Source organism: Methylophaga sp. UBA3603, assembly GCF_002375335.1.
Taxonomy (GTDB): domain Bacteria; phylum Pseudomonadota; class Gammaproteobacteria; order Nitrosococcales; family Methylophagaceae; genus Methylophaga.
The window spans coordinates 461372-510412 of sequence record NZ_DFMC01000009.1 but is presented as its reverse complement, the minus strand read 5'-3'; the positions used below and the strand labels follow the sequence as shown (position 1 = coordinate 510412).

Here is a 49041-nt window from a genome sequence, read left to right as displayed (position 1 = left end):
TGAGCTGAAAAAGCGTCAATCAAGGCACAAGGAGCGCCTTTTGTGAGATACATCCATGTATCTCACCCCGAAGGGGCTTGCGCTCAAAAACGTTCCTGACGTTTTTGTAGTTGTTCTAAATAAGCGACGAGCAAAACTTCCGCATCCTGCTCACGCCCCTGACCTACATCCTTGTAGGCCACGCAGAGTGGCGCTTTTAAGTCACAACCCGAAGGGCTGGGACTATTTTTGCGGCCGCCTACGTTGTCAATCACTTATGTAGGATGGCTACACTGCGTGCTTTCCGCCTTGTCGGACACAAAAATAGCCGCCAGCAGTGGTGGATATGAAAGATCAACAAGCCCTAGTTCAGTTTTTGGCAACTTTCATCAGTATTCATGGATAGGTGCGTAACTGACCTACCACAACGCCCTGGATGCTGAGTCGCTTTGCATCGATCGTAACAGGCTCAAATTCGTCATTCGCTGGCATTAAGGTAATCGTTCCATCCTGGTTGACCAGCATGGTTTTCAGGGTCGCATCAAAACCATCGACTAAAGCCACAATCATGTCGCCATGTCTGGCCTGCCGGGTTGATTCAATCACCACATAATCGCCCGGCATAATACCTTTGCCAATCATCGATTCACCGCTGATTTTCAGGACATATCTACCCTTGCCTTTAAACATGATGCCAAGATCAATTTCTGATTCGTCGGCTACGGCCTCTATCAATCGGCCTGCTGCAATTTTTCCCATCATGGGGAGAATAAGCGATTGATCGGCCCCCTCCTGCTCAGTTAACTGTAAGCCCCGTGTTCTTCCCGATAATCGCTCCAGATATCCCCCGTCAATCAACGCCTGAATGTATCTGTGCGTGGTGCCTTGTGATTTGATTCCTAACCCTTCGGCAATTTCGGTAACCAAAGGTGCTTCATCATTTTCTTCAATGTAATGGCGAATAAAGTTGAGCGTATCTTGCTGTCTTTTAGTTAACATAAATTTTCCCCTAGCGAGAGAACATACCGAGAAGAGAAAATATAGAGAATCTTCTTCTTAAATACAAGCAAAATCTGTCATTTATCGTGTGTAGTCGCCATATCATTGAAAACGTAGAAAAACAGTTTATTTGAACTGGTATAATCTCCGCGCAAATGATATCGTTTCCAGTTAAAAATGAATTGCTACGAGGTAATCATGTTCAAAAAAATTGATGAATTTTTGATGCAAAAATTTCCACATATCATCTTACTCTTCACCGCTTTCTGGTTGGGGTTAGTGGCTATCGGGTGGTTTTTGTCTAAATAGTTACAACTGCTTTTTAGTGAAAAAAAACAACACTGGTTTGATTTGATCCAGATCAATGTCTTCTAGCCCAGCCAGCACGATAATCAACAACGAAAACTTGTTATTAAGCAACGTTGTTAAGGAGGATTATCATGCACAAGTTAGAAGAATGGCTGATGGAGCACTTCATTGAGTTTATTGTATTTATTTCAGTGGTCTGTATTGGCCTGGTAGCATTTGGTTTATTCATGTCCTGAATAGACCACTCTGTTTATACATTAAAGAGCTGGAGTCTTTAGAGGTAATAATTCCGGTTACAGTTTAGTATCTGATAATAAAACTTAATTTGCTTTATCGGATTGCTGGCTGAAAGATTGTTTCGGGGTCACATCTTTTGTAGGGCCGGGTATCAAAATACTGAATACGTTTCAGTATACGTTTTGGTGTCTGATGGAATATTGGATGTCCGTTTCAAGCTAAAACAATCAATATCCAGTTTGTTAAAACTTAGTTATTATTCGGCATATTCCATTAAATGCTGAAGCATTTTTTATGCATTAAATAAAACACCTTATTATGCCTCCATTGTCAAATGAACAAATTTGGTGTAACCCTGCCAACGTCCTTTAATAGGCTCTAATACGCCAGTTTTGAAAATACCAGATAACTTTATTTAGCTTTCTGAACGTCGCTAAATCAGCTTTCTAAGTGCAATACTACAGAGTTGAATTTTTAGTGTTCTATCGGTGCAGGATGAACGGCGATACCGGCTGATAAATTACCATACAAAGCGTTACCATCAATTGAGCGAAATTGATATTTGAGCTTATCTCTTCCTGCAACAAACTTTTTGTTGATCAATACAGCCATTTCAGCACATCATTATCTAATGAACGATGTAACCGAAAATAATACTCAACAAATCAGAAACGTATTTTTTGTATCAGATCGGACCGGTTTGACCGCAGAATCGTACGGAAAATGTCTATTGGCGCAATTTCCTGATATTGAATTCGAAACAATTACTCTGGCTTTTGTCGACACTAAAGAAAAAGCTGAGGAAGCACGCGAGCAAATTAATGCGCTTTGTGCCGAATCGCATTTGCCCCCACTGGTTTTCAGCACCTTAGTGAATAACGAAGCCCAAGAGATTATCGAAGACTGTGATGGATTTGTAATCAGTTTATTTCATCAGTTCATCGGTTCGATGGAAAAATTTCTGAATATTGAATCATCACAGAAACTCGGTGTATCGCGAATTTCAATTAGCGATACCACTTATCAGAAACGTCTGGATGCCATAGATTATGCGCTGACGCATGATGATGGTATTCGTCCCGATCAGTATGAAGAATCTGATATCATTTTAGTCGGTGTTTCACGATGTGGTAAAACACCCACCAGTTTGTATTTAGCAATGAACTTCTCCCTCAAAGTGGCTAACTATCCGTTAACCGTTGAAGATTTGGAAGCAGAAGAACTACCTGAGTATCTTAAAATTCATCAACATAAACTTGCCGGCTTAACTATTAAACCGGTGCCGCTGAGTCGAATTCGCCGACAACGCCGCCCTGATAGTAATTATTCCTCTTTGGAAATCTGTCAGGCAGAATTAGACAAAGCGATGATTATGTTTGAGAAAGTGAATATTCCGGTATTTGATACTACAAATACTTCTATTGAGGAAATATCCAGCCGTGTTGTTCGCTCTATGGGCCTCGCGCGTGAGCGCATCCGCGAATCAACCATTACATTTAATAAAACTAAAAATTTAAGGTAGTAGTCATGACCGAATATGTAATTCCACTTGATAAGTTGTGCATGAATGATGTCGGCAGAGTTGGTGGGAAAAATGCTTCTTTAGGTGAAATGTTGCAGAATTTAGCACCGTTGGGTGTAGCTGTTCCAAGCGGTTTTGCGACTACGGCAGATGCTTACAGAGAGTTTTTAAAGCATGACGGACTACAAGACCAGATAAACGAATTATTACGTGAACTGAATGTTGACGATGTCGTTGCACTTCAGAAAGCGGGTAAAACCATCCGTGAATGGATCATGACCATTCCTTATCCGGAAAAAATGGAAGCCGCAATTGATGAAGCTTATGAAAAGCTAGTAGAAGAATACGGTACTTCTACCAGCTGGGCGGTACGTTCATCTGCCACCGCAGAAGACTTACCCGATGCATCGTTTGCCGGACAACAGGAAACCTTTCTGAATGTTTCCGGTTTAGACCATATCAAGTTTGCTATCAGAGAAGTCTTTGCGTCACTGTTTAACGATCGAGCGATTGCCTATCGCGATCACCAAGGATTTGAACACAGCGAAGTGGCTTTGTCTGCTGGTATCCAGAAGATGGTGCGCTCTGACATTGCTTCTGCCGGTGTGGCTTTTACCCTGGATACTGAAAGCGGTTTTCGTGATGTGGTCTTTATCACTGGCAGTTACGGTCTTGGCGAGATGGTGGTACAAGGCGCGGTTAATCCAGATGAGTTTTACGTGCATAAAACCACATTAACTGCTGATCGTCCTGCGGTATTACGCAGAACTCTGGGCCAGAAAGCGCTTAAAATGGTTTACTCAGGTGATGCAAAATCACCGGTTAAAACCGTTGATGTCGATCCCGAAGAACGATTGCATTTTTGTCTGAATGATGAAGAAATTGAATCATTGGCCCGCATGGCGATGATTATTGAAAAGCATTACCAAAGACCAATGGATATCGAATGGGCAAAAGATGGTAACGATGGCCAGATTTACATTGTTCAGGCTCGCCCGGAAACGGTTGAAAGCCGCAGTGTAAATGTTACTGAGCAATTCATTTTAAAAGATAAAGGTGAATTGTTGGCCCGTGGTCGCGCCATTGGTAGGAAAATTGGCAGTGGTCGGGTTCGGATTCTGAGCAGCCTCGATCAGATGGATCAATTTGAAGCGGGCGATGTATTACTAACAGATATGACGGATCCTGATTGGGAACCGATCATGAAAAAAGCGGCGGCGATTATTACTAATCGTGGTGGTCGCACCTGTCATGCCGCTATCATTGCACGTGAATTAGGTATCCCGGCTGTAGTAGGCTGTGGCGATGCTACTGAAAAAGTTGCTGAAGGCATTTCAGCCACAGTTTCCTGTGCCGAAGGTGATGAAGGTTATATTTATCAGGGACTGCTTGAGTTTGAACATCGGGTTCAGTCTTTGGACCAAATGCCTGAGTTACCCGTCAAAATTATGATGAATGTGGGGAATCCTGACCGTGCATTCAGCTTTTCACAACTCCCTAATGACGGTGTTGGTCTGGCTCGGCTGGAATTCATTATAAATAATATGATCGGTATTCATCCGAAAGCATTGATGGCCGCCGATAAAATGGATGCGGAAGTACAACAGGTTATCCGCGAAAAAACTACTGCTTATGGCGACCCGGTTGAGTTTTATATCAGCCGTATTACGGAAGGTGTTTCGACTATTGCTGCGGCATTTTATCCATCCAAAGTGATTGTGCGTATGTCCGATTTTAAATCGAATGAATATGGCAACCTCGTTGGTGGCGCTGAATTTGAACCACACGAAGAAAATCCCATGATTGGTTTCCGTGGGGCAGCACGCTACAGCTCTCCGGAATTCGAGGCCTGCTTTGAATTGGAATGTGAAGCGATCAAGCGTGTCCGTGATGTCATGGGTTTAACCAATGTTGAAGTCATGATTCCTTTTGTACGGACGTTGAGTGAAGCTGAAGCCGTCATCAAAATTTTGAAAAAGAATGGTCTGGAACGCGGTAAAAATGGCCTGCGGTTGATCATGATGTGTGAATTACCATCCAATGCAGTACTGGCAGATCAATTTCTGGAATTCTTTGATGGCTTTTCAATCGGGTCTAACGATATGACTCAGCTGACATTGGGGCTCGACCGGGATTCTGCACAAATTGCCGCAGCATTTGATGAACGTGATCCAGCGGTATTGGCGATGCTGGAGATGGCGATTAATGCCTGTCACAAAGCAGATAAATACGTCGGTATCTGTGGACAAGGACCTTCGGATCATCCTGATTTAGCAGCATGGCTGCTTGAACGTGGAATCAGCAGTATTTCACTAAATCCGGATACGGTGGTCAGTACTTGGCAGGCATTAGCTAAACAGTAAAATCGATTAAATTTACACCAAACAAAATGAGCCCTCCGGGGCTCATTTTATTTCTGTTGATAATTTATTTGGTAGTATCTTTAATTCAATCAAGTACTAGATTCACCGTCGCCTGGTTATGAACCACGCCGTTGATAAGTATTTCAATAGTGTGTTGGCCACCATAGTATTGCCGGGTAGTCAGTTTTAAAAATCCGTGTGACTTCTTTAGATAGATACTTTCCTTGGCCGGTAAAGCGATGTTTTTCCATTTATAAACTTTCGCGGTGGTCTTGCCGTTGTTTTTGACATGCCAGACACGATAATCCACCACCAATTGTTGAGCCTGACTGGTTTTAGAATGGATAGACAACAACATTTCCAATTTTTGACCCAATGTCACATCTTGCTCAGTTAAATCAAAGTCTATCTCAACGGCTGGGTGGTCACTATAACCCAGTAATGGGAATACAGCTGGCTCACCTGCCTTAATCAGACTGCGAAGCCCGTGACGGATAATCCAGCGACGTTGAGGTGTGGAATTTTTCAACCAATCACGACAGATATCGATTACTCGCTGTGGATGGTCTTTACTAATGTCATTTAAATTATTGGCAACAGATTTTTGGACATATTTACTTTTGTCATCTCTGAGCTGACTCAGTATTTCAAATACCGGCTGCGGGTCTTGTTTTAATGCCTTTAAATGCCCTCCCCAAGGTAATCTTGGCCGCATCCCTTCTGATGCCAGTCGCCGGACATGCTCATTCTCATCATCACACCATCGCAATAATTCTTTGAAGGTCAGCTCAAAATGTTGTTCTATGTAGGGTCTGATAGCAAATTCTGCAGTAAACAATGGTGTGAGATGCTTTAACACATCCAGTGCGATTGTCGGCTGCTGCAGCCCTTGCTTTCCAGCATAGTCAATTAATGGCCATGCCATAAAACTATGCCAACCTTTACTGGGCTCCTGATTGGGCCAGTGCGCGGCAACCTGCTTCAACCATTTGGCATTCACAGAGAAATCCTCAACCAGTAATACTGCCAAAACGTTACTAAGATGGTTGACGCGGGTTTTAAGTGGCATGGATTCCAACTGTGACATTGCCATAACCCTGAACTTATCGTCAGGAAAATCCGGTTGATAGCCTTTGATTAATCCTGCTAACACATCGATAGAATTGGCATTTATATGATCTTTTAATAAAGCTGGGGGCGATTCAGCTAACGGATCAGACTTTGCCATTTCAACTCACTCTTTTTTTCAGACATAAAAAAACCGTGGCTCGAAAGCCACGGTTTTTATTTTACGGTATTACGAGAGAGTTAAGCTTGTTGGTTTGCTTTTGTTCTTCTGCGAACAGCCATAAAGCCCATTAAACCTGAACCGAACAACCATACCGCTGCTGGTAAAGGAACCTCACTAATAGGCGGACAGTAGACGCCAGAAACTTCCAGTTTTGACCAAAAAACGTCTTCTGAATTATCGGTGAAAAGCGCTTTCAGTGATAAACCATCAATAATTTCATCAAAAAGACTAGAGCTTAATGAAAAAACATCGTAACCGCCATCTAGCCAGCCAATATGCTCAAGTCCAGTGCCATACCAATTATCTGTATAAGCGAAAATTTTATCCCACCCGAAAATAAAAAAGTTATCAGCATTAGATTTTACAGTTAAAGTTGCTGATTCAATTGTCAAATCAGCTACATCGATACTATCGAAACCCCAGTAAGCGTATTTTCCACTGTTATTAATATCGCCAGTCGTCAAGGTAGTTGAGAAAGGCTGGCTATTATCACAGAGATCACCATTATCACAGTAATGTGGTTTAGGATGATAAAAAGTGGCTGATGCAGTTGTAGAAAAACCTAACATCAAAAGTGTCGCGGCAAAGATTGGTGTTAATAATTTCATTTACATTTCCTTCCTGAAAATGCAACCCGGCTATCTTATTAAGGAAGACCCGTGGCTTTCCGTCTCTTGGCTCACACCAAGGTTGGCACTCAAATATTTAGTATTGCTCCGGTTCATTCCTGGAGCAATGTTGCCTATATTAAAGGAAAAATTTCCTAAAACTATTGTACCTTGGTACTAAATAGGGAACTTTTTTAACTTCAATTTCCGAGTACTTTGTGAACCATTTAAAACTACTAGAAATATTTTCCCATCATTTTTGAAATAATGCGATCGATTCAACATGACTGGTATGAGGAAACATATCCATGATGCCGGTTTGTACAAGCGTATATCCATATTGATTCACAAGTTCACCGGCATCACGGGCCAGAGTAGCGGGGTTACAGGAAACGTAAACAATGGTTTTGGCGCCCAGATCAGCAATCTGACCCAGCACTTCAAACGCGCCGCTTCTGGGAGGATCCAGTAATACTTTTGTGAAACCTTCCTGTGCCCAAGGATAATCTTTCAATTGTGTTATCGTTAAATCAGCCATTTCAAATACAGCGTTGTCCAGACCATTCATCCCGGCATTTCTCTGTGCATGTGCCACTAGAGATTTATCCCCTTCTACCCCAATCACACTTCGGACACGTTTTGCCAAAGGCAGGGTAAAGTTACCCAAACCACAAAACAGATCCAGTACCCGATCGGTTTCCTGCAAATCAAGCATCTCAATCGCCTTGGCAATCATTTTATGGTTGATAGCGGCGTTGACCTGAGTAAAGTCGCCCGGGGCAAATTCCAGTCTGAGACCTTCTTCAGGTGCATAATGCAATTGTGGTGCTTCAGGCCATAATGGACTGACGGTATCCGGCCCGCCTGGTTGTTGATAGATCCACAAATCCTTTTGCTGACCATAGTTAATCAATTTTTGCTTATCTGTTTCACACAATGGATCCATGTTCCGGAAAACCAGAGCTGTATTGGCATCATCCATCGCCACTTCTATTTGTGCGATTCGGTTATAGGCTTCAAGGCTGGCAATCATTTCCCCCAGCTCTTCCAGGCGTAATCCAACGCGTGGATCCAATACTTCACATTGCGTTAACTCAGCCAGATAAGGTGACCCTTTTTCTCTAAAGCCGACCAGCACTTTTTCTTTTTTGGTCACATAACGGACACCTAAACGAGCTTTACGTCGATAGCCCCACAGAGGGCCAGTTAACGGTGCTAACCAATTCTCTGGTGTCAGTTGTCCAAAGTGCGAAAGCTGTTCCTTTAAGGTGTCTTGTTTCAGGCTTAACTGAGCTTCTGGTGACATATGCATCAAACTGCACCCACCACACACACCAAAATGTTGGCATTTTGCTTCAACGCGATCCTTGGAGGCAGACTCAATCGAGATTACTTTGGCCTCATCATATTTTTTATGCAGCCGGGTATATTTAAACGACACATTTTCACCCGCCAACGCACCGTCGACAAAGACGGTTTTACCCTCAATTCGGGCAATGCCACGACCATCATGAGAAAGACTCTCTATAGTTGCCTGAACAGCTTCTGTAGGGAGCCGTTTTCTGTGATTACGTCGTGCCATTTGTTAAACCTTTAAACGAAAATTACATAAAAAAAGTCCGGTCATGCTTTTGCATAACCGGACTTAAACTTGATTGAAAAATTATTTTTGCTTCCAGCTGCCGCCTTGCTGATACCACCAACCTTTGGCTGCATTGCTTATCCAGCGTCTGGCAAAGGTTTCCTGGATATCAGATTCCCATTCAGGATGCCCGTTAGCACGGGCTATTTCAGCGTATAAGGCGTTACGATCCTGATTCTCTTCAGCGATCAGAGTATTTACTGTATTACGATCTTTTAATGGCACTGCAGAGGCATCACGCAAGGTAATCAGACCATTACTGGTTAATCCCACCGCACCGGTTTGATAAAACGGATGAAGTTTCTCATGGCGCTGTTTCATTTTTGCCTGCAAAGCATTAATTGCCGGCGAATTAATATTCAAATTAGCTTCTGCCTGCGCCGGTGAGACCAACCAGTTCAATACCTGCATTGCAAGCGGCATATTCTGTTTTAAAGCACTAGTACTGTCTTCCGATTCAGTCGGTTGTGGCTGCGTCGGGTTTTCGCGTCCCCATACATCTTCAATAATTCGATCTGCAGCTTTTTCAGCAGCCGCTGCCGGAAAATAGATATTGATTGTCACACAGGAAATCAGCATTAACCCTGCGGTAGTGCCCGTTAACCATTTTAATAAACCCATTCGATTTTCCTTTATTGAATAACTGGCCCGTCGCTTTGACTGACCGCTTTTAATCTGGCGATTAATTCTGGCCAATCCACCTCACGGTTATAGCCAATCACATTAATCCATGGTGGCAGGCCGCCACCTTTAACAATATAGTACCCTTGCTCAGCAGGTTCTATACCACCCATCTGACAGACAGAATTCATCAAACGACAACTTAGACCAATTTTGCTATAGGAAAAATCTTCAAACAGGCCCATAAACCCACGCGATAAAATGGCAGCCGGACCACCACCAATCTGCGAAAGATTATTGACGGCACGCTGACTTATTCGCCGCCGACCTGGATCCTCTTCTGGTGTCTCAAATAATGCATCAAATTGCACCGGTTGCCAGTTTGATAAGCGTAAATTATGGATACGACCATCTAATTTGCCGCTTATATTACCAAAATCGAAAGTATTGGTGAGCGTCTGTAGATCCAGACGGTTAATATCGATATTGGCATACAACTGAGGCAGGCTTCCGAATGGCTGTTGTAAACGGAGATCTCTAATCACCGTCGTGCCATCAAATAATTTCAGTAACAATGCTCCATCGACAGTGATCTCTTCATCAGCATAACTGACTTTGGGGATCATGCCGGACAATTTACCTTGAAGCGTTGGCCAGCCCAGTAAAGGACTTAATTGATCCATTGAAATCGGGCTTAATAATCCCTCAAACTGCCAGCTTCTTCCCTGCTCTTCATCAAGACTTAATTGAAAGTCATTCAGTGATAATGCTCCATCCAGAATAGGTAATGACAAATTGGAAAATTGAATCTGATTCTGACTCGCTTCTGCCTGTAAGGTTGAGCCACCCAATGGCAAGGATAAAATAGAAGCCGAGTTCCAGCGTAAATCAATCGGTATCACTGACTCCTGGTTAGTCCATCCCAGTTCCCCTTCAAGGTTATCAATAGCAAACCGTCCAGCATCATCGACTATCGTGACCGACTGTAAATTCATTTGAAACAGATATTGCTCTGGCTGCCATTGCAAACTGGCTGTTAACTCCCCGGTGGTTTGCAAATGACTCAGGGACGAACCTGGAATAAATGGTTGTAACCAGTCTTTATATAATTGTGCTAAATCAGTGCTACGGAGGTCCATTTGCAGATGTGTTAATTGCGTTGCCTTACCATTTAACTCTGCATTGGCTGAAATGGAAGTGCTTTGTGAAAATTCAACATCATTTATCTGCCATGTTTTGTTGGCATTATTGAATTGTCCTTCACTGCTTAACGTGACAGAGTGTTCAGCCAAATCCAAAAAGATCGGTTCAAAGTAGGTCTGGCCCTTATCGATAGTTAGCGTTTGCTGCCATGACGAGCGATCATTTTCGATTTGCAGTGCCAGTTGTATTTGGGCTGCCAGAGCTTCGCCAGCATAACTTCCGCTGGGATCAGCAAACATTACATCTCTTAGTTTTCCGGAAACTTTTGCCGAGGCTAAGTGTGTTTGATTACCGGTAAGTTCTGCATCAATATCCATTAGGGCATTGATATTCCATTGCGAAAGTAATTCCAGTTGCTTTTCATTAACGTATGGACCGATAAATTTAACCAAGCTGTTTAACGCAACATTTTCCCCGGCCACCTGAGCTTGCCATTGACCCTGTTGGTAATCCGCCTGAACGTCCATGCTGCCTTGATCCAGCTGGATACCTGTTAAAGTCAGTTGATAATTTTCTTCTTCTGCACGAGATTTAATATTGAATGCTATTTTTTGGTTGCCCCAAAGAGCATGGCTGAAGTCCAGTTGACCAGACTGACAATCTATTTGCCCGGATAACCAGCGTAAGGTTTCACAGCGCAGTCTGACATTTTTTAACAGACCTACTGGTGCTGTTAACTGTAATTGTTTGGCTGTGGCAGTAAGCGCTAATCCGGTGGATTGTAAATTGACTTCAACTTGCAAATCAGTGATGTCGACTTGCTCGCTTGACCAGGAGCCGATCTGAATAGCCGCCTGTTCTATTGCATGTAACTGGGAGGTCGCTACCAGTAATAAAACCAATAAGACTAGAGTCCTGGTTAGCATTAGTCTGCCGGAAACACACCTGTAGAAAGATAGCGATCACCACGATCACAAATAATGCAGACGATAACAGCATTGGAAACCGTTTCCGATAATCGTAACGCAGCAGCAACACTGCCACCTGATGAAACGCCACAGAAGATGCCTTCATCACGGGCCAGTTTGCGCATGGTGTCTTCAGCAACTTCCTGTTCTACATCCAACGTCATATCTACTCGTTCCGGCTCAAAGATTTCTGGCAGATAAGCAGCTGACCAGCGTCGGATACCCGGTATTTTTGAGCCTTCGACGGGTTGAACCCCGACTATCTGAACTGCTGGATTCTGTTGTTTCAAATATCTGGAAACCCCCATAATGGTGCCAGTTGTTCCCATGGCGCTGACAAAATGGGTTACTTCTCCATTGGTATCCCGCCAGATTTCAGGTCCGGTCGTTTCATAATGCGCTAATGGATTATCAAAATTACCAAACTGATTCAGAACTTTGCCTTCCCCCATCGCCTGCATCTGCAGCGCCAAATCACGTGCGGATTCCATTCCATCGGTTAAAATAATTTCGGCACCATAAGCCCGCATTGAAGCCCGCCGTTCCGAACTCATATTTTCCGGCATAATCAGAATCATCCGATATCCCAGAATAGCGGTGACCATTGCCAGCGCAATACCGGTATTGCCACTGGTCGCCTCTATCAGCGTATCGCCAGGCTTAATATCACCTCTCAGTTGAGCATGGCGAATCATGCTGGCAACCGGCCGATCTTTAACCGATCCGGCAGGGTTATTACCTTCCAGCTTAGCCAAAATCGTATTACTGGTATTGCCGGGCAATCGCTGTAAACGGACCAGAGGTGTATTGCCTATGCAGGATTCAATGGTGGGATATTGTGACATTCTAACCTTCCACCAGGACAACATAGGCGGTGGCATAATCACCATCGTCACTCAGACTGAGCATAGCTGTCTGGATATTTTTTTCTGACAATAACTGTTCGGCATAAGCATTAAAGACCAGTTCCGGTTTGCCCAGACTATTATTGCGAACGGCGATATGTTGCAGGCTTAACCCATCCCGAAAGCCTGTGCCCAAGGCTTTGGCCGTGGCTTCTTTTGCAGCAAACCGTTTAGCCAGAAATGCGGCAGGTTGCTGGTTTTTTTGAAACTGCTCGAATTCGCTCACATCCAGAATACGCTGTGCGGCTTTATCGCCGTACTTTTTTAACATTTCTGCGATACGGGGAATATGCACTAAATCCGTGCCAATACCACTGATCATGAATGTCGTGCACCTAACATCAGTTTTTTCATTTCCCGGACGGCTTCCTGAAAGCCGGTAAAGAATGATCGTGCCACAATGGCGTGGCCGATATTCAGCTCCACCAGCTCTTTAATCTCTGCGATGGGTCTTACATTGTGATAATGCAAACCATGACCAGCATTCACCTGCAAGCCCATAGCATGGGCTTTTTCAGCAGCTTGACGAATGATTTTCAGCTCATGCTGGGCTTCAGCCGCTGAACTAGCCTCGGCATAACGACCGGTATGTAACTCAATGACCGGCGCACCACAGGCCGCAGCAGCTTCAATTTGTTTCATTTCTGGATCAATAAATAATGAAACAGTAATGCCGGCTTCTGCTAATCGCGAACAGGCGTCATGCATTCTGGATTGTTGTCCGGCAACGTCCAGCCCACCTTCCGTGGTTAACTCTTCTCTGCGTTCCGGTACCAGACAGCAATCAGCTGGACGGTATAGTTCAGCGATGCCAAGCATTTCTTCGGTTACCGCCATCTCCAGATTCATTTTGGTTTGCAGAATATCGGCCAGCATTCTGACATCGCGATCCTGAATATGCCGGCGATCTTCGCGTAAATGCAGCGTAATACTGTCAGCACCGGCTTGTTCGGCTTCAATAGCTGCCTGAATCGGATCGGGGTAACGGGTACCGCGGGCTTGTCTTAACGTGGCCACATGATCAATATTAACGCCAAGATAAATCGACATGATGTTCCTTAATTAATTCGCTGTTTTAGGGCCGGCATAACGTTGCATTTCAGCAAACAACTGCCGGCTTTTCAGCGGTTTGCCATCCAAATGATAGTTTATTATCAAACGCATTAAATGTTTTGTTTCATTGAGGCTAACCGGATCACTCAGTTTTTCCTGCTGTAGCTGTGACAAACTGGCTCCTGAAATAATCCTTTTTCTGTCATTTGCCAGACAAGGTTGCAACCCAAGCTCCGGCTGATAACTGTAATGCTGTTCATCGGACACTGGCTCACCCTGACTATCGTTGTTCAGGTCCAGCCCATAACCTAACGCTTCCAGCAATCGCTTTTCAAAAAGTCTTAACACTTGCTCAGCCTTCTCAGCCTGCTGTAAGCCATCCAAAGCTTTTTGATATGCATCAAACACCATTGGTTCTGCTTGCTGCTGGGTTAACAATCTGACTAATAATTCATTGATATAAAGACCGCATAAAGCAGCATGACCCTGCAACCAATAAGGTGCGCTGGTCGTTTCAATTTTGCTTATTGTCAGTAAGTCACCTCTTCCAAACCAGTTTACCCAAAGCGGTTGGAATAATTGGAGTGGGTTATTGTGACGGCGTTTGTTTTGGCGCATGCCGCGGGCTACCAAGCTTAATCGACCATAATCTTCAGTAAATACATCCAGCAAAAAACTGGTTTCCCGATAAGGACGTTGGTGTAAAACAAATGCCTGGGTGAATTCCACCGTAATGCCTAATCAGAGATCGTCGTTATAGCCCAGATTTCTGAGCATGCGCTCGTTATCAGACCAGCCCTCACGCACTTTGACCCATAATTGTAAGAACACCTTACAGTCAAATAACTTTTCCATATCTTCGCGGGCATCTTTACCGACTTGCTTGAGCAACTCACCTTTTTTGCCAATAACAATGGATTTCTGACCACTGCGTTCTACATAGATAACAGCGCTGATACGGTACATGCCGTTATCATCTTCAAACTGTTCGATATCTACAGTTAGTGAATACGGCAATTCCTGGCCTAAATGACGGAACAGTTTTTCACGAACCATTTCAGCGGCCAGAAAACGTGAGCTACGGTCGGTGAGCTGATCTTCATCAAAGATCATCTCGCCTTCTGGCATTAATTTATATATCGATTCTTCAAGAGATTCCAGATTGATGCCTTTGCGGGCTGATAATGGCACGATATCAGTAAATTTAAACAATGCAGCAAGCTTTTCTACCTGTGGAAACAAAGTAGCTTTATCTTCCAGTTTATCTATTTTGTTCATCACCAAAATGACTGGCTTGCTGGTCCCCTGCAGTTTTTGCAAAACCCGCTCATCTTCCTCAGTCCATTTCATACCTTCGATTACAAACACCACCACATCCACATCTTCAACGGAAGCGGCTGCAGCACGGTTCATATAGCGATTCATGGCCCGTTTGCCATCACTGTGGATACCAGGTGTATCAACGTAAATGAACTGTCCCAATTCCGAGGTTTTAATCCCCAGAATGCGGTGACGGGTGGTTTGCGGGCGACGCGAGGTAATACATAACTTTTGACCCAACACCCGATTAATCAGGGTGGATTTGCCGACATTGGGACGGCCTATAATGGCTACATAGCCACTGCGAAAAGCAGGTTGATCATTCATAATTTTGACTCGATTAGCGTCAGGGCGCGTTCAGCGGCTTTTTTCTCAGCCTTACGATGACTGCTTCCCTGAGCCACCACTAATTTATTCAGCAAACTTACCTGACAAGAGGCTTCAAAAACAGGCTGTTTATCAGCGGATTCAATTTCTCTCACACTGTATAGCGGCAAAGGTAATTTGCGGCTTTGTAGTAATTCCTGCAAGCGGGTTTTGGGATCTTTTATGGTTTCAGTAACATCAATAGAATCCAGCCGTTCATCATAAAGACGCAGAATCAACGGCTTGACGATATCAATGCCACTATCCAGAAACAGTGCACCTAGAATGGCTTCTAAGGCATCGGCCAGAATTGACTCACGGCGGAAACCACCACTCTTCAATTCCCCCTGTCCGAGGATTAACACATCACCCAATTTGAGTTCACGGGCTATTTCCGCCAGGGTTTCCCCTTTCACCAGGCTGGCACGCAGGCGACTCATCTTGCCTTCCTTGGCTTGGGGAAAACGATTAAACAGTTCTTCGGCAATCACGAAACTCAAAATCGCATCGCCCAGAAATTCCAGCCGTTCATTATTTTTTGGATCAGCACTGCGATGTGTCAGTGCCTGCAATAACAATGTTTCATTTTTAAATTGAATGCCAAGTTGCTGGCAGAGTTTTTTCTGTTTGATGCTTGTCATCGATTTGTCGGTTCCGGTTCCACATCCACTTCTGTCACAAAATGCCCAACTAAATCAATGTGGGCAAAAAACGGCTTCCGCACTTCATAATCAAGCACTATTTTGGTGACATAGGCATTGCTTCTGCCACGGAATAATTCGATATTTTCTTTTTTCACACTGGAGATATAACCGGTATTAAACCTTTTACTCAGTAGTAACATTACTTGTTGATTGCTCAGCTTATTGTTTTTTAATTCGGTTTCCATAGACTTCATGATTTGCAAAACACCATAGTATTCCTGGTACATCGGTACCAATCGCATGGTTAAAGTGGCAAAAAATGCGATGATTGCCAGTACTATCACCCAACTGATTAGTGTCATTCCCTGTTGTTTTTTCATGATGCACTCCTAGGTCTTGTTTATCTTTCACATCCACCACTGCTGGCGACTATTTTTGTATCCACCAAGGCCGAAAGCACGCAATGTTGCCTTCCGTCATAAGTTATTCACAACGCAGTCGGACGCAAAAATAGTCCCAGCCCTTTGGGTTGTGACTGAAAAAGCGTCACTCTGCGTTACTCGTCGCTTATTTAGAATAACTAAAAGGCGCTCCTCGTGCCTTGATTTACACTTTTTCAGCTCACAACAGAGGCGGATATGAAAGATAAAACAAGCCCTAGAGTCTAATTATCTTCCCTCCCCATCACTGCTGGAGGCTCCTTTCATCAAACAAGGTGGAAATGATGTATTAGATTCTAAAATCATTTCCAATGGAAAAACTCGCTCTTAGTTAATAGAGCTTCCCACCCTTGACCAGACCAAACCACCCTGGTCCCAATCCCAGCTCATCCAGACAAAGAAGGCTTTGCCGACAAGATTTTCTTCCGGCACAGTTCCCCACACACGGCTGTCATTACTATTGTCGCGGTTATCACCCATAACAAAATAATGGCCTTCCGGAACTGTAACCTCACCTTCCATTGATTGACGTTGCGGATCCAAAAATATTTCATGAGGTTCAGCGTCCAGAAATTCATGCTTCAGCTGTACTCGCGGCGCAATGATACCCAGCATTTCTACTGGTTTATCAACTACCTCGGTTTTAACTTCCTGACCATTTATGTACAACGTTTTATTGAAATAACCAACTTTGTCGCCCGGTAAGCCAATTACCCGTTTGATATAGTCAATTTCAGGTTGTTTGGGATAACGGAATACCATCACATCACCGCGTTCCGGCGAACCGGTATCGAGAATTTTAGTGTTAATGACCGGCAGCCGAACGCCATAGGAAAATTTGTTCACCAAAATAAAATCGCCGACATGCAAAGTCGGCAACATAGATTCTGACGGGATGCGGAACGGTTCAGCGATAAACGAGCGAATCACCAACACCAGCAACAGAATGGGGAAAAATGATTTGGCGTATTCAACAATCGCCGGTTCATTGTCATTTACTTTACGTTTAGGTGCTAACCAAAAGCGGTCCACCAACCATATCAGACCGGTTATCGCGACCAGTAACACCATTATTGCTGGGAAACTCACTTGACGCTCCTTATTAAGATTTCTTGGATAACTGCAATACCGCCAAGAATGCTTCCTGCGGCACATCCACTTTGCCGATGGATTTCATTCGTTTTTTACCGGCTTTTTGTTTTTCAAGCAATTTACGTTTACGAGAAACGTCGCCTCCGTAACATTTTGCCAAAACATTCTTCCGCATTGCCTTGACTGTTGAGCGCGCAATAATGTGTCCGCCAATAGCGGCCTGAATGGCGACATCAAACATTTGTCGCGGGATCAGCTCTTGCATTTTTTCAACTAACTGACGACCACGAGAAACGCTTTGATCTTTATGCACTATCATTGACAAAGCATCAACTTTTTCGCCGTTAATCAACACATCAAGTTTCACCAGAGGTGCCGCCTGAAAGCGGATAAAATGATAGTCCAATGAGGCATAGCCGCGGCTGACCGATTTGATGCGATCAAAGAAATCGATCACCACTTCATTCATTGGCAATTCGTAACTCAGTGCAACCTGTTTGCCCATGTAATGCATGGATTTCTGTACGCCACGTTTTTCTACACACAGGGTAATGACCGCTCCAAGATAATCCTGCGGCACCAGTATGTCAGCCGCTACGATAGGTTCACGGATTTCTTCAACGGAACCGGCATCAGGTAATGAGGCCGGATTTTCGATCTTAATTACATCACCTTTTTTGGTGACCACTTCAAATACCACGGTCGGAGCCGTGGTAATCAGATCCAGATCATATTCACGTTCCAGGCGTTCCTGGATGATTTCCATATGCAACAGACCGAGGAAACCACAGCGAAAACCGAAGCCTAAAGCCTGAGAGTTTTCCGGTTCAAAAAACAGTGATGAATCGTTTAATCGTAATTTGCCCAGTGCTTCACGAAATGCATCGTAATCATCACTGCTAACAGGAAATACACCTGCATAAACCTGCGGCGTTACCGATTTAAAGCCCGGCAACATTTCCGTCGCACCATGTTGAGCTGTCGTTAAGGTATCCCCTACCGGCGCACCATCAATTTCCTTGACCCCGGAAATAACATAACCCACTTCACCACAATTTAAAGCAGTGCGTTTACTGCGCTTGGGCGTAAATACGCCGACTTCGTCAACCTGATATTCCTGTCCGGTGGACATAACTTTGATTTTATCGCGGGTTTTCAGTCTGCCCTGTTTGATTCGCACCAAAGAGATAACACCGACATAGCTATCAAACCAGGAATCAATAATCAGTGCTTTTAATTGACCTTCTGGATCGCCTTGTGGTGGCGGAATACGCGCAACCAACTCTTCAAGGACTTCATCAATACCGACACCCGTTTTGGCACTGCAGCGTACGGCATTCAGTGCATCCACACCTATAATATCCTCGATTTCCTGAGCGACTCGATCGGGTTCTGCAGCAGGTAAATCAATTTTGTTTAACACGGGCAGAACTTCAAGGCCAAGATCGATAGCGGTATAACAGTTGGCCACACTTTGCGCTTCAACCCCTTGAGCAGCATCAACGACCAGCAAAGCACCTTCACAGGCAGCCAGTGAGCGGGAAACTTCATAGGAAAAGTCTACGTGGCCCGGCGTATCGATAAAGTTGAGGTGATAGGTTTCACCATCTTTTGCCGTGTAATCCAATGAAACACTTTGCGCCTTGATGGTAATGCCGCGCTCTTTTTCGATATCCATCGAATCAAGCACCTGTTGCGACATCTCACGTGCAGTCAGACCGCCGCAGATTTGAATAAAGCGGTCTGCTATGGTGGACTTACCGTGATCAATATGAGCAATGATTGAAAAGTTTCTGATATTTTTCATTGAATAGCGATTATGAACGTGTTGGAGGTTGAAATGACGTGTTGCAAAATGTGTTCAGCTCCATGTTTTAAAATGTGTTGCCAACGCGAAACACGCATCGAACAAATGACCCGGTATTATACGCACTTAACTGAGTTATAACGATAATAAATACCGCATTACTCAATCGTTTTGATGTGCTCCGGTGAAAAGAGCGCTGCTAAAATAAAAAGAATTATTAGCATTCAGCGATCCCCGACCCTACTTCTTTGAAAATGGAAACCAAATGCAGGCTAGCCACACCGACAATGACGTCCTCAACGGTCCGATTATTTCCACTTTTCTCCGCTTTGCCATTCCATCCATTCTGGGCTTGTTGGCGATTACCACCGCCAGCATAGTCGACGGAATTTTTATCGGGCAGTTTGTCAGTTCGGCGGGTCTGGCCGCCATAACGTTGTTGATTCCATTTTTTACGCTGATTTTTGCTATTGCTCTGATGTTTTCCATTGGTGGGGCTGTTCGTGCCGGTAGTTATTTGGGGCAAAACAATATCGAAGCCGCTGCTGCCGTGTTCAGTAAATGCCTGATAAGTATTTTAATTGTCAGTCTGCTGTTTATGGGGTTTTCACTCATTTTGGATCGACAAATACTAACGTTATTGGGTGCGCCGAATGAATTGATAACGTTGGTTCTGCCTTATTTTCATATTATTTGTGTGGTACTGGTTCTACAAGTGACCAGTATGGTGCTGTATTACTTTATCCGGCTGGATAACCGCCAAAAACTGGGGACATTCGCTTTGGTTGCCGGGGCGTTAATAAACATTGCACTTGATGCGCTATTCATTATCAGCCTGGAAATGGGGTTAAAGGGGGCGGCTCTGGCAACTCTTGCAGCACAGATCGTACAGATGCTGATTCTTTCAACGTATTTTCTCAGCAAAAATAGACGCTTAAGGTTACTTTTAATGCCGGGAAACTGGTCGGAGGTGACTAAAGTCGCTTACAACGGGCTATCAGAATTTGTGAATGAGCTTTCCGGTGGAATGGTGATTTTATTGCTTAACTGGCTACTGATTATCTATCAAGGAGTCAATGGTTTAGCGGCGTTTGCAGTGATTAACTATCTTATTTTCATCAGTCTGATGATTTATTACGGTATAGCAGATGCTCTGCATTTGTTAATCAGTCAAAATCATGGGGCTGCTCAGGCAAAGCGGATTCGAGACTTTTTAATCACGGCTATGTCATTGGTGCTGGTTTTATCACTTTTACTAATTAGTGTTTTACTGCTTTATCCACAGTGGTTGATACAATTGTTTTTGCAGGATAATGCCGTGGAAAGCCAGCAGTTATCTGCCGAGTTTATTATGCTGGTTTGGCCGTTATTTGTTGTCAATGGACTGAATGTCACGTTATCCGTGTATTTAACCGCTATGCAAAAGCCGCTACCATCTATGTTAGTTGCTTTAACCCGAGGCTTACTACTGCCTGCAGCTTTATTATTATTGTTTGTCACATGGTTGCCAGATAAACAGTTTCTTATCGCCCTTCCGCTGGCCGAATGGCTGACTTTTATTCTGGCTCTGGTGCTTTGCTGGAAATATTCTCCCAGCAATATTATTGAGAAAAAAAGTTAACCTAAATATAGAAAAAAGCCGGATGTCATTGCAACATCCGGCCAAAGCTCATCAAGCATTTTCAGGGAAAACCTGCTTAATGAATTAGAATTGCCAGGCCACGCTCAGACGAACATCACGTCCGGGTTCATTGTAGCCTCTCACTAAACCATAACCTGGTAAGCCAGTGAAATCGGCTACGCTCGCATGATCAATATAATTTTTATCAAAAATATTCTGTACCGTAAGCATTATCCGTACATCTTCTGATAATGACGGCCTCCATTGCGTATAAAAGTCATGGATGCCATAGCCAGGCTGGTCAATTTCTGCATCTGGAAATGTGGTTTGAGCCACAAAATCAATATCATCACGGCCTTTCACAAAACGCGCATTCCAACCAAAATTCCATTGTGAATTAAGTTGGTAATCAAGTTGAGCAATGAATGTGTCACGAACCGTATTAGCTATACCGTTATGATCATAAGCATTCGCTTCCACACCATCCACTTCGGCATCGTTGTAGTGATAGCTGACTCTCGCCATTAAGCTATCCCAGCGATGACCTATTTCCAGAATATAACCATCTGACTCTAAATCACCCAAATTATCAAAGATATTTCTGGCTGGGCCTACCGTTCCTGAAACGCCAATAACGTCTTTGATTTCACTTCTATAGGCTTTGGCAGAACCAAACCATGTTGCTGAGTCATAGGCAACACCGAATTCGATATTCTCTGCCTTTTCGGGTTTCAAATCCTCGGCTTGCGTTGTAAAGCCGAGTTTAAACGCATCCTGTGCCAAAGGACCTTTAAAGGCTTCAGCATAAGAAGCAAACACACTCCAATTATCGGTAAAGTGAAAATTTAGACCCACATTAGAACTGAGATCACTTTCATTATGAGATGTATTTCCAAAATCTGTATCTAATTCATAGTCATCGTAACGAAGACCCGCGGTTAACAATAATGCATCGGTTAACTGGATATCATCTTGAAGATAAACACCCTTGACCTTTGACTCATCTTTGTAATTCTCGCCATCCCCATCGGCGCTAGACTCATCTTTACGATAATCAACTCCATAGGTGATTTCATGCATACCTAAGATAGATGTATTACGTAAATCAAAACCAGTACTCTCGCCTGTGCCGGTGAAGGGACCGAAAAATCCGTCCTGAAAAAACTCTGTTTCGGTATTGTAAAGAGTCAGTGCCAGATCCACATAAGCATTATCAAGGGGGGTCAGCTCATAATTGAAAGTGGCTGTTTTCCTGTCACTATCAATTGGGTATATCAGATTCCCTCGGTTAGCTGGTGCTCCTGCTGGTGGAGGACTAAATATCCATTGAGGACGCTGGGTTCTATCGCCCTCATCTTTATGGTTTTCGTAACTCAGACGTACTGTTTGACTGTCAGTCAAGTGTCCGACAACTTTTGCAAACAGATACTCTTGATCAGCTTCTGTACCTGATACTTCATCACCATTTCCATCTTCGTAATTGTCGACATCTGATTGCGTATAAGAAACCATGCCGCTCCAGTCTTCGGTCAATTTCCCAAACAGAGTAGTACTCGTTTTAAAACTATCAGTATTGCTGGAGAACATGCCTTTTACCAGACCACCGAAGTTTTCACCCGGCTTCAGCATATCTTCTGGATCTTTGGTCACAAATTTAACTGAACCGCCTAATGCTCCTGGACCTGACAACGCATTTCCTGCCCCCGCATTGACTTCAACGCGTTTTAATAATTCAGGTTCAATACTGATTCGACCTGCGTGGTGAAATTGACGAGTCGCCTGCTGTGCACCATCAATAGTGATATTTAACAGCTGATCTTCAATACCACGAACATAGAGTTTTTGGGCAAACCCAGGACCACCGCCAATTGTCACTTCAGGCGACTGACTGAAGAGATCTTGCAAATCAGTTGCCTGTAGTTTTTCAATTTGTTCTGCTGTGACGCTATTGAGCTCTGGGGTAATAGTATTCCCCGTCACTTTAACGACATCTAGTTCAATACTTTCACTCTCTTCTGCCCAAACAACCTGACCTGCCAAAGCAGAAGCTATTGCCAATGTTAAAATCGTCGGACGACTTACAATACTCCGTTTTATACTCACACCAACCTCGCGAATAATAATCATTATCAAATAGAACAGATTCGCATTCTAGTCAGTGTGAACGGAGATTAAAACCAAATTTACAATTGTTACAATTAATTGAACTTGAGTAGGTTTAACTTTTGGAGGTCAGCGGCAATTCCATGATCATTGTTAATCCACCGTGCTCATGAATCTGTGCCCATAACTTTCCGCCTGTCGCTTCGACTTGACGTCTTGCAAGTGCGAGACCTACCCCGAACCCTTTATAGGTTTCAGATTGAGATCCCTTTATACGGTAAAACGGTTTGAAGATATTTTGCAGTTGTTCTCTGGCGACACCAGCTCCCTGATCATCAATCTGTAAATTGTAACGGTCTTGGTATCGTTTCAGCGTTAAGCTCACCGTTCCTTTTAGCGGTGTGTGCGAAAGAGCATTACGTAATATATTTTCAATCGCATGTCCTAAAGCACGATCACTGCTTTGCTGAAGATAAGCTGTTTCCGGTGTATGAACAGTAATGACGTGCCGGGGGAATTCAAATCGGGCATTCTCTACAATGCTGTCAATCAAGTCGGTCAAGTCCAGTGATGCATTTTGTAACGATGGTTGCTCATTCTCTAACCAGGCCAGGGTTAAAGTATCTTCCACTAACTCACGCATTTGCTGGCATTCATGACGGATACGTTGCAATGATTCATCGTCTGGAGTGGATTGTTCAGCGATACTTAATGCCAGTTCAACGCGCGTTAACGGGGTTCTTAATTCGTGTGATAAATCGGTGGTTAGATGACGTTGGGTCTGGATTTGTGTACCAATTCTTTCTGCCATGCTGTCAAAAGTACTGGCTAAAGCCGCTATTTCATCATTGCGTTTGCCAAGGTCATCACGCACTCTCACTTGATAATCACCCTCACTGAATTGCTTAGTGGCGGTTTCGAGTTGTCTTAATGGTGACATGACGTGCCGATAAATCACCACACTCAAGATAGCCAGCAAGAGCATCGGTAAAGCAATTTGTAGTAACAGACTGGTATAGGTCCAATAGCCTCCGGGTCGCATACGTTGTGGCAGACGAATCAGAAAATGGGTATGCCCATCTGCAAAGGTAATATCCATAATCGGATTTTGAGCAAAATATAAATGGATCTTCCAACTGATATCTCTACCCAATGCAAAATTTTCGACAAAATAGTCATCCATCTCACTACCTGCCAGTGGTGTGAGCTTTGAACGGATCAGTGCAACCCAGGTATCTTCCTGATGCTTTATATAGTTGATCCAATTTGCCAGTTTTTCATCCTCACCTTGCAGATACAGCATTTCAGCATGTCTTGCATAATCAATTAACTGCTGCTGATCCTGTTTATCAATAAAACTCATATGCTGCTCGGTCTGCAGAATTAAATGATGGATTATCCAGAACAAGGCAAGTGTTCCAAGCGTAATAGTCAGGGACAGTTTCCATAACAGGCGCCTTTTCATAACAGGATATAGCCCGCCCCATGGACTGTTTGCAGCCGGTCAACCGGCATGCCAACATCGATTAATTTTCGTCGGACCCGACTCATATGCATATCAAGGCTTCGATCATATCGACTGAAGTCGCGCTCCATCACCAGACGATAAAGCTGTGGTTTACTGAGCAGATGATTAGCGTGCTGCATTAGCGTCCACAGCAACTTGAACTGGATGGGCGTCAGCTGCACTGCATGCTCATGAAAAAAAACCTGCTGTTTCTGCCTGTCCAGCGTCAAACCTTCGTGTTGTAAAACAGACCCATTCAACTGTTGATAGCTGGTTGTGCAGGCTCTTCTGAGAATTGCCTCAATGCGGAGCACCAATTCAGTAAAATTAAATGGTTTTGGCAAATAATCATCTGCCCCATTTTTAAAACCCAGAATGCGCTCTTCTTCAGCACCATGAGCGGTAAGAATAATGACAGGCGTTTTACGAGTTTGTCGTAGCGTATTTAAAACAGAATAACCATCTCGTTCAGGCAGACTGATATCAAGCAAAATCAGATCGTAATGCTCACTAACCGCAGCAAGCAATCCATGTTCACCATCAAAGCATTGAGAAACGATAAAACGCTGTTTTTCCAGCAGCTGTTTTAGCTGATGATTTAGCACTAAATCATCTTCAATAATCAGAATGCTGTTGGAAATTTTATTTTTGTTGAACATGTAATGCAGGACTTTCTATCTAGATGATAATAATTATCATTAATGATAAAGCAAAATGATTCAATAAGAAATTTTGTTTTTTAAGTCCACCTATCGAACAAAAAAAAGCAGCTGTTGGAAATCCATCAGCTGCTTTTGAGGTATCAACCAGAATTACTTAATTAAAATCTATTCTGGAATTTTTAGCGCCAGGAACTGTGAAGCACCAGAACGCTGAACGAGTACAGGTATCGCTTTATTAGTAGGCAACTGTTCAGCCAACTCCATAAATTGTTTTGCATCGACAATCTTTTGATTGTTTATGCTTAGCAATATGTCTCCAGGAACAATACCGGCTAGTGCCGCTGGACCTGATTCAATTTTTCTGACTTCAACACCAGACTGATTGGGCCCTAACTCAGCACGTTGCTCTGCTGTCAGGTCGGTGACTTCAATTGCTAGACGACTATTGTAAAATTCACCTGTACGAGGCGCTGCACCACTAGCAACTTGCTCATCTTCAGGAAGTTCTTCCACGACCACCGAGAGCGTCATTTTCTTGTTATTACGCATGATCTCGGCTGTGGAGTTTTTACCGATTTCAGTACGACCAACAATTGGCGGTAAATCCGATGAACTATCCACAATGCGATCATCAAATTTCAGAATCACGTCACCCGCTTCAAATCCAGCTTTCTCAGCAGGACTTCCCGCAACAACACGGGAAACTAACGCACCACGTGGTTTGCTTAACCCAAAGGATTCTGCCAATTCACGTGTAACATCCTGAATAACAACACCTAACCAGCCGCGACTCACATAACCTTGCTCTTTAATCTGCTCGACCACATTCATCACAGTATCAACCGGAATAGCGAATGAAACCCCCATAAAACCACCGGTGCGGCTGTAAATTTGTGAATTTATACCAACAACCTCACCATCCAGGTTGAATAATGGCCCTCCAGAGTTACCCGGATTGATTGCCACGTCCGTTTGAATAAATGGCACATAGCTATCACTTGGCAGGCTACGCCCCAGCGCACTGACAATACCTGCTGTAGCCGAATAATCAAATCCAAAAGGTGAACCAATTGCCAACACCCACTCGCCAACTTGTAAATCGTTGGAATCGCCGAGCTTAACGGCTTTCAGATCCATGCCTTCGGCATCAACTTTCAATAAAGCAACATCACTGCGTTCGTCGCTTCCTAACAATTCTGCCACCAGCTCAGTACGGTCACTGAAACGAACAATTATCTCATCAGCGTCTTTAATGACATGATGATTTGTCAGAATAAATCCATCCTCAGAAAGAACAAAACCAGACCCCAGTGAGTTTGGTTGGGGGGCACGTGGTTGTGAAGGGTCACCAAAGAAACGTTTAAAAAAATCATCAAATGGTGTTCCTTCAGGCATTTCCATGCCTGGTGGAAGTTGTTGTGATGAGGCCATTTCTTTTGGCTTACTTGTGGTACTTATATTAACGACCGCATCGCCATTTTCAGCCACCAATTCAGTAAATTCGGGTAACCCCCCCCGTGCCTGAACGGCTGAACTCAACATTAACCACATCAGCAATGCCATTACCATTGCGCCTGTTGTTTTGTATTGCGTCATTATTTTTCCTCTATGATTTGAGTTTCAATGGCCACTTTTTGATTTTTGAGTCGAGTTTTGACCCAATAAAAGCCAAATATCAGACCAGCCAATCCACCAATAATTTCCAGCAATTCATTTGCAAAGATAAATCGACTGATGACTGCGCCCGCGAACATAAATAAAATCGGTAGCAGATACATCATGAAAGCACCGTGCAAAAGCGCTTCTTCCGGAATAGAAACATTCATTTGCTGACCAGGCTCTACGGCTTGCGTCTTGGGTACGGCAATGGTTGAAAAACGCCTACCTACATGTTCACTTAGCAAACCGGTACCACATCCTTTTTTTACCTGGCATTTATCACAGGTAGATTGTCGTTCGGCCTGCAACCAGATAGTTGATTCATCTGTACGTAGAACTGTAGCTTTTTGTTCAATCATCTTGGTTATGGACCAGCATATTCAATTGCTGCACCAATTTTTTCGACTGTTACAGCAGGTACTTCACCTACAACTGTCACAAAATGCGAATGTATCACGCTACCAAATGCATTTACGGCTCCCATGTGAGACCCTCCATGAAAATGGTTATGTTGGGCAAGCATTTTTTCAATAAATACCGATACTGAACTCAATCCATCACTGTAGACCCGCTGCTCAACATGTGCACCATTGTTGGCTCGCAGACGATTTTGATGGGCAACAAGGGTAAAACCATCCGGTAACCATTTTGACTGCCAATGGGAGAATGCGACTAAATCCTGGGTAGTCATTTCACCGGGCTCGGTACGATGCCAGATCATTTCGTTGCCCGACATCTGCGGCGCCAGCTCAGCATCTGCTATCTCAATTCCAGTTTCAATATCCGTAAATTCAAAGGTTTCCAGCACCTCATTATTTTCACCGATTAATTCTGATTTGAGTAATAAATCAGTTTCTTTATCCATCCACAGTCGATAGCCATATCGATAATTATCAACCGGTTTGATATCAAGTCGCTGCGTTAATTTACCCGCAATGCGGTCTTCTCCACCGAGTTTTAATTCATAAAAGGGAGTCGCTGAACGCAATCGCCGAGGGAGATCACTGGGAAATCCACGGCCTAAAGGTCTTTGACTGACGTTAACTTGCTTCCCATCCGGGTTGATACAGGTAACAGTATCATTGGAACGGAGGACTTCACGAGCTGAACCATTCAGTGAAACCAGTCTTTCAGATTCATTGCCATCATCATTACGATGATAAATACGCACTGACTGGAAAGTTTTACCGCTTTGATAGGCAAAAACGCCTTCATAATTGAGTTGCTTTGCTGCCTGGCTCATTCGCTCGAGTAATTCAATCGAAGCGGATCCTGCCTGAACTGCCGGAACAAACAACACCAGCAACGCAACGCAAAAACGAAATCGCTGGTACATTCCTATTGCTCCGTGCCATAAGAAACGACGCGACCGTAAGAAAACATCCCTGATGTGCCAACATATTCATTATGATCCACCAGATAATTATTAAGTCTGTCTTCAATTTCCGGTTCGGCGACAGTCCAGCGATTAGATTGACTAACCATAGTCGCTGGTGATTCATTCGCCACGACACTGGCTACGGGCACGCCGTTGAATCCTGTTTGCTGCTGTACAACGCCGACCACAGCAAGTGCTCCAACGGATGCAGCCATTGCCAGACCTGTTGCCTGTTTCCAGAAGTTTTTTGGAAAACGCAATAATTTTGCGGTAGGTTTATTTTGAGTAGGAATTGAATAAACCGGTTCAGCTTCCAGCGCAGCAGAAATGCGCGTTGTTAGCTCTAACGGTGATTGTGTAATGCTTCGCGTATATCCATGCAGGATATCGCTTGCCTGCTGAAATCGCATAAATGCTTCACGGACGCTGCTGTCATTGTTAACTAATTCCAACGCCTGTTCGAGTTCACTACCGGTCAGCTGGCCATCAACCAAAGCAGACACTAATTCGAGATGATTAATTGCCATTGTTATTCCTCTTCACCCATCACTGACTTAACTTGTTTATCGATAGCTTCCCTAGCCCTGAATATTCTTGACCGGACGGTGCCGATCGGACAGTCCATCGCTTCCGCGATTTCTTCGTAACTCATACCTTCAAATTCTCGCAACTTGATAGCTGTAGCGGTATCTTCCGGCAAATCTTCAATTGCTTGCTGGATAGCCTCTTCCAACTCTACACACATGAGACTGTTTTCAGGGGTCTCAAATTCCTTAAGTTCGGGCGCATCGTAATAATTTGTTGCATCCATAGCATCGACATCACTCATTGGTGGTCGCCGCGAACTGGCAGTAAGATGATTTTTAGAGGTATTGATAGCGATACGATAAAGCCACGTATAGAACGCACTGTCCCCGCGAAAGTTCGGCAACGCACGATAAGCTTTAATAAAAGCTTCTTGCGCTACATCCATTGCTTCAACTGGGTCATGCACAAATCCGGTTATCACATGTATGATTCGCTGTTGGTACTTCATTATCAACAGATCAAACGCCTTTTTGTCGCCCGCCTGTACCCGCTGAACTAATTCCTGATCCACGTTCATTTATATATCCGGCCTACTCCGACAAGCCGGAGACAATTTCTGTTTAATGCTAGATTGACCAATGTCATTTATTTTTGTTCCACAATCAGTGCACAATAATTGTTGGCATTCTACCTTTAACAGGACCCATGACGACAACTCATCATTTTGATCTGCTGATTATCGGCAGCGGAACAGCAGGTCTGACCCTGGCTTTAAAGATGGCAGACAAGGCCCGTGTTGCCGTTCTATCCAAAAGCCAGCTTGAGGAAGGTGCTTCACTTTATGCTCAAGGCGGCATATCAGTTGTACTCGATAAAGCCGATTCTTTGCAATCCCATATTGATGATACTTTGCGCGCCGGCGGCGGATTATGCGACGAGGACGTCGTTCGTTTTACGGTTGAACATGCGCGAGAAAGTGTCGAGTGGCTGATTGAACAGGGTGTTTCTTTTACCCGTGATGATATGACCACCGAGACATATCATCTGACACAGGAGGGTGGTCACAGTCATCGGAGGGTTATTCATTCGGCTGATGCAACCGGTCGGGCGGTGGAAACAACACTGCTGGATAAAGCCAAAGCGCATCCGAATATTTCGTTGTTTCCTTATCATATCGGTATCGATCTGATTACGACCCACAAACACCTGGCCACTGAAGAGAATAGTTGTCTGGGTTGTTACGTGCTGGATATCAAAAAGGATCAACCCAAAACCTTTTTGGCTCCAGTCACTGTGCTCGCCACTGGCGGTGCCGGAAAAGTGTATTTATACACCAGTAATCCAGACGTATCGACCGGGGACGGAATTGCCATGGGCTGGCGCGCCGGCTGTCGAATTGCCAATATGGAATTTATTCAGTTTCACCCAACCTGCTTATTTCATCCCAAAGCCAAATCTTTTCTAATTTCTGAAGCGTTGCGCGGTGAAGGTGCCACATTGAAGTTAGCAGATGGCACACGGTTTATGCCGGCATTTCACCCTCAGGCTGAACTGGCCCCAAGGGATATTGTGGCGCGCGCAATTGATCATGAAATGAAACGTCTCGGCCAGGATTGCGTTTATCTCGATATCAGTCATCAGTCCAAAGAATTTATTACCACGCATTTTCCTACTATCTATAAACGCTGCCTGCAATTCGGTGTGGATATGGCGAAGGAACCCATTCCGGTAGTCCCTGCAGCTCATTATACCTGTGGCGGTGTTATGACAGATATGCGAGGAAGAACGGACATTGACGGCCTGTATGCGATTGGCGAAACCGCTCATACGGGTTTGCATGGTGCCAATCGAATGGCCAGTAATTCATTACTGGAATGCCTGGTATTTGCCGATGCGGCAGCACGCGATATATTGAATCGACCCAAAATTACTTTGCCTGATAATATTCCGCATTGGGACGAAAGCCGTGTGCACCCAGCCAAGGAAGCTGTTGCGATAAGTCATAACTGGGATGAATTACGTCGCTTTATGTGGGATTACGTAGGCATTGTTCGCAGTACTCAGCGACTTAATCGCGCCCGCCAGCGTTTGTACCTGTTGCAACAGGAAATTGATGAGTTTTACAGTCAGCACCATATCAGTAATGATTTGCTGGAATTGCGTAACCTGGCTGATGTAGCGGAATTGATCATCGAATCAGCGATACAGCGTAAAGAAAGTCGTGGTCTGCATTACACGCTTGATTATCCGGAGACATCGGATAAAACCGCCAGTAACAGTATTATTGCTGGAAAAAAGCCAATCTGAGCCGCACGCGTAATTGTCGAAAATGTTCCTGATCAACCGAATCGCTCGGGATAAGAAGTGAAAGACGTTTTTTGTTCAATGATTTGAAATGGATAATGACGGCGAACCGGTTGACCCACGCAGATTCGAGTAATAAATCCGCTGTTTTTGAACTGTCGGCATACCCTATCTGCCAATATTCATTCATAGTGTTTATCAGTGTGACAGGCCGTTTCCTGTATTCCCGGAGAAAACCCAACCGACGGATATGCAAAAACTGACATATAAAAACCCCTGTAATAAATACTATTTTAACGACTGGTATAACAGTTAATAAAACTATACTTATCACTGCCAGCATATGTGCAAGCAGGCTGTAAATCAGTAAAAGTCGTGATCTCCCTAATGGGAGATAAAATCCTTTTTTCTGCTCCTTCATCCTTGTTCTCCCAAACTGAGGGCCTGTTACAATTGCACGGTACTAATCCTTTAAGCTAAAGAGTAAATTCATGACCGCTGACTATCAATCCATTTTGCAACAACAGGCATCAGCTCCATTGGCAACCAGAAATGATGAAAACCATTACCTGATTCCATTACCGAGTTATGGCGTAATAACAGTAACGGGTGAAGAAGCTGCCAACTTTTTGCAAAATCTCCTGACCAATGATGTCAAGCAACTGGAACAACAAGCTTCGCAGATTACGGCTATGTGTAACCCAAAAGGTCGTTTGCTGGCGCTTTTTCTGCTGGTTAAAACAGAGAGTGGGTATCAGCTGGTATTACCTCAGAGCCAGTGTGCTTTCCTGGCACAGCGGCTGCAAATGTTCAAATTGAGAAGCAAAGTTGAGATTGCAGACTGCAGCGAAACTCTACAGGTATGTGGGCTGCAAGGTAACGATCCATCGACTTCGGCAATCCCTCTACCTTCACAATCCCGTGCTTTGCTGATCGCCTCCACTGACCAGATGACTTCTGATTTGGAAGATCTGATGAGCAAAGGCTGGCAGCTTGCTGCAGAAGCCAGTTGGTTTATCACAGAGATTGAAAGTGGGATTCCGGTCATTTTTCCGTCAAGTCGTGAGCTGTTTACCGCACAACAACTCAATCTGGATTTAATAGGTGGTGTGAGTTTCCGTAAAGGCTGTTACCCCGGACAGGAAGTTGTCGCGCGTTTGCATTATCTTGGTGAACCCAAACGTCGTTTGTTTCAGGCCATAGCCAAAACAGATATCCTGCCTGAAATTGGTGAGACCATTGTGGATAAGGAAAAGGCCGTGATTGGCCATGTTGTTAATGCTATTCACGGTGATGAAAACCAGCTGTTTCTGCAGCTCAGTTTAAAGCTTGATGGAGCCAATCAGGATTTGTATTTGAGTGATGGCACTGCGATTGAATCGGTGCATGCTTACGTTTAGGGCTTGTTGATCTTTTAGTCCAAGTCCAGCTTTTTAAGTTTGTAACGTAAAGCCCGGAATGTAATTCCAAGCCGTTTGGCAGCAGCTGTTTTATTCCAGCGGGTCTCATTCAGTGCTTTTTCAATGATGGCCCGTTCCTGCTCTTCCAGATGGGTTTCCAAATCCTGATTCAACACAGGCATTGATAGCTCTGACACCAGGGGAACAGCATGATTTATCTGATTGGTCACTGGCAACATCAGGTCTTCTGCTGTTATTTGCGTTCCCTCAGCCCATGTCAACGCACGCTCAAGCGTGTTTTCCAGTTCACGTACATTGCCCGGAAAAGGATATTGTTCTAATGAAGCAAGGGCTTCAGCAGTTAATGTTATGACGTCCGAATGGGTTTTACCTGCCAGTTTCAGCAGAATATGCTCTGCCAGAATGGGGATATCGGCTTTGCGCTCACGTAATGGCGGCACCTGCAATTCAATTACATTCAACCGGTAAAATAAATCCTGCCGGAAGGTGCCATTATCGACACACTCTGCCAGGTTTTTATGTGTTGCCGATAAGATTCGGACATCCACATTTATCTCTTCATTCCCCCCCACCTGGCGAATAGCTTTTTCCTGTATTGCCCGTAACAGTTTTACCTGCATCATCAAGGGTAAATCGGCAACTTCATCCAGAAATAACGTGCCACCATGAGCATGCTGGAATAATCCCTGTTTATCGGCAACTGCGCCGGTAAAGGCGCCTTTTTTGTGACCGAAAAACTCGCTCTCTACCAATTCATTGGGTATCGCCCCACAGTTTACCGGCACAAACGCTTTATCCGACCGTGCGCCGAGATCATGAATCAATCGGGCAACCAACTCCTTGCCTGTCCCTGATTCACCACTGATATAAACCGGGGCCTGACTACGGGCCAGTTTAGCGACCTTGCCCCGTAATTCACGCATCAATTCGGTTTCACCCAATAAACGATCACGTGAACGCCGGTCATTTTTATGTGGCCGATTGGGTGACAATTTCAAAGCTGCATCCACAAGCTCACGTAAAACCTGCAGTTTCAATGGCTTAGAGACAAAATCAAAGGCGCCGGATTTTAATGCAGAGACCGCTAAATCCATATTGCCATAGGCAGTAATCACCGCGATAGGTAATTCCGGATAACTGACCTGTATTTTTTTTACTAGCTCTAAGCCATCACCATCAGGTAATCGCATATCGGTAAAACATAAATCAAACGATTGCTGAGCCAGAAGTCTTTCCGCTTCAGCAATGCTCTCTGCAGTAACACAGTCTATCGACATGCCTGACAGTGTCATGGACAGTAAATCGAGAATGTCCGGCTCATCATCGACAATCAATGCTTGTGGGTTCATTGGATAAACTCTTGTCTTTGCAGTGGAAAACTAATTCTGAAACAGCTGCCAAACTCCGGCAGGTAGCTTAACCTTGCACCATTGGCCTGACATAGCTCACGAGCCAGATACAACCCTAACCCGGTGCCACCTGTGCGTTCCGAATGAAATGGTTCAAACAGATGTTCCATGGCTTGAGGACTTACGCCTGCACCGTTATCAATCACATCGATATGAATATTTTCGGATTGCAGAGTAATACGGATTTCAATGGGCATTTCCTGTTCTTTATCCGCATAGTGCCATGCATTATCAATCAAATTCCATATTACCTGGTGCAATTGTTCTTCATCGGTACAGATGCGGGCCAACGGTGCTGATGAGGTCAGTACTATTTGCTGAGGCGGGATGTGTTTAATTTCACAATATTCATCCACCAGCTTTTCCAGCCAGGGGCTTAATACCACCACCGTTGGCTCGACATTTTTGCGTCGGCTCATTTCCAGAATGGTTTCAATGATATTGTTCATCCGAACACTATGTCGTTGAATAATCCCGGTCAGCTTGCTGACAGAATCATCATCGCGCAAGGATTCAGCCAACAACTCACTGGCATGACTGATAGCACTTAAGGGATTGCGTATTTCGTGGGCAATACTGGCTGTTAAACGACCTAAGGAGGCTAATTTTAATTGTTGCGCCTGTTGTGCCATTGCCGTGGTATTTTCAATAAATACTAGAACTTCACCTGAATCCAACTGGGTTGCACGGGCCAGTAGTTCAGGTAAATCAGCTCGGGCATGAAAAGGTTCAAATGGATCGGGTAGATGTTGTTTCCAGCGCCAGATTTGTTCAGCCAACTCAGGAATATACTGTTTGAGTAAAAATTGTGAAGGGACGTTTTCGATTCCCATAAACTGCGAGGCCGACTGATTACAAAGTGAAACCCTGCCTTGCTCATCCAACACTAATACAGCGACCTGCATGCGACTGATAATGTGCTGATTCAGGCTCGCCAGTTTATTCAGATCCTGAGCCTGCTGTTCTGCCAGCAATTGTGAGCGTTGCATGGTTCGGGAAAGTAACTGCGCTAAAACGGCGGTAATAAAAAATATCGCCCCCAACATTCCGGCTTGGGCAAAATGGCTTTGCCCCATTCCAATGAACTCCGCATAAACGGCTTCAAGCAAAACCGATAATGTGGCTATGGCAGCAATAAATACAGCCAATCGGCCTGGGATTAAAGCACCACCGGCAACCACTACTACAACCAGCAATGCACCCAATCCACTTTGTAAGCCGCCAGCAGCATGAATAATTAATGCCAGCGCGATGATATCTATAATCAGCTGAATGCTGCATTGCGTGACAAATACCCCCCAGTGTCGACTGGAAAATATCATCAGCAATACAGCGACCATCAGATAACTGAGGCTGACAAAGTGATGTAATAAGGGATATTTATTACCGATGAACTCTGGGGCTAACTCCAGATAAAAAACAACAAACAGAATCGCTGCGAGAAATAGGCGGTAGCCGGAAAATAATGTCAGAGCACGCCAGGAAGCCTGATCCTGCTCTGATTTACTGGTGGTAAAGTATTCTCCAGCCATTATTTTTGTTGCTGATAAGCCTCAAGATGCTCTGTAGTACAAAAAAAATGCTGATTTTTCTGAATGGCTTCCTGTTCCAGTAAATGCAAACCACATTGTTCACAGCGCACCATTTTCTCAGCTTGTTCGATTTGTTTTTCACTTTTTATCCGCCGGTATAAATTCCGAAAGATTAGATATAACAACAGGCCTATCGCCAGCAGGATTAAAATTCGCATGTTTTACCTCAAAAAAAAAGGGCATCCGATATAGGATACCCTTTCTTGATCAGTTAACGATAGAACTAGCCGCGTGAAGCGCGTTTACGCTCATGCTCCAGCAGAAGTTTTTTCCGTACTCTGATAGATTTAGGCGTGACTTCCAGCAATTCATCTTCACCGATAAATTCCAGCGCCTGTTCCAAACTCATACGAATTGGCGGAACCAGAGCAATTGCTTCATCCGTACCAGAAGCACGAACATTAGTTAGCTGTTTACCTTTCAGGGCATTAACCACCAAATCGTTATCACGTGAATGAATACCGATAACCATACCTTCATAAACTTCATCACCATGGCCAACAAACATACGGCCACGCTCCTGGAGGTTAAAGATAGCAAAAGCAACGGCTTTACCAACACCATTGGCAATTAACACGCCATTCTGGCGTTTGCCAAAGGTGCCCGGTTTCACTGGAGCATAATGATCAAATACGCTGTAAATTAACCCTGTACCCTGGGTAGCAGTCAAAAATTCAGTACGAAAACCAATCAAACCACGTGATGGAATAATAAAGTCGAGACGGACACGACCTTTGCCATCAGGTGCCATATCTTTCAACTCGCCGCCACGAGTACCCATTTTTTCCATCACTGTACCCTGATGTGTATCTTCAACATCAATGGTTACCGCTTCGTATGGTTCTTCTTTGGTGCCATTCACTTCACGAATAATCACTTCAGGACGTGAAACACCCATCTCAAAACCTTCGCGACGCATGTTTTCAATCAATACGGAAAGATGTAATTCACCACGACCGGAAACACGGAATTTATCCGGATCTTCCACCAACTGTTCGACTTTTAATGCCACATTATGGATTAACTCGCGATCCAGACGTTCACGGATTTGTCGGGTAGTAACAAACTTGCCTTCTTTACCGGCAAACGGGGAATTGTTGACCTGAAAGGTCATGGTGACGGTAGGTTCGTCAACACTTAACGGTGGTAATGCTTCAACAGCACTAGGGTCACATAACGTATCAGAAATATTCAGTGGGTCCAGACCGGTAAACGCAATAATGTCGCCGGCATGTGCTTCTTCTACTTCCTCACGGCGTAGTCCCATAAATCCCATAACCTGCATAACGCGACCATTGCGTTTTTTGCCTTGCGGATCAACTACGGTAACCGGCATATTGGTTTTCACTTTACCGCGCTCAATACGGCCGATACCGATAACACCAACATAACTATTGTAATCAAGTGAAGTTACCTGCATACGGAAAGGACCTTCAGGGTCAACCGCAGGAGGACTCACTCTATCCACAACCAGTTGGAATAAAGGCGTCATATCACCCTCACGAACCGTATCTTCCATACCGGCAAAACCGTTCAATCCAGAGGCGTAAATGACATCAAAATCCAATTGTTCATCGGTGGCGTCTAGATTGGCGAACAGATCAAATGTTTGATCCAAAACCCAACCTGGACGAGCACTTGGTTTATCAATCTTATTGATGACGACGATCGGTTTAAGACCTAAAGCCAACGCTTTTTGTGTGACAAAACGCGTTTGCGGCATCGGACCTTCTGAAGAGTCAACCAACAACAACACTGAATCAACCATCGACAAAACACGTTCAACTTCGCCACCAAAATCGGCATGGCCTGGTGTATCCACAATATTGATGCGGTAGTCATTCCAGCGGATCGCTGTATTTTTGGAAAGGATGGTAATACCACGCTCACGTTCCAAATCATTGGAGTCCATTACCCTTTCCTGTAACTCTTCATGTTCACTGAAGGTACCGGACTGACGCAGCAACTGATCGACCAGGGTTGTTTTACCATGGTCAACGTGCGCGATGATGGCTATGTTACGTAGTTTGTTTATATCTCTAGAATTATTACTCATAAAATCAGTTCATTAAGGCATGGCTGGCATGCGCTGTTAAAAAATGTCCCGTTGGGGACCACAATCACTTCAGATTATCCACCACAAACGGGGCAATACTTTTTTGCAGATGAGCATGGAGTGATAAATTGCCCGCAACAACGTGCCCTTTATCTAAAACCTTGTCACCGCCGGTGAAGTTCGTTACCGAACCCCCCGCTTCTTCAACCAACAGTTTACCGGCGGCCAAATCCCAGTTTTCCAAGCCGATTTCCCAATAACCATCGACTCGTCCGGCTGCAACATATGCCAGATCCAGTGCTGCTGAACCGGCACGGCGAATATCCGCTACTTTAGGAAAAACCGCGGCAAACATTTGCATATAAGCATCAATATGTTGCGGATATTTGAAAGGAAAGCCGGTAGCAATCAATGCCCCGTTGAGATCTTTACGTTTACTGACGCGCAGACGACGGTCATTCAGTTTGGCGCCTTCACCGCGGCTGGCAGTAAACAGTTCATCGCGCATCGGATCAAATACCACTGCATGATCAATACGGCCTTTAACCATGACACCAATTGATACGCAGTAATGCGGAAAACCATGCAGATAATTTGTTGTGCCATCCAGCGGATCGATGATCCAGACAACATCATTTTGTCCTGTTTCACCTGACTCTTCGGCCATAATTGCGTGTTCGGGATAGGACTTTTTAATTGTATTAATGATTTCCTGTTCCGCAAGGCGGTCAACATCAGTGACAAAATCATTCAAACCTTTAGCGGTAATTTCCAAATGATCGACGTGTTGTAAAGAGCGCATAATCAGGCTACCTGCCTGACGAGCCGCACGTACGGCTATATTAAGCATCGGATGCATAGAACAAATTTTTCCAGAGCAAAAAAAAGAATGCGACAGAAATAGCAAGATACTATTCCAGTCTAAAAAAAGAGAGCATAATTATACCAACTATCGCCATCGGTTCGCAGTTTAAATTTGTGGCAATAGACAGCATAAATATTTCCTGCTAGCCTTTTAACAGGCTTGCATTTACAAACGAAATGGAAATGCTACCAACCCTAGAACACTTTAAGGAGATACAAATGAAATCATTAGCTAAACTGAGCGCCGTTATCCTGCCGTTGGCATTACTGACTGCATGTGCAAATACTGCTGAAATGGAAGCATTAAAAGGTTCAGTAGAGTCTGCACAATCAACAGCTGATTCTGCTTTAGTTGCAGCTCGCAACGCGCAAAGTACTGCTGATACTGCACAACGTACAGCTTCTGACGCTGAATTGGCTGCAATGAATGCACAAAAAGCGGCTGAAGATGCACAAGCACAAGTTGATGCTTGCTGTGCAAAAATCGATCGTATGTTTGAAAAAGCAATGAGCAAATAATCTAAACAATTATTTTTCAAAGCTTAAAAACAGAAAAGCCGGGATTTATCCCGGCTTTTTTGGTTGTGCAGTTTGTAATGCTAGGGGTTGTGAGTTGAAAAAACGCCAATCAAGGCACGAAGAGCGCCTTTCGTGAGATACATCCATGTATCTCACCCCGAAGGGGCCTGCGCTCAAAAACGTTTATCTCCATGGATGGAGTGTATGCAATAGCAATGTCTGGAACATTGCTTGTCCTGACGTTTTTGTAGTTATCCTAAATAAGTGACGAGCAAAGCTTCCGCATCCTGTGCTAACGCCCCTGACCTACATCCATGTAGGCCACGCATAGTGGCGCTCTTTCAGTCACAACCCGCAGGGCGGAAAACTAGCCGCCAGCAGTGGTGGATCTGAAAGATAAACAAGCCCTAAAACATTTCTTCCGATAAATGCGCTGGCCAAACAGGAATACCTGCCGCAGCCGAAATTTTATCTGCCGCTTCACGCGCGGCTTCCAACGTGTCAAATGGGCCCACCACTACTTCATCTACAGCCTTATTTTGCAACGGCCAGAATTTGTCCTGCATATTCAAAGCTTCTAATGCCTTTCGCATTTTTGCTCCGGTTTCCAGCTTTAAGCCGCCGTGAACAAACCAGACATTATCAACGATCTTTTCTTCCTGCTGATTGAGTTGTTTAACCACACCATCTGAGGTCATCACAATCTCTTCAGCAAATGGCCAGTCCTGCTCTGACAATACTGAATCCTGAGCATCCAAAACGGCCATCACCATCGGTGTCATATTCCCGCTCACACCATCATACATTTCAGGTATGGGCTTCTGCGCTTCCAAAAACAGCTTTCCATTCGCTACGGCAGCCTTATAAGGTTGATGCAGAATATTCACTTGGGTATTTAAAGAGACCAGGCTATACAGATGTTCAATATCTTCAGGATATAAACGAATACAACCACTGCTCACCCGTAAACCAACACCATATGGCTTGGCTGTACCGTGAATCAGATAACTGGGGTTAGATAGTCTCATAGCTCGTGTGCCAAGGGGATTATCAGGACCTGGCGGTACAACAGCAGGCAGGATATCGCCTTGCGCAGCATGTTCCTTACGAACGGACTCCGGAGGCGTCCATGATGGGTTCTCGCGTTTTTGAATAATCGATAACTTCCCTAATGGTGTATCGCGACCCTCACGACCAATGCCGATGGGATGCGTCACTACTCTTTGTAATTGATCACCTTGTTTTGGCAAAAAATAATATAAGCGCATCTCCGGGATATTAATTACCACACCTTTTCTCGGCGCGTCAGGAATAATAAAACGGTTGGGGATTAATACCGGTTGATTATCACCGGGTAACCACGGGTCCAGATTTGGATTTGCTTCCACCATATCGGTATAGCCCAAATCAAATTTACGACCAATATCCAGTAACGTATCTTCATGCCGGCTGTAGACAATAAGGTTGTGTCCAATGACACGCGCTTCTTCATCAGCTAATTCAAACGTTGTAGCACCGACTGGCAGCATCAATAAACCGCTCGCCAAACCGATAAATAAACGACTAATCATTAAAAACCTATAGAGTTAAGAGTGAATAAACAGCGGCTATTGTACAATGTTCCGCGAAAACTGTTACTACTGGGTCTTGCTTGACGAATAAAAAGTCTCCAGCAGTGGTGGTTATGAAAGATTAACAAGCTCAGGGTCTGTTTATCTTTCATAACCGCCTCTGTTGTGACTGAGAATGCACCAATCAAGACGCGAGGAGTGAAGTTTAGTCACTCTAAATAAATGACGAGCAAAGCTTCCGCATCCTGCTTACGCCCCTGACCTACATCCATGTAGGCCACGAAGAGTGGTGCATTTTCAGCCGCAACCCGTAGGGCTGGGGCTATTTTTCCGCCCTACGGCGTTGGTAATAACTTATGTAGAATGACTACGTCGTATCATTACCGCCTTGTTGGACAAAAAAATTGCCACCAGCAGTGGTGGTTATGAAAGATTAACAGACCCTAGTGATGATTTGCCCGCTTAAACAGTCTACAATCGCAGGCTGTGAATTTTTTGTTTTATACAGATAGAAGCCCATGATGAAATACATTCTGCCGTTGTTCCTGTTATTCACACTTACCGCGTGCTCCTTCTTTTCAGGTAGAGACCCGGTGGTTGCTGAAGAAAGCTGGACTATAGAGCGCGTTTATGCCGAAGCTAAAGCAGCCCTGAATATTAATGATTACCGCACGGCAATCGAATATTACGAACAACTTGAAGCACGCTTCCCGTTTGGTGAGTATGCGCAGCAAGCCTTACTGGATTCTGCTTATGCTTATTACAAAACAGACGAGCCTGAAACGGCTATCGCCACTCTGGACCGCTTTATGCGAGTGTATCCGCTTAACGAAAACATTGATTATGCAATGTATCTGCGAGGTCTGATTAACTTTAACCGTGATATGGGGATCCTGGAAAAATATATTCCACGTGATGAGACTCAACGGGATCCTGGATCAGCATTGCAGGCGCTGCGTGATTTCACCACGCTGGTCAACCGCTTTCCCACTAGTCGCTACAGTGATGATGCAGCTCAACGTGTAGTGTATCTACGAAATCGCCTTGCCCAGCATGAATTGCACGTGGCAAGTTATTACATGCGCCGAGCTTCCTATCTCGCAGCGGCCAATCGCGCTAAGTATGTTATTGAGAATTATCCACGTACTCCGGCCATGCCAGATGCTCTGGTGGTAATGGCAAAAGCCTATAAGATCCTGGAGCTAAATGATTTATCAGAAGATGCTTTACGCGTTTTGGAAGCAAACTACCCGGGACATCCAGGGGTAGCAGAGGTACGTAAGACGACGCTGGTAGAGTAACAGCGTCGTCTCTGAAATTAGTTGTTTAAATAGCGGCTTCGCCATCTTCACCAGTACGGATGCGAATGGCTCGCTCCAATGGTGAAACGAAAATCTTGCCATCGCCAATTCGTCCGGTATGCGCGGCTTTGGTAATTGCTTCAATACAGGCATCCACCTGATCATCTGCCAATACAATTTCCATTTTTACTTTAGGTAAAAAATCCACAACATACTCAGCACCACGATAAAGTTCGGTATGGCCTTTTTGTCTGCCAAAACCTTTAACTTCGGAAACTGTCATGCCAGTGACTCCGATATCGGACAATGCTTCACGTACATCATCCAGTTTGAACGGTTTGATAATGGCTTCAATTTTTTTCATGTGATTGCCTACTCTATTGTTGATGTTACGGTATACCCTGATGTTATCGGATAGCGACGATCTCTGCCAAATGCTCTTCCGGTAATACGAATTCCGGGAGGGGCCTGCCGCCGTTTATATTCACTACGATCTACCATTTTGATGACCTGTGCAACCGTTTCTGCATCAAATCCCGACGCCACCAAATCTTCAAAACAATCATCCTTGGCGATATAGGCTTCGAGAATTTCATCTAGTATTTCATAGGCAGGTAATGAATCCTGATCCACCTGGTCTGCTGAAAGCTCAGCGGAAGGTGGTCGACTTATGATGCGTTCAGGAATGATCGGCGACAAACTGTTGCGATAGCGAGCAAGCTTATAAACCAGCGTTTTATACACATCCTTTAATGGCGAAAAACCACCCGCCATATCCCCATATAAGGTGGAATACCCAACTGCCATTTCACTTTTATTACCGGTAGATAGGACCATCGCGCCAGTTTTGTTGGATATTGCCATCAGCAATACACCGCGACAACGCGCCTGAATATTCTCTTCTGTGGCATCAGGCTGGGTACCCGCAAAAACATCTTCCAACTCACGCAGAAATGTCTGAAACAGATTTTCAATATTAATGTTTCGATATTGAACACCTAATATCGCAGCCATTTGAGCTGCATCATCCAGGCTGATTTGCGATGTATAACGCGATGGCATCATCACGGCCTGTACGCGCTCAGCTCCCAATGCATCAACCGCCAATGCCATGGTTAATGCAGAGTCAATGCCACCGGATAAGCCAATGACGACACCCGGAAAGCGGTTTTTTTCAACATAATCACGCAAGCCACAGACTAATGCCTGGTAGACCGTTTCCAGCTCTTCCATCAACGGTTGCTGTGGCCCGCTGAGTTCAATTCCCCGTTCGGTTTTATGAAGTGTTATCGGTACCAACGCTGTAGCAAACTGAATAGCCTGTACACATTTTTCGCCTGCGGCATTTACTGCAAATGAGGCACCATCAAATACCAGTTCATCCTGTCCGCCAATCTGGTTCACATAGAGAACAGGGACATTATTTTCGCGTGCCCGCTGGCTTACTTCCGCTTCGCGTAATTGGGTTTTATCCTGTTTAAACGGCGAGGCATTGAGATTCACAATGATTTCAGCACCAGCATCGGCCGCCTGTGACGAGGGTTCAATAAACCAGATATCCTCGCAAATGGTCAGGCCAATTTTAAACTGATTAATTTCAATGATGGTCGCTTCCCGTCCTTCAATGAAATAGCGTTTTTCGTCAAATACGCCGTAATTAGGCAATTTTTGTTTAAGGTATTGGGCTGAAATGTGATTTTTGTTGATCACCGAAGCGGCATTAAATAATTCTTTGCCGACTTCACCGAGCGGATGACCGACAATGATCGTAATATCATCAATTTGCTGACAAAGCGTCTGCAATGCTTTATTAACCCGCTTTAACAAACCGGGTCGCAGCAACAAATCTTCCGGTGGATAACCGGTCAGACATAGTTCGGGAAATACAACCAGCTCAGCATCATGCTCTTGTCTGGCTTGCCGGGTGGCAGCCATCACTTTTCTGGTATTGCCAGCAACATCTCCCACAACGGGATCGATCTGTGCCAGCACAACCCGAAGTTGATTATTGGCCATTAATTTTCCATCAGTTGCAGCATGGTTGAACCAATTTCTGCCGGTGAACCTGCAATCGCCACGCCGGCTGCTTCCAGCGCTGCGAGTTTGGCTTTGGCAGTGCCCTGTCCACCGCTGATGATGGCACCGGCATGTCCCATACGTTTCCCTGCTGGAGCGGTTAAACCGGCAATATAGGCCGCAACCGGTTTGGTCACATATTGTTTGATGTATTCGGCAGCTTCCTCTTCAGCCTGACCGCCGATTTCACCGACCATAACGATGCCTTCAGTCAGTGGATCTGCTTCAAATAACGCCAGACAATCAATAAAATTCATGCCATGTATTGGATCACCACCAATCCCGACACAGGTACTTTGCCCCAGACCATTCTGGGTGGTTTGATAAACCGCTTCATAAGTCAGGGTACCGGATCGCGAGACAATACCAATTTTGCCAGGCAAATGAATACTGCCAGGCATAATGCCAATTTTGCATTCGCCCGGCGTGATCAGGCCTGGGCAGTTTGGCCCAATTAATCTGGCATCATAGGATTTCAGCGCGTGCTTTACCCGCAACATGTCCAGTACCGGAATACCTTCCGTAATACAGGCAATCACTTTAATGCCGGCATCAGCAGCTTCAAGTATGGCATCAGCAGCGAATGCCGCTGGAACATAGATCATGCTGGCATCAGCACCGGTTTCGTTGACGGCTTCATGCACCGTATTAAATACCGGCATATTAAGATGCATTTGACCACCTTTACCGGGTGTGACCCCGCCAACAAACTGCGTGCCATAGGCAATAGCCTGCTCGGAATGGAAAGTGCCCTGTTTGCCGGTAAAACCCTGACAGATAACTTTGGTGTCTTTATTAACCAAGATACTCACGTGTTTATTACTCCCCTGCCGCAGTGACAGCCATGGCTGCTGCTTCAGTTAAATCCTGTGCTACGCGCAAATTCATTCCGCTGTTTTCCAATAATGTACGGCCCAAATCGGCATTGGTACCCTCCAGGCGAACCACCACCGGCAACGATAAACCGACTTCCTTGGCCGCCTGCATAATGCCTTGAGCTATCAGGTCACAGCGCACGATTCCACCAAAGATATTCACCAGAATAGATTTCACTTTTTTGTCAGATAAAATCAATTTAAATGCTTCGGCAACGCGATCTGAAGTCGTACCGCCACCAACATCAAGGAAATTGGCCGGTTCACCGCCCTGCTTCTGAATCAAGTCCATTGTAGCCATTGCCAACCCGGCACCATTGACCATACAAGCCACATTGCCATCCAGAGCAATATAATTCAGGCCGAAATCACGAGCGATCACTTCAGCTGGATTTTCCTGGCTTGGATCAAATAATTCGGCTAAATCCGTGTGACGATATAAAGCATTATCATCAACATTGATTTTGGCATCCAATGCCAATAAATCTCCGGAATCGGTAACCACTAACGGGTTAATTTCCAACAGGCTGATGTCTTTTTCACAAAACAGCTGATACAAGTTTTGCATCAATTGCTGTAACTGCTTAAAGGCGGCACCGGTTAACTGCAAAAAGAAACCTGCCTGACGACATTGATAGAATTGCAGACCGGCGACCGGATCGACATAAAGATTTAAAATAGCTTTCGGCGTTTTCTCAGCCACCTCTTCAATATCCATTCCGCCTTCAGCTGAAATCATAAACACAACACGTTGCGTGACGCGGTCGACCAGTAAGGCGAGATATAATTCACGGGCAATTGATGAGGGAGTTTCAATCCAGATTTTATTTACCGGTAAACCTTCTGCTGTTGTCTGATGCGTCACCAGCTGACTTCCCAACATCGCATTTACCGCATCCTTCACCGCATGCTGATTATCTTCTACCCGTACACCACCGGCCTTACCACGTCCGCCACTGTGCACTTGGGCTTTCACTACCCAACGATCACCACCAATTGCTGTAATGGCAGATTCCACTTCATCAGCCGTAGCTATCATCCTTCCTTTAGGTGTTGCGATGCCATATTGGTTAAACAATTGTTTTGCCTGATACTCATGCAGGTTCATGTTGAGTTCGCCTTGTATGTCTTTATTATTGCTGAACAGCAGTGCCAACAGTTAAACGTCATATTTTCGCCCATCAAGGTAATAATTACCATCATCTGACATGATATAGTTGCGTGCTGAAAACCATTACGGAACAGCATATGCGTACTCTATACCCTGATATCGAGCCTTTTCACAGTCAGCTATTATCCTGTGAAGAAATGCCGGATGGTCGACGTCATGAGGTTTATTTCGAGCAGTGCGGCAATCCACAGGGAATCCCGGTAATATTTTTACATGGTGGTCCTGGCTCTGGTTGCCGGCCACAGCACCGTTGTTATTTTGATCCTGAGTTATATCACGTTATTTTATTTGATCAGCGTGGTTGCGGACGTTCGTTACCAGCAGGTGAACTGGAACATAACACCACCGATTATCTGATAGCGGATATGGAAGCTATCCGCAAATTACTCGATATTGATAAGTGGATGTTATTTGGTGGATCATGGGGAGCCACATTAGCGTTAGCGTATGCCCGACAGCATCCTCAAAAAGTCTCAAACATGGTGTTACGCGGCACTTTTCTTGGAAGACAGCAGGATATTAACTGGGTTTATGCTGCAGGCGGCGCATCCAGAGTGTTTGCTGAAGCCTGGCATGAACTGGTGAAGGATTTACCTGAAAGTGAGCAAAATTCACCATTGGCATATTTTTATCAGAAATTAACCCATCCGGATGTCTCTCAACAGGAAATCGCTGCCAATACATTACAAAACTGGGAAGCCACCATTGTGATGCTCCGCGATCAACATTATCAACCCGATGCTGAGCAATCGCCAGGGCCACTGGCACATTCCAGAATCCAATTGCATTACGCGTTGAATAATTGTTTTCTGGCAGACCAGCCCTTGTTGGAAAGCATAGAATCAATTAATCATCTCCCGGCAACCATTATTCATGGCCGCTACGATATGGTGTGTCCAATGCAGCAATCGTGGGAAGTCTATCAACGCTGGCCAAATGCACAGTTTGAAGTGTTGCCTTTGGCTGGACACGCAGCAAGCGAGCCTGCGATTATTGATGCGCTGGTCAGAACGACAGATCAATTGGCATCGAAACTAAAATGATTGCATTGCTACAACGTGTCAGTCAGGCGGATGTCACTATCAATGAAAATCAAACCATTGCTCAAATCGGCCAAGGTTTGCTGGTATTGATTGGTATAGAAAAAACCGACACGATAGCTGTTGCTGACAGATTGTTAAAACGCATTTTAAACTATCGAGTATTCAGCGATGCCGACGACAAAATGAATTTAAGCTTGCTCGATATAAAAGGTGATTTACTGCTGGTACCGCAATTTACCTTGCCCGCTGATACCCGTAAAGGCAATCGCCCCAGTTTCACGCCTGCTGCACCGCCCGAACAGGGCAAACAATTGTTTGATTATCTGCTGGCACAGGCACGGCTGCAAACTGTCACGGTTGAAGCCGGACAATTTGCTGCTGATATGCAGGTTTCACTGACCAATGACGGGCCAGTCACTTTCTGGTTACAAGTTAACTAATTCGGATATTTATGCGTATATTGCTCAAATTTTTACTTGGTACGACTTTAGTCATTATTGCGATTGCTGCATTAATGCTGGTCCCCTCTCCACAACCCACCGCCCCCAAACCTTGGGAAGTGACGGTGATGCCTGATAACCAAATTCAAGTGATGGGTGTGCACTTAGGCACCACTACTTACGGGGAAATTCAACAGTTATGGCGTGAAGCCGGGGAAGCGGCTCTTTTTATTTCTGAAAACGACGATATTTCTGCTGAAGTATTTTTTGAATCCATTAATCTTGGTGGACTCTCAGCACGTACTGTCCTTAATCTTCAGCTTCCTGAAGAGAAATTACAAGCGATGGCGGCAAGAGCGGTTTCGGCAAAACTCCAACCCAGTGGAGCTCGGCGCTATGATCCTGCTTTTGATGATAAGCAGGCTTTATTAGCTGCTCCGGCAATAGTGCTTACTTATATTCCTTCAGTACGTCTCGATGAGGAAATGGTACGCACGCGTTTTGGAGAACCCGAACAAATTCAGAATGAAGCAGAAGAAAGTCCGGCACAAATCTGGCATTACCCGAATATTGGTCTCACTATCCGACTTCACCCTGAAGAACGTCCAATGTTGACTTATACGGCCCGCTCATCCTGATCAGTTAGTTTTATATAATCCATAAGGTCGCTCAGGTCGATGGCCTTGCTGAAATAAAACCCTTGTGCCCGTTTGCACTGACTCTTACGTAAAAATGCCAGCTGCTCTGCAGTCTCAACACCTTCAGCTACAACTTCCAAGGCCAGACTGTTCGACATGGCCAGAATGGCATTTACGATAGCCGCGTCATCACTGTCTTCTGTCACATCGCGAACGAAAGTTCGGTCGATCTTTAGCACATTGAGCGGGAACTGCTTCAAATATGACAACGACGAATAGCCGGTGCCAAAGTCGTCAATGGCCAGGGTAATACCAAGCAAACTCAATTCTCGTAAGGTCTGAACAGCTTGCTCAGTGTTTTCCATTAACAGACTTTCGGTAATCTCCAATTCCAGATTTTTGGCAGGCATTCCGGTTTGTTCCAGCAGATTGCGAATAAAGTTGACCAGTAAATTGCCTTTAAATTGACGGCCCGAAAGATTGACTGCCATTAAAAAGTCATCGGGCAAATATTGCTGGTTTGCCATGTACGCTTCACAGGTTTTTCTTAACACCCATTCTCCTACCGTACTTATCAGACCGGTATCTTCTAACACGGGTACAAAAATCGCTGGTGAAACATCTCCCCATTGCTCTGTATGCCAACGTAATAACACCTCGGCACCTGCCACCCGGCCCGTTTCCAGATCAATCTGCGGTTGAAACTGCAGATAAAACTCCTGCAATTCAACTGCACGACGCAAACCGGTTTCCATTGCCAGTCGCTGTGATGCCTGGGCATTCATTTCTGAGGAATAGAACTGAAAATTATTACGACCACTCCCCTTGGCGTAGTACATCGCTGCATCGGCATTACGCACCAGCATATCGACATCGCGTCCGTCTGCAGGATATAAGCTTATCCCGATACTCGGACTGATATTCACTTCAATGTTATCCAACATATATGGCAAAGCTGTCGTGCTGAGAATTTTTTCAGCCACTCTGCCGACAT

Annotated in this window: 46 protein-coding genes and 1 riboswitch (1 of these 47 running past the window's edge); of the genes, 10 read left to right on the top strand and 36 right to left on the bottom strand. The window is 44.7% G+C overall.

Features of this window, described 5'->3' with window-relative positions:
- Positions 1–375: 375 nt before the first annotated feature.
- Both lexA and B4F66_RS09695 read right to left on the bottom strand, forming a co-directional pair.
- Complete coding sequence (gene lexA, locus B4F66_RS09700; protein WP_292355543.1) at positions 376–978, bottom strand: transcriptional repressor LexA; 603 nt, start codon at positions 976–978, stop codon at positions 376–378.
- Positions 979–1998: 1020 nt separating this feature from the next.
- Entirely contained in the window at positions 1999–2136 is a 138-nt protein-coding gene (locus tag B4F66_RS09695) for a hypothetical protein (protein WP_292355541.1), read from the bottom strand.
- A 19-nt stretch (positions 2137–2155) separates the two neighbouring features.
- On the opposite strand from B4F66_RS09695, the gene B4F66_RS09690 reads away from it, so the two are divergent.
- Both B4F66_RS09690 and ppsA read left to right on the top strand, forming a co-directional pair.
- On the top strand, positions 2156–3046 hold the full coding sequence (locus tag B4F66_RS09690) for a pyruvate, water dikinase regulatory protein (protein WP_292355538.1): 891 nt from the start codon (positions 2156–2158) through the stop codon (positions 3044–3046).
- Between the two features lie 5 nt (positions 3047–3051).
- On the top strand, positions 3052–5409 hold the full coding sequence (gene ppsA / locus B4F66_RS09685) for a phosphoenolpyruvate synthase (RefSeq protein WP_292355536.1): 2358 nt from the start codon (positions 3052–3054) through the stop codon (positions 5407–5409).
- An 85-nt stretch (positions 5410–5494) separates the two neighbouring features.
- Here ppsA and B4F66_RS09680 read toward each other — a convergent pair whose 3' ends face one another.
- The 14 genes from B4F66_RS09680 to lepA form a co-directional block, all read right to left on the bottom strand.
- Positions 5495–6637, bottom strand: coding sequence for a DNA alkylation repair protein (locus B4F66_RS09680; protein WP_292355534.1), 1143 nt, complete (start codon positions 6635–6637; stop codon positions 5495–5497).
- An 80-nt stretch (positions 6638–6717) separates the two neighbouring features.
- Positions 6718–7308 (bottom strand): VPLPA-CTERM sorting domain-containing protein, encoded by a 591-nt coding sequence (locus B4F66_RS09675; RefSeq protein WP_292355532.1) that lies wholly within the window; start codon positions 7306–7308, stop codon positions 6718–6720.
- Between the two features lie 17 nt (positions 7309–7325).
- Positions 7326–7405: riboswitch (cyclic di-GMP riboswitch) on the bottom strand.
- 156 nt (positions 7406–7561) lie between these two features.
- A complete protein-coding gene (gene rlmD / locus B4F66_RS09670; protein ID WP_292355530.1) occupies positions 7562–8890 on the bottom strand; it encodes a 23S rRNA (uracil(1939)-C(5))-methyltransferase RlmD in 1329 nt (442 codons plus the stop codon).
- Positions 8891–8971: 81 nt separating this feature from the next.
- On the bottom strand, positions 8972–9571 hold the full coding sequence (locus tag B4F66_RS09665) for a YdbL family probable chaperone protein (RefSeq protein WP_292355528.1): 600 nt from the start codon (positions 9569–9571) through the stop codon (positions 8972–8974).
- Positions 9572–9582: 11 nt separating this feature from the next.
- Positions 9583–11640: a translocation/assembly module TamB domain-containing protein gene (locus tag B4F66_RS09660; protein WP_292355526.1), complete on the bottom strand. Its 2058-nt coding sequence runs from the start codon at positions 11638–11640 to the stop codon at positions 9583–9585.
- Positions 11640–12527: a cysteine synthase CysM gene (gene cysM / locus B4F66_RS09655; RefSeq protein WP_292355523.1), complete on the bottom strand. Its 888-nt coding sequence runs from the start codon at positions 12525–12527 to the stop codon at positions 11640–11642. Before cysM ends, B4F66_RS09660 begins: the two co-directional genes overlap by 1 nt.
- 1 nt (position 12528) lies before the next feature.
- Positions 12529–12909 carry a holo-ACP synthase gene (acpS, locus tag B4F66_RS09650; RefSeq protein WP_292355521.1) on the bottom strand — a complete coding sequence of 127 codons (381 nt, stop codon included), beginning with the start codon at positions 12907–12909 and terminating at the stop codon, positions 12529–12531.
- Positions 12906–13637, bottom strand: coding sequence for a pyridoxine 5'-phosphate synthase (pdxJ, locus tag B4F66_RS09645; protein WP_292355520.1), 732 nt, complete (start codon positions 13635–13637; stop codon positions 12906–12908). Before pdxJ ends, acpS begins: the two co-directional genes overlap by 4 nt.
- Positions 13638–13649: 12 nt before the next feature.
- On the bottom strand, positions 13650–14369 hold the full coding sequence (gene recO, locus B4F66_RS09640) for a DNA repair protein RecO (RefSeq protein WP_292355518.1): 720 nt from the start codon (positions 14367–14369) through the stop codon (positions 13650–13652).
- Positions 14370–14381: 12 nt separating this feature from the next.
- Positions 14382–15287 (bottom strand): GTPase Era, encoded by a 906-nt coding sequence (gene era, locus B4F66_RS09635; RefSeq protein ID WP_292355516.1) that lies wholly within the window; start codon positions 15285–15287, stop codon positions 14382–14384.
- A complete protein-coding gene (gene rnc, locus B4F66_RS09630) occupies positions 15284–15967 on the bottom strand; it encodes a ribonuclease III (RefSeq protein WP_292355514.1) in 684 nt (227 codons plus the stop codon). Before rnc ends, era begins: the two co-directional genes overlap by 4 nt.
- Complete coding sequence (locus B4F66_RS09625; RefSeq protein ID WP_292355512.1) at positions 15964–16350, bottom strand: DUF4845 domain-containing protein; 387 nt, start codon at positions 16348–16350, stop codon at positions 15964–15966. Before B4F66_RS09625 ends, rnc begins: the two co-directional genes overlap by 4 nt.
- Before the next feature lie 387 nt (positions 16351–16737).
- Entirely contained in the window at positions 16738–17499 is a 762-nt protein-coding gene (lepB, locus tag B4F66_RS09620) for a signal peptidase I (RefSeq protein WP_292355510.1), read from the bottom strand.
- A 13-nt stretch (positions 17500–17512) separates the two neighbouring features.
- Positions 17513–19309: a translation elongation factor 4 gene (gene lepA, locus B4F66_RS09615; RefSeq protein ID WP_292355508.1), complete on the bottom strand. Its 1797-nt coding sequence runs from the start codon at positions 19307–19309 to the stop codon at positions 17513–17515.
- A 265-nt stretch (positions 19310–19574) separates the two neighbouring features.
- On the opposite strand from lepA, the gene B4F66_RS09610 reads away from it, so the two are divergent.
- Entirely contained in the window at positions 19575–20930 is a 1356-nt protein-coding gene (locus B4F66_RS09610) for an MATE family efflux transporter (RefSeq protein ID WP_292355506.1), read from the top strand.
- A gap of 84 nt (positions 20931–21014) precedes the next feature.
- Here B4F66_RS09610 and B4F66_RS09605 read toward each other — a convergent pair whose 3' ends face one another.
- From B4F66_RS09605 to rpoE, 8 genes are all read right to left on the bottom strand, one after another.
- Positions 21015–23033, bottom strand: a complete 2019-nt coding sequence (locus tag B4F66_RS09605) for a TonB-dependent receptor domain-containing protein (RefSeq protein WP_292355504.1) — start codon at positions 23031–23033, stop codon at positions 21015–21017.
- A gap of 115 nt (positions 23034–23148) precedes the next feature.
- On the bottom strand, positions 23149–24498 hold the full coding sequence (locus B4F66_RS09600; RefSeq protein WP_292355502.1) for a sensor histidine kinase: 1350 nt from the start codon (positions 24496–24498) through the stop codon (positions 23149–23151).
- Positions 24495–25199 carry a response regulator transcription factor gene (locus B4F66_RS09595; protein WP_292355500.1) on the bottom strand — a complete coding sequence of 235 codons (705 nt, stop codon included), beginning with the start codon at positions 25197–25199 and terminating at the stop codon, positions 24495–24497. The genes B4F66_RS09600 and B4F66_RS09595 overlap by 4 nt, the downstream gene beginning before the upstream one ends.
- A 168-nt stretch (positions 25200–25367) precedes the next feature.
- Positions 25368–26798, bottom strand: a complete 1431-nt coding sequence (locus tag B4F66_RS09590) for a DegQ family serine endoprotease (protein WP_292355498.1) — start codon at positions 26796–26798, stop codon at positions 25368–25370.
- Complete coding sequence (locus B4F66_RS09585) at positions 26798–27220, bottom strand: SoxR reducing system RseC family protein (protein ID WP_292355496.1); 423 nt, start codon at positions 27218–27220, stop codon at positions 26798–26800. The genes B4F66_RS09590 and B4F66_RS09585 overlap by 1 nt, the downstream gene beginning before the upstream one ends.
- A gap of 5 nt (positions 27221–27225) precedes the next feature.
- A complete protein-coding gene (locus tag B4F66_RS09580) occupies positions 27226–28197 on the bottom strand; it encodes a MucB/RseB family sigma factor regulatory protein (protein WP_292355493.1) in 972 nt (323 codons plus the stop codon).
- Positions 28198–28199: 2 nt separating this feature from the next.
- A complete protein-coding gene (locus B4F66_RS09575; RefSeq protein ID WP_292355491.1) occupies positions 28200–28766 on the bottom strand; it encodes a sigma-E factor negative regulatory protein in 567 nt (188 codons plus the stop codon).
- Positions 28767–28768: 2 nt separating this feature from the next.
- On the bottom strand, positions 28769–29344 hold the full coding sequence (rpoE, locus tag B4F66_RS09570; protein WP_292355489.1) for an RNA polymerase sigma factor RpoE: 576 nt from the start codon (positions 29342–29344) through the stop codon (positions 28769–28771).
- A 128-nt stretch (positions 29345–29472) separates the two neighbouring features.
- Here rpoE and nadB point away from each other — a divergent pair, with 128 nt between their 5' ends.
- Positions 29473–31074, top strand: a complete 1602-nt coding sequence (nadB, locus tag B4F66_RS09565) for an L-aspartate oxidase (RefSeq protein WP_292355487.1) — start codon at positions 29473–29475, stop codon at positions 31072–31074.
- On the opposite strand, the gene B4F66_RS14395 is transcribed toward nadB, so the two are convergent.
- Positions 31049–31414, bottom strand: coding sequence for a protein YgfX (locus B4F66_RS14395; RefSeq protein ID WP_366652738.1), 366 nt, complete (start codon positions 31412–31414; stop codon positions 31049–31051). The two genes, nadB and B4F66_RS14395, sit on opposite strands and share 26 nt — an antisense overlap.
- 148 nt (positions 31415–31562) lie before the next feature.
- On the opposite strand from B4F66_RS14395, the gene ygfZ reads away from it, so the two are divergent.
- Positions 31563–32471, top strand: coding sequence for a CAF17-like 4Fe-4S cluster assembly/insertion protein YgfZ (gene ygfZ / locus B4F66_RS09560; RefSeq protein ID WP_292355485.1), 909 nt, complete (start codon positions 31563–31565; stop codon positions 32469–32471).
- A 14-nt stretch (positions 32472–32485) separates the two neighbouring features.
- Here the strand turns inward: ygfZ and B4F66_RS09555 are convergent, their stop codons facing one another.
- From B4F66_RS09555 to suhB, 5 genes are all read right to left on the bottom strand, one after another.
- Entirely contained in the window at positions 32486–33841 is a 1356-nt protein-coding gene (locus tag B4F66_RS09555; protein WP_292355483.1) for a sigma-54-dependent transcriptional regulator, read from the bottom strand.
- Positions 33838–35433 (bottom strand): sensor histidine kinase, encoded by a 1596-nt coding sequence (locus B4F66_RS09550; RefSeq protein ID WP_292355481.1) that lies wholly within the window; start codon positions 35431–35433, stop codon positions 33838–33840. Before B4F66_RS09550 ends, B4F66_RS09555 begins: the two co-directional genes overlap by 4 nt.
- Positions 35433–35651 carry a PP0621 family protein gene (locus B4F66_RS09545; protein ID WP_292355479.1) on the bottom strand — a complete coding sequence of 73 codons (219 nt, stop codon included), beginning with the start codon at positions 35649–35651 and terminating at the stop codon, positions 35433–35435. Before B4F66_RS09545 ends, B4F66_RS09550 begins: the two co-directional genes overlap by 1 nt.
- A 65-nt stretch (positions 35652–35716) precedes the next feature.
- Positions 35717–37549, bottom strand: coding sequence for a translational GTPase TypA (typA, locus tag B4F66_RS09540; RefSeq protein ID WP_292355477.1), 1833 nt, complete (start codon positions 37547–37549; stop codon positions 35717–35719).
- A 64-nt stretch (positions 37550–37613) separates the two neighbouring features.
- Positions 37614–38408, bottom strand: a complete 795-nt coding sequence (suhB, locus tag B4F66_RS09535) for an inositol-1-monophosphatase (protein ID WP_292355475.1) — start codon at positions 38406–38408, stop codon at positions 37614–37616.
- A 224-nt stretch (positions 38409–38632) separates the two neighbouring features.
- Here suhB and B4F66_RS09530 point away from each other — a divergent pair, with 224 nt between their 5' ends.
- Positions 38633–38932: an Lpp/OprI family alanine-zipper lipoprotein gene (locus B4F66_RS09530; protein ID WP_226073992.1), complete on the top strand. Its 300-nt coding sequence runs from the start codon at positions 38633–38635 to the stop codon at positions 38930–38932.
- 407 nt (positions 38933–39339) lie between these two features.
- Here B4F66_RS09530 and B4F66_RS09525 read toward each other — a convergent pair whose 3' ends face one another.
- A complete protein-coding gene (locus B4F66_RS09525; RefSeq protein WP_292355471.1) occupies positions 39340–40503 on the bottom strand; it encodes a L,D-transpeptidase family protein in 1164 nt (387 codons plus the stop codon).
- A gap of 518 nt (positions 40504–41021) precedes the next feature.
- On the opposite strand from B4F66_RS09525, the gene bamD reads away from it, so the two are divergent.
- Positions 41022–41804, top strand: coding sequence for an outer membrane protein assembly factor BamD (bamD, locus tag B4F66_RS09520; RefSeq protein WP_292355469.1), 783 nt, complete (start codon positions 41022–41024; stop codon positions 41802–41804).
- Between the two features lie 25 nt (positions 41805–41829).
- Here bamD and B4F66_RS09515 read toward each other — a convergent pair whose 3' ends face one another.
- Genes B4F66_RS09515 through sucC form a run of 4 tightly spaced genes read right to left on the bottom strand, consistent with a single transcriptional unit; the run spans position 41830 to position 45863 of the window.
- Complete coding sequence (locus B4F66_RS09515; RefSeq protein WP_292355467.1) at positions 41830–42168, bottom strand: P-II family nitrogen regulator; 339 nt, start codon at positions 42166–42168, stop codon at positions 41830–41832.
- Between the two features lie 8 nt (positions 42169–42176).
- On the bottom strand, positions 42177–43820 hold the full coding sequence (locus B4F66_RS09510) for an NAD+ synthase (protein WP_292355466.1): 1644 nt from the start codon (positions 43818–43820) through the stop codon (positions 42177–42179).
- Positions 43820–44692: a succinate--CoA ligase subunit alpha gene (sucD, locus tag B4F66_RS09505; RefSeq protein ID WP_292355464.1), complete on the bottom strand. Its 873-nt coding sequence runs from the start codon at positions 44690–44692 to the stop codon at positions 43820–43822. Before sucD ends, B4F66_RS09510 begins: the two co-directional genes overlap by 1 nt.
- 7 nt (positions 44693–44699) lie before the next feature.
- Entirely contained in the window at positions 44700–45863 is a 1164-nt protein-coding gene (gene sucC / locus B4F66_RS09500) for an ADP-forming succinate--CoA ligase subunit beta (RefSeq protein ID WP_292355462.1), read from the bottom strand.
- Positions 45864–45976: 113 nt separating this feature from the next.
- On the opposite strand from sucC, the gene pip reads away from it, so the two are divergent.
- From pip to B4F66_RS09485, 3 genes are read left to right on the top strand one after another with little or no spacing between them, the layout of a single operon-like run.
- The gene (gene pip, locus B4F66_RS09495; RefSeq protein ID WP_292355460.1) at positions 45977–46969 is read left to right on the top strand and encodes a prolyl aminopeptidase; all 993 of its coding nucleotides are present in this window, start codon (positions 45977–45979) and stop codon (positions 46967–46969) included.
- A complete protein-coding gene (dtd, locus tag B4F66_RS09490; RefSeq protein ID WP_292355458.1) occupies positions 46966–47409 on the top strand; it encodes a D-aminoacyl-tRNA deacylase in 444 nt (147 codons plus the stop codon). Before pip ends, dtd begins: the two co-directional genes overlap by 4 nt.
- A gap of 11 nt (positions 47410–47420) precedes the next feature.
- Positions 47421–48047, top strand: a complete 627-nt coding sequence (locus B4F66_RS09485) for a lytic murein transglycosylase (protein WP_292355456.1) — start codon at positions 47421–47423, stop codon at positions 48045–48047.
- Here B4F66_RS09485 and B4F66_RS09480 read toward each other — a convergent pair.
- Positions 48026–49041, bottom strand: the end of a protein-coding gene (locus B4F66_RS09480; protein ID WP_292355454.1) for an EAL domain-containing protein. The gene runs 2341 nt beyond the window's last position; 1016 of the gene's 3357 nt are visible here — the last part of the coding sequence; the start codon falls outside the window, past its right edge — the gene reads right to left on this strand; the stop codon is at positions 48026–48028. The two genes, B4F66_RS09485 and B4F66_RS09480, sit on opposite strands and share 22 nt — an antisense overlap.

Coding starts and splice junctions, on each gene's coding strand:
- B4F66_RS09585 (WP_292355496.1), bottom strand. CDS start 27,220: ATGATTGAACAAAAAGCTACAGTTCTACGTACAGATGAATCAACTATC.
- B4F66_RS09590 (WP_292355498.1), bottom strand. CDS start 26,798: ATGACGCAATACAAAACAACAGGCGCAATGGTAATGGCATTGCTGATG.
- B4F66_RS14395 (WP_366652738.1), bottom strand. CDS start 31,414: ATGCTGGCAGTGATAAGTATAGTTTTATTAACTGTTATACCAGTCGTT.
- B4F66_RS09610 (WP_292355506.1), top strand. CDS start 19,575: ATGCAGGCTAGCCACACCGACAATGACGTCCTCAACGGTCCGATTATT.
- rpoE (WP_292355489.1), bottom strand. CDS start 29,344: ATGAACGTGGATCAGGAATTAGTTCAGCGGGTACAGGCGGGCGACAAA.
- B4F66_RS09555 (WP_292355483.1), bottom strand. CDS start 33,841: ATGAACCCACAAGCATTGATTGTCGATGATGAGCCGGACATTCTCGAT.
- B4F66_RS09515 (WP_292355467.1), bottom strand. CDS start 42,168: ATGAAAAAAATTGAAGCCATTATCAAACCGTTCAAACTGGATGATGTA.
- B4F66_RS09600 (WP_292355502.1), bottom strand. CDS start 24,498: ATGAAAAGGCGCCTGTTATGGAAACTGTCCCTGACTATTACGCTTGGA.
- B4F66_RS09580 (WP_292355493.1), bottom strand. CDS start 28,197: ATGTACCAGCGATTTCGTTTTTGCGTTGCGTTGCTGGTGTTGTTTGTT.
- B4F66_RS09595 (WP_292355500.1), bottom strand. CDS start 25,199: ATGTTCAACAAAAATAAAATTTCCAACAGCATTCTGATTATTGAAGAT.
- rlmD (WP_292355530.1), bottom strand. CDS start 8,890: ATGGCACGACGTAATCACAGAAAACGGCTCCCTACAGAAGCTGTTCAG.
- rnc (WP_292355514.1), bottom strand. CDS start 15,967: ATGACAAGCATCAAACAGAAAAAACTCTGCCAGCAACTTGGCATTCAA.
- B4F66_RS09690 (WP_292355538.1), top strand. CDS start 2,156: ATGAACGATGTAACCGAAAATAATACTCAACAAATCAGAAACGTATTT.
- sucC (WP_292355462.1), bottom strand. CDS start 45,863: ATGAACCTGCATGAGTATCAGGCAAAACAATTGTTTAACCAATATGGC.
- pdxJ (WP_292355520.1), bottom strand. CDS start 13,637: ATGTCGATTTATCTTGGCGTTAATATTGATCATGTGGCCACGTTAAGA.
- B4F66_RS09530 (WP_226073992.1), top strand. CDS start 38,633: ATGAAATCATTAGCTAAACTGAGCGCCGTTATCCTGCCGTTGGCATTA.
- ppsA (WP_292355536.1), top strand. CDS start 3,052: ATGACCGAATATGTAATTCCACTTGATAAGTTGTGCATGAATGATGTC.
- lepA (WP_292355508.1), bottom strand. CDS start 19,309: ATGAAAAATATCAGAAACTTTTCAATCATTGCTCATATTGATCACGGT.
- B4F66_RS09525 (WP_292355471.1), bottom strand. CDS start 40,503: ATGATTAGTCGTTTATTTATCGGTTTGGCGAGCGGTTTATTGATGCTG.
- B4F66_RS09545 (WP_292355479.1), bottom strand. CDS start 35,651: ATGCGAATTTTAATCCTGCTGGCGATAGGCCTGTTGTTATATCTAATC.
- dtd (WP_292355458.1), top strand. CDS start 46,966: ATGATTGCATTGCTACAACGTGTCAGTCAGGCGGATGTCACTATCAAT.
- B4F66_RS09680 (WP_292355534.1), bottom strand. CDS start 6,637: ATGGCAAAGTCTGATCCGTTAGCTGAATCGCCCCCAGCTTTATTAAAA.
- bamD (WP_292355469.1), top strand. CDS start 41,022: ATGATGAAATACATTCTGCCGTTGTTCCTGTTATTCACACTTACCGCG.
- cysM (WP_292355523.1), bottom strand. CDS start 12,527: ATGTCACAATATCCCACCATTGAATCCTGCATAGGCAATACACCTCTG.
- B4F66_RS09675 (WP_292355532.1), bottom strand. CDS start 7,308: ATGAAATTATTAACACCAATCTTTGCCGCGACACTTTTGATGTTAGGT.
- B4F66_RS09550 (WP_292355481.1), bottom strand. CDS start 35,433: ATGGCTGGAGAATACTTTACCACCAGTAAATCAGAGCAGGATCAGGCT.
- lexA (WP_292355543.1), bottom strand. CDS start 978: ATGTTAACTAAAAGACAGCAAGATACGCTCAACTTTATTCGCCATTAC.
- B4F66_RS09665 (WP_292355528.1), bottom strand. CDS start 9,571: ATGGGTTTATTAAAATGGTTAACGGGCACTACCGCAGGGTTAATGCTG.
- ygfZ (WP_292355485.1), top strand. CDS start 31,563: ATGACCGCTGACTATCAATCCATTTTGCAACAACAGGCATCAGCTCCA.
- B4F66_RS09660 (WP_292355526.1), bottom strand. CDS start 11,640: ATGCTAACCAGGACTCTAGTCTTATTGGTTTTATTACTGGTAGCGACC.
- nadB (WP_292355487.1), top strand. CDS start 29,473: ATGACGACAACTCATCATTTTGATCTGCTGATTATCGGCAGCGGAACA.
- B4F66_RS09510 (WP_292355466.1), bottom strand. CDS start 43,820: ATGGCCAATAATCAACTTCGGGTTGTGCTGGCACAGATCGATCCCGTT.
- typA (WP_292355477.1), bottom strand. CDS start 37,549: ATGAGTAATAATTCTAGAGATATAAACAAACTACGTAACATAGCCATC.
- B4F66_RS09575 (WP_292355491.1), bottom strand. CDS start 28,766: ATGGCAATTAATCATCTCGAATTAGTGTCTGCTTTGGTTGATGGCCAG.
- acpS (WP_292355521.1), bottom strand. CDS start 12,909: ATGATCAGTGGTATTGGCACGGATTTAGTGCATATTCCCCGTATCGCA.
- B4F66_RS09485 (WP_292355456.1), top strand. CDS start 47,421: ATGCGTATATTGCTCAAATTTTTACTTGGTACGACTTTAGTCATTATT.
- era (WP_292355516.1), bottom strand. CDS start 15,287: ATGAATGATCAACCTGCTTTTCGCAGTGGCTATGTAGCCATTATAGGC.
- B4F66_RS09625 (WP_292355512.1), bottom strand. CDS start 16,350: ATGAAAAAACAACAGGGAATGACACTAATCAGTTGGGTGATAGTACTG.
- B4F66_RS09695 (WP_292355541.1), bottom strand. CDS start 2,136: ATGGCTGTATTGATCAACAAAAAGTTTGTTGCAGGAAGAGATAAGCTC.
- suhB (WP_292355475.1), bottom strand. CDS start 38,408: ATGCATCCGATGCTTAATATAGCCGTACGTGCGGCTCGTCAGGCAGGT.